A 44,891-nucleotide genomic window follows, 5' to 3' on the forward strand; every position below is an offset into this window, starting at 1 on the left:
CATTAGTCATTAGTCATTAGTCATTAGTCATTAGTCATTAGTCATTAGTCATTAGTCATTAGTCATTAGTCATCAGTGCTGTCGCCTCCGAGCTTTCCGTACAACGTCATCAGGAAGAAGGAAGAAGCGATGGCTGTCACAAGCTGGCTATGCCAATTTCCCACTAAATTTAATAAAGTAGCAAAAATAGCAGAAGTTTCTCTCAAGTATGCCCATCTATCTTTCAGCGCTACTGTTCGGGACATCGTTGAAGCAAGTCACAACGGTGATTTTTTTTTTGACCGCAGATGATAGCAGATTAACGCAGATTATTTTGAGGATTTCTGGGTTTATTTGCGATATTTTTCCTTCTGCATATTCTTTTTGACAACCCACAATATAAACCAAATAACAATAATCACCACAACTATTTTGGAAACCGGGTCTAGATATTCCTCTACCAGCGTATAATTTTGCCCTAGTTTATATCCGGCAAAAGTCAGGAAACTTACCCATAAAAGAGTGCCTCCTGTTGAGTATAGTAAAAAAGGAATTAAAGGCATATTATTGATGCCAGCGGGCAGGGAAATCAGGGTGCGAACTCCCGGTACGAGGCGACACAAAAATACGGCTTTGTTGCCGTGTCTGGTAAACCATCTATTTGCTTTGTCAATATCGGCGCCGGATACTGCGATCCATTTGCCGTATTTGTCGGCTAAATCCCTCAAGCGTTCTTCGCTCAATAATTTACCCGCATAGTACCAGGGAAGGGCTCCCAGAATTGTACCGATCGTACCTGCTGCGATCGCCGGTGACAACTGCATATCGCCCTTGAATGCGGTGAATCCTGCCAGGGGCATAATCAATTCTGAGGGTATGGGCGGGAAAAGGTTTTCCAAAAACATCAATAGGCCTATTCCCAGATAGCCCATCGACTCCATTGTGCTAGTTATCCATTCAACCATTTTGATTTAATAATTGGTAAGAGGTACAGTCATTAGTCATTAGTCATTAGTCATTAGTCATTAGTCATGTTTTTGTGTCTCAGAAAGTCCAACGTCCAACGTCATGTTTTGCCAGCTTAAGAGTTCGCGAACGTTATTAGTTATCAGGAAGAAGTCATCAGGAAGAATAAACAATGAATTGCTCGTTCCCAGGCAAAGCCTGGGAACGCATATATAGAATAGAGGCTCGGCCTCGACTCCGAACCAGGGATGTAGAGCCTCCGTCTATTCATTCCTAGGCTCGGCCTAGGAACGAGGAGCTATGATTAAGTTCCCGAAGTCCAGGAGTTGGTGTACTCAATTTGCTCGGCTGTCAAGGTATCAATGTGAATTCCCATTGCTTCCAATTTGAGACGCGCAATTTCCTTGTCAACATCAACAGGAATTGAATGAATTCCTGCTTCTAACTTGCCTTGGTTTTTGACTAGATATTCAGTGGCTAAAGCTTGGTTAGCAAAGCTCATATCCATGACGGCGCTAGGATGTCCTTCGGCTGCTGCCAAGTTGATCAAACGGCCTTCGCCCAAGACAATAACCGACTTGCCATTGTTGAGGCGGTATTCTTGGGTGAAAGAGCGAACTGTTTTCACGTCGGTGCTTTTTGCGCCGAGGGATTTGAGGTCGATTTCAATGTCAAAGTGACCGGAATTGCAAACCATTGCGCCATCTTTCATGGTGTCGAAATGTTCGGCACGGATGACGTGTTTGTTGCCGGTAACGGTGATGAAGATATCGCCGACTTGTGCTGCTTCGTCCATTGGCATGACGCGGAAACCGTCCATCACTGCTTCGATCGCCCGAATCGGATCGATTTCGGTGACAATTACGTTAGCGCCCATGCCGCGGGCGCGCAGTGCCGTGCCTTTGCCGCACCAGCCGTAACCTGCAACCACAATATTTTTGCCGGCCAACAAGATGTTGGTAGCCCGGATAATGCCATCTAGGGTAGATTGACCGGTGCCGTAGCGGTTGTCGAAGAAGTGCTTGGTGTCTGCGTCGTTGACGTTCATGGCGGGGAAAGTCAGCACGCCGTCTTTCAACATGGCCCGCAGGCGCACGATGCCGGTGGTGGTTTCTTCGGTGGTTCCGATCAAGTCGGCAATTTGGTTCGGGCGGTGCTGGATCAGGGCTGCTACTACGTCGCTGCCGTCGTCGATGATGATGTTGGGGCGGTGGTCGAGGGCTGTGTTAACGTGCCGTTCGTAGGTAGCCGCGTCTTCTCCTCTGAGGGCGAAGACGGAAATGCCGTAGTCTTCAACTAAGCAAGCGGCTACGTCATCTTGGGTGCTTAAGGGGTTGCTAGCGATGAGTAGAGCGTCTGCGCCGCCCATTTTCAGGGCGATCGCCAAATGGGCTGTTTCTGTGGTTACGTGGCAGCAAGCTGAAATACGGATGCCTGCGAAGGGCTTTTCTTTAGCGAAGCGTTCTTGAATTTGGCGCAATACTGGCATTTCGCGGCCGGCCCACTCGATGCGTTGCTTCCCCAAGGGGGCGAGGGACAAGTCTTTTACTTCGTGTTTAATCTTGACGGATGTAGCTACCATGTATGTTATTTTCCAGAAATCATCAAACTCTGTTAGTTTTAGCAGATTTACCTATCTGCGGGCAAGTGCTAGGATTTTATTCGATCGCCCTGCACGCTGCTAATCTTAAATTTTGATGGTATTCGATCGACCAATTTGCGATCGTAGCCGGGGTTCACCAGCACAGCAGAGTCAGTCAATTTTAGATTAAAAAATTGAATAATCAGAGATTTACTCCACAGATGGATCTGGGATATTTAAATGTGGCAGACAATTTCGGTCTAGGGCGGAGTCAATCTTTTTTGTCAGCGCGGCGTTCTTGGACTATATGAATAATCGAAGGCACAAAAGAAAGTACAATTATTCCGCAAACAATCGGCAGTAAATATTCATCAACTCTCTCAGGAGGAATCATCTTTCCCAAATAGAAACCCATCAGCGTTAACCCCACCGTCCACAAAAACCCACCGATCAGGTTATAAAACATAAAAGTTTTGTATTTCATTGCCGCCACTCCCGCCACTATCGGGGCAAATGTGCGGACAATTAGCGTAAATCTCGCCAGTACAACAGCTTTTTGACCGTGTTTTTCGTAAAAATTTTCGGTTTTTTCTAAATATTCTTTTTTAAACAGCCACGAATCTTCCTGATTAAATAAGCGGCGACCCCAACGGTGTCCGGTTGCATAGCCAACATTATCGCCAGCCACAGCGCAGACAAAACACCCAAAAATTAGCGTCCAAATATTCATAGAGTTGGGCCCGGACGCTACAATTCCAGCAGCAAACAACAAGCTGTCTCCCGGCAGAAAAAAACCGAACAGCAATCCAGATTCGGCGAACACAATACCCCAAATTCCCAAATAACCGAAGGTTTTAATCAGTTGCTGCAAATCAAAATTCATTTTTTTGTTTTTCCGGGGAATTAACTAATATCATGTCCGCTCGATTAATAAACAGTAGATAATGGATTCTTTCGATATAGTTATCGGCTATTGCACCCTCCCGAAGCACCGGTGCGCCGGACAAAAACTAGGGCGGCGGTGGCGATTCAAGCGTCGTGAGGTATGCCCTATGCCGGATAGTACCTCATTTTTCGCTTGAAAGGCTATTCGTACACCATTCTCAATAAACTTATAAAAACCGTGTTTCTGAACGAGAGATATAGGCTTTGATGCTATATCTTCGGTCAGAAACACGGTTTTTGCCACAGGTGCAATATCTCAGTTCGATCGAACACTTGAGGACGATTGACACTCCCCGACCTAAAGGTGCGGGGATTCTTGAATGAATCCTAGAACTCTCAAAGGCATTGTCAAAATACCTCTACGCGCTCAAAACAACTACCCAAAAGGTGCTGCAATTACGCCTACTTTTAAATTATGTTTGCTTTCATAGTTCATCACTTGCGCCAGTTAGGTACGCTTCACACTCTGCCGTTATTTGTCAGTTATACAGGCTTACTACTCATTAACGAGTGCAGTGGCTCACTGTTCCGGGATTTCTCCGATAAAGAGAGTGTTTCAACACGTAGATGCTTGTTTTACTTGCAATCTAATTCTACAGCAATCTACTAGAATAAACCACAACGGATCAAACAATACGGGAAACTAAAGAATAAATTCTGCAATTAAAGCCATCCTAGAAGGACGGGGCTTCAACCCAGCTTTTTGGTGAGTTTTGAATTTTGAATTTTGAGTTGGGAGATTGGGAGAGTGGGAGAGTGGCAAAAATCCTCTTTTTTCCGACTTCACGCTTCACGACTTCCATTTCTATTCTTCATTCAAGCAAAAGGCGAGCCGATTTCCTATCAGCGCGCCTGCCGGTTATATGATTGCTTGTTAAACGGAATGTAGTCGGTCGTCCCCGTTGAAACACAATTAGGAAGCTGCTTTGCTAGCGCGGCGACGGCGTGCTGCAATTAATCCGCCCAAGCCTAGAGCCAAACCAGTCATTGTCATCGGTTCGGGAACTGTTGCGCTGACGGTGAAGTCTTGGAAGTCTTTGTCGTTACCGTTACCGGCATCGTCAAAGCCGATGGTTGCGCCGTTCAACAGAGAACTGGCTCCGTTTGTGTAATTTTTAGCAGCTTTGAAGGTGTTCGTTGTGTCTTTGTCGAGTGCGTTCAAAAGTGACGACCCGCCAAACACGGCTTGCTGCTTCTTGCCGACGTTCAAGGAAGAGGTTGAGTAGACAGTGCCCGCGCTAGCGCCATTGTAGAGGCTGCTGAGTCCCAAACTGTAAACTTTATTTGCCAGGAATTGAAACGTTACGGGGCCTGAAGCGACTGTATTGCCGGAGGTTCCTCTCCATTCGTTAGAGTCACCGTTGTCTGAGGATTTAGTTTCCGAGAACAGTGTGCTGACTAGAGATGCCACCGAGTTGTTTACTTCGTAGACTCCCAAAGAGGAGGTATACGCACCGTGAGATTCTAGGAAGTTAAATGTGACATTTGTATCTTCGTTGAAGCTGATGCCGTTGGTGCCAAAGGAGAAGGCATGAGCTGGAGCTGCTGCGCCCAACATAGCTGTGACGGCTGCGGTAGCTGTTAGGGCGGATAAAATTTTGGTATTCATAATCTGATTCCTTTTGTGCGACTGCTTCAATAATTCAATTATGCAATACTTTTTGGTGTTTGTGGCACTTGAGGTGAATTTTGACAGACTCTTTATGAAGGCTTTACACATCCTTTACAAATGCTGTCTGTCCCATTGGCATTCAGGGGGATCGCTCCTTAAAAGCACACAAAATAATTATAACTATTGTGGCTTGAAACCTTGCTGTAGCAAGCAGGGAGGCGTGGCACTGCCAATTTTATTTGGGTCTGGTTTATGCTGATTTTTTATTTTAGTCACCGTCCGGGCGATCGACAACTAACACTTACGTATAAACACGGGGAGACGCGCGCCAACGGAGAGTTGAAAAAGCTTGGTATTAACCATAAACTGGGAATCTTTGTTGTTTTGGGACTTGTGTAGGGGAGTGCAAGTAGTCGATCTATCGGGCAAATTACGTACAAGCTACGATCGCCCTAGTTTACGTATTTTGCTTCAATTTAAGGGTTTCGGGGCTGTGAGAAAGCTCAAAGGTGCGATCGAGAGGAGATGAATGCAGGTTTAAGCGGTCAAAAAGCGAATTACCTCTCAACAAATATCCTATGTAGAAAGTCTGGGGAAGGCCTAATTGCGATCGACTGCATCAAAACAAACCGCTGTAGCGTTCCTCGGCCCAAGGTTCGCCCCTGCGGTGGTAGCCGTTGCGTTCCCAAAACCCGAGTTGTTCGGCTTCTGTAAACTCTAGGCCGTTAATCCATTTCGCGCTTTTCCAGGCGTAGAGGTGGGGGACTACCAGCCGCATCGGGCCGCCGTGGTCTGGGGACAGGGGTTCGCCGAAGACGGTGTGGGCGAAAAAGTTTTCTTCTCGGATCAAGTCGGCGATCGCAATGTTGGTGGTGTAGTCGCCGTAGCAGTGTTCGAGGACGTACATAGCCGAGCGAGCGACTTCTACATAGTTCATAAAATCTGTGACTTTGACTCCAGTCCACTGCACGTCGAGTTTTGACCACCGGGTGACGCAGTGAAAATCGGCAGTAAAGTTGCTTTGGGGCATGGCCTGGAAGTCTGACCAAGTGAAGGTTTTTGGTTTTACCAATCCCCAAACTTTAAATTCCCAACTCTCAATGCTGACAGAGGGTGTATCCCCGTAAGTCAGCACGGGAAAGCCGTTGGCGAGGTATTGGCCCGGAGGGACGCGATCGCTTTTTTCTGGTTCGGGCTTGCGAAAAAATTTGCCTTGCATTGATTGGCGCTCTACAGTAACTGACTGCAATCCTCAGTATATAGCGGTTCTCAAAAAAGTGAGGTCTACCCTATGCCCACGGAGGCCACGGAGGCCACGGAGCCCTATGCCGGATAGTACCTCATATAAGAGCTTGAAAAGCTATATGCAAATCAGGGCCCATCACAATTCATCACTACTTATTCACACTAAAAAATACGCATATTTTACCTGATTCCCACTTAAATCTGCCTTTGGATAGATCTTTGGCTAAAAATTAAAAAAATCTTGTTTTTGCTTATTAATTCTTTAACCTTAAATTTTATCGCAATTAATGGTGCCTTGCCTAAAATTTGATGTATCGTTACAATAGGCTCATATTTCAAATATCAAAAATAGATGAGGTAAAAACCATGCTCGTAAGTTGCTTGATTCCGTTGACTGTCTGCTTGATTGCTTGGTGGGTGACTGCCGGGACTGACAACAGAACGCTAGACGGGATTCCGGCTCCGCTAGCTGCAATTGTTGGAGTGTGTTCGTTAATTTGGTTGGTGGCGGTGTGTCCTTGGCCTATTAAACTCGCTTTAGTTGTGGCGGTGCTGATTGTGGCTAGAGCTTACCTGCAAAATATTTTGAATGCAGGCTGAATTTTTAGGGCGACGGCTTTTAGATTTGCCGAAGCTCTATTGTCGGGTGCTACGACTTGGTGGTTGAAATTTTCACTATATTTTTACAGGGTCGCAACGAAAGAAACAACCCCAAAATTGGTGAAATTCAAGTTAGATATTTCGGTTAAAAATTAGAAGATAAAGCTTGTGGTTCGAGCGGAGACAATATAACGTGCGCCACAAGCATCCTACTACATATTGAGCGAGTAAAATGGCGAGCTGTTAAATTGGTAAGCGATTGATATCTTTATTAGAACCAATTACTACCATCACCTCGCCCTTGCTCAAACGTTGGCTCGGCTGCGGATTGATCTCGAACTTGTCGGTGCGACCGACTGCTAGCAAGTTCAAACCATACCTGCGCCGGAGTTCCAAATCCGAAATTGTTTTACCGTCAAACTTTTCTGGAACGAGCAACTCAACTATGCTGTGATCTGGGTCGAGATCAAAGCGTTCTAAAATGCTGGGTTTTGTAAGAATTCGGGCCAAAGAGTGGCCCATTTCTCGTTCTGGAAAAACCACATGATCTGCGCCGACTTTTTTCAAAATTTTCAAGTGAGTTTCCGAGGAAGCTTTAGCTATTACGTGACTTACCCCGCCTTCCTTAAGATTTAGGGTGGTGGTAATGCTTTCTGCTAGGTAATTGCCGATCGCCACAATCACCGTTTCAAATTCAAATATACCTGCTCCCCTAAGAGCGCTAGGCTCAGTAGAATCTAACTGTAAAACGTGAGCAGCTATACGATCGTTCAAAGCTTGAGCTACTTTTTTTTCGTCGGTGTCAACCGCGAGAACTTCGTAACCCAAGTCATGCAGGGTCGAACACACAGCTTTGCCAAAGCGTCCCAAACCAATAACTGCAAACTGCTTGTTATCGACGCGCAAACCGCTAAAAAAATTCAAAGATGACAGGTTCACTCAATATCCAGCGCTGAAAGTCTTGCTTTTTAAATTGTCGCAAAGACAGCGCCGCCTCCTTTTGATTTGTGACTAAATAGTAAAAGTTGATTTGGGTTGTCACCCATTGTTTAGATTATCAGGAAGTAGGCAGGATTTTTTTATCCCACTAACAAACTTTCCTCAGCATACTTAAAAGACCTGGGTTTTGGGTCGCCGAATGCAGCGCTCATCAGCAGCAGCACTCCAACCCGACCTATGTACATTGTAGCAATCAAAATCAACTTACCGATCGCTGAAAGCTTGGCTGTAATCCCTGTGGAAAGACCGACCGTGGCAAAAGCTGAAACTGCTTCATACAGCGCTGCGATAAATTCTACTTGGGGATTGGTCAGCTCGATTAAAATTGCAGATGTGAACGCGACCAACAGGGAACCGAAGACTACGCTAATGGTTTTCAGAATCATTGCTGGCGGGATTTGACGCTGATAGCACTCCACATCTTCCTGACCTTCGATAACTGCTGTGGTACAGCAAAACAATATCCTAAAAGTTGTGGTTTTGATTCCGCCGCCGGTACTGCCAGGACTGGCGCCGATAAACATCAGCGCGATAGTCAGAAATAGCGCGGCTTCGCTCATTTTGCCAATGTCAATTGTATTGAATCCCGCCGTGCGGGGAGTAACAGATTGAAACCAAGCTGCCATCACCTTTTGCGGAAAATTGAGAGGACCGAAAGTTGCTGGGTTGTTGTATTCCAGCACCAAAAAGGCTAGCGTTCCTAAAATTAAAAGAACGGCAGTTGTACTGGTAACGACTTTGAAATTTAGGGAAAAAACTGTGCAGATAGGGCTTTTGTTGAACCGATCTCGCACCCACAGGTACATTTCCATAATTACTTGATAGCCGATTCCCCCAAATATGATTAAACCGCCGACAGTGAAGTTAACAATAGGCGAATTGATGTAGCCGATCAAATTATCTGAGTAGAGGCTAAAGCCGGCGTTGTTAAAGGCATTAACGCTGTGAAATATGGCCGACCACACGCCCTCTTTAAATCCGTATTGGGGGACGAAAACCGACATCAGCAAAAACACTCCTGTTAATTCAAACAAAAGTGTTGTTGCTAGAATTGACTGCACGAGTTGTACTACGCCGGCTAGCCCGGATTTGTCGAGAGATTGTTGCAGGGCAATTTTGTCTTTCAAGCCAAAGCGGCGGCCCAATAACAGCAGCAAGAAAGTCGTGGCTGTCATGTAGCCCAAGCCTCCTATTTGCACCAGTAAAACTAGGCACAGTTGTCCCCAAAAAGAGTAATGTTTTCCGACATCCACAACCGACAAGCCTGTGACGCAAACAGCGGAAGTCGAGGTGAAGAGTGCTGTGATGGGATTGTTCCAAGTTCCATCGATTGTGGAAAAAGGCATCATCAGTAGTAGAGCACCTGCGGCGATGACGGCGAGAAAGCCCAAAGCAATGGTTCGCGAGACAGTCATTCGATTTTAGATTTTAGATTTTAGATTGTAGATTGTAGATTTTAGAGGGAATCGACAAATCGATTTGAGATTTGAGATTTTTCGATTTGAGAGGAAACCGACAAATCTATCCAGGGGTATAAATAAGGATATCTCGGTCTGGGGAATGCCGATCGACCGATCGCACCAAATCGCCACATTCCATGACAACATCGGGAAAATAACGGTAGAATTCCTTTAATAACTTGCGATCTGGCGATGACATCAACACTTTACCAGCAAATTCAGGAACTCTACGACGCTTCTAGCGGTTTGTGGGAACAGGTGTGGGGCGAACATATGCACCACGGTTACTACGGCGCGGATGGGAATTTGAAAAAAGAGCGCCGACAGGCTCAGATAGATTTGATCGAAGAATTGCTAGGCGAGGCTGGAGTACCGTCAGAGAAGGCACTCTGCGAACCTTACCGCATTTTAGATGTCGGTTGCGGAATCGGCGGTAGCACGCTTTATTTGACTCAAAAGTTTAGTTCGATCGCCCAAAATAATTTAAAGTCGGATGGTGAGGTCGATCGAGATTTTGGGCGATCGACCGCAGAAAACAAAACGGGCGCTAGCGTGATGGCCACCGGCATCACCCTGAGTCCGGTACAGGCCAACAGAGCGACTGAACGCGCTAAAATTGCAGGACTCGAAAGCAATGTTAACTTTTTAGTAGCAGATGCTTTGAATATGCCTTTTCCTGACGAGTCCTTCGACTTAGTTTGGTCCCTCGAAAGCGGCGAACATATGCCCGACAAAATTAAGTTTTTGCAGGAATGCTGTCGCGTGCTCAAGCCGGGAGGAACTTTGATGTTAGCAACTTGGTGTCACCGCCCGGTGGGAGAAACGGCGGGAGAATTAACTGATGCAGAGAGAAAGGAGTTGGCAGAAATTTACCGGGTTTATGCTTTACCTTACGTGATTTCTTTGCCGGAATATGAGGAAATTGTCCGCAGTTTGCCTTTTACAAATATTCGCAGCGCTGATTGGTCAAAAGCAGTTGCTCCGTTTTGGGATGTGGTGATCGATTCTGCTTTGACTCCGAACGCAATTTGGGGTTTGCTGACGAGCGGTTGGACGACGATTCAAGCTGCACTCGCTCTCGGATTGATGAGCCGGGGATATCAGAGCGGATTGATTCGTTTCGGACTGATTTGTGCTGTAAAATAAATCATTAGTCATTAGTCAGAAGTCATTAGTCATTAGTCATTAGTCAGAAGTCATTAGTCAGAAGTCATTAGTCATTAGTCATTAGTCATTAGTCATTAGTCATATCGTTTCCGCTTGCATCGGAATGATTGAACCTTATTAGTACACAGAGTACACAGAGTCCGAGAATATATATCTGAATCATTCCAATGCTACCGGATTTGATATCATTAGTCATTAGTCATTAGTCATTAGTTATTAGTCATTAGTTATTAGTCATTAGTGCTGTCCCCCCGCGATTTTTCCGTCCAACGTCATCAGGAAGAGGGAAGAAGGAAGAGGGTTTGGTCGATGATATTTCTGGCTGTAAGTTCAATTAAGTAAGGTGGATAATTTCCACTTTACTTAATATTATTTCTGGTGCGGGTGTGGGATTTATGGGCAACGATTCGATTGATAAGTCTTGGATTGATAAAGATAAAGATGGCTCGGCTCCGCAAAGCTGGGTGAGGGCATTTTGGGAGTTTTCTCGGCCGCATACGATTGTGGGGACTACGTTGAGCGTGCTGGCTTTGTACGCGATCGCCCAAAGCGCACAACTGTTTGTGAATCCTATATTTTTGCCCCTAGCTTGTGCTTGGTTGGCTTGCATTTGCGGCAATATTTATATTGTGGGATTGAACCAGTTAGAAGATGTGGAAATTGATAAAATCAATAAGCCGTATTTGCCGATCGCCTCTGGGGCCTTTTCTCAAAAAACAGGGGAATTAATTGTAGCTGTAACGGGAATTTTGGCAATTTTGACTGCTGTTTTGCAAGGGCCGTTTTTGCTGGCTACAGTTGGTGTTAGTTTGGCGATCGGGACTGCTTATTCTCTACCGCCAATTCGGCTGAAACGGTTTCCTTTTTGGGCGGCGCTGTGCATTTTTACGGTGCGGGGCGCGATCGTAAATCTAGGGTTATTTTTACACTTTAATTGGGTGTTGGGTTTGGGAAGGGCGAAAAGCGCTTTTTCGGGCTGGAGTTTGGATAGTGTGTCTTTTGCGATTCCTGCGGAAGTTTGGGTGCTGACGGTGTTTGTGGTGGTGTTTACTTTTGCGATCGCCATTTTCAAAGATATCCCCGATATGGAAGGCGACAAGCAATACAATATTACTACGTTTACGATTGAGCTGGGCAAGCCGGCAGTCTTTAATTTGTCTCGCTGGGTGTTGACAGTTTGCTATTTGGGCGCGACTGTGGCGGGAGTCATTGTTTTGTCTAATGTTAATTTAATATTTTTGGCAGTTTCTCATTTGACGGCTTTGGGTTTGATGTGGTTTTGGAGCGCGAAAGTTGATTTGGATGAGCAAAAAGAAATTGCGGATTTTTATCAGTTTATCTGGAAGTTGTTTTTCTTAGAATATCTGATTTTTCCAGCAGCTTGTTTGTTAGGGTAGAAGTCAGTAGTCAGTAGTCATTAGTCATTAGTTATTGGTTATTGGTTATTGGTTATTGGTTATTGGTTATTAGTTATTGGTTATTAGTTATTGGTCATCAGGAGGAAGGAGCATATAGAGTGTTTAAGAATGGTTTTTTAGAAGTGCGAAATTCCTGCTGGCTTGGATATTTTTCTGGTTTCTAGTAATATTCGGCACTTTGATGCGAAAGCTCTCTGCATAAATACTTCCAGGGAAGAAGAAAGGAAGGAATAGTTAACAAATTAGAATCAGTTGGTAATTACAAGTTAGCGAACTCCCAAACAACAAAGATAACTATGGCTTCTAAGAAAAAACTGCAAAAATCTGCCGTTAAACAGAGTGCTGAAGACTGTTTGAAAAGAGCTTGGGAACATCACCAAGCGGGGCGTTTGTTAGAAGCTGAAAATTTGTATCGGCAAATCGTAGAAGTCGAGCCGGATTCAGCAAACGTGCTTTGTTTGTTGGGAATAGCGCTGAGACAGCAGGGAAAAGTTGCTGAGGCGATCGACTTTTACGATCGCGCGATCGCCCAAAACCCCGATTTTGTAGAAGCACATTTAAATAAAGCCCATGTTTTGATGGATGTCGGCGCCACTCAAAGGGCGATCGCCAGTTACGAACAAGTTATCAAAATACAGCCAAATTCCGCACTCGCCTGCAATAAATTGGGCTGGCTCAAACAGCAATTAGGCGAAACAGACGCGGCAATTGTATATTACCAAGCAGCGCTTAAACTCGACCCAAACCTGGTTGAAGCCGCCCACAATTTAGGTAAAATCTTTACAGAAAAAAATCAATTCGACGATGCAGCGACCTGTTATTTGCACGCTTTAAAAATAAATCCTAAATTAACATATTCTCTGCTAGGATTGGGCAGAGTTTTGCAGCAACAAAATAAATTAACCGAAGCTCTCAACTGCTACCAGCAAGCTGTAGAAATAGAACCGCAAAATCCCGACGCGCAAAATAATATCGGAGCATTTTACCACGAACAAGGCAAGACAAAAGCAGCCCTAGACCACTACCGACAAGCATTAAGCTTCAAGCCTGACTTCGTGGATGCTATTAACAACCTCGGACACGCATTGGTAGATTTAGGCAATTTTCAAGAGGCTTTTTACTGTCACCGTCGAGCCTTAGAATTGCAGCCAGACAACGCCACCGCACACCTCGAATTTAGTTTAACTTTGCTGTTGTTCGGAGATTATCAGCGCGGTTTTGCTGAATACGAGTGGCGGTGGCGCACTTCGACACTACAACCGAGGCAATTTCTACAGCCGCTTTGGGATGGTTCGGATTTGCATTCTAAAACTATTTTACTGCACGTCGAGCAAGGCTTGGGCGATTCGATTCAGTTTATTCGCTACGCCCCGATTCTTCGCAGCCGAGGCGCTAAAGTCATCGTGGCTTGCTATCCAGAACTGATGCGGTTGTTTGCGACTGTTGCCGGCATTGAATATTTATCAGTTAGTTTTGAGGGTTTACCAGTATTTGACGTTCACGCACCGCTGATGAGTTTACCCAGAATTTTGGGGACAACTCTCGAAACAATACCCGCAAATATTCCTTATTTGACTCCGCCTGCTGAGTGCAAGTTTGCGCTGGCTTCTGATGCCAAATTTAAGGTGGGAATTGTGTGGGCGGGGAATCCAACCAGGCGGAAAGACAATCAGCGATCTTGCAGTTTGAGCGATTTTATTCCGTTGTTTGAAGTGGCGGGAATCGCTTTTTATAGTTTACAAAAAAACTTGTCCGAGAGCGATCGCACTTTGCTCAATCACCACTTGGTGCCGGATTTGAGCCCGCACCTGAACGACTTGGCTGATACGGCTTCTGCTATATCTCAACTGGATTTGGTGATTAGTGTCGATACTTCTGTCGCGCACTTGGCGGGTGCTTTGGGAAAACCGGTTTGGGTGCTGCTTTCTTTTGCTCCTGACTGGCGCTGGCTGCTGGATCGCGAAGACAATCCTTGGTACCCAACTGCTAGGCTTTTCCGCCAAAGTCAGCCGGAAAGTTGGGGAGAATTGTTTCAGGATGTGCAGGCTGCTTTAAGTTTGTTGGCTATCGCCAATTCTGCTGCTTATTCCGAGGATGATACTAAAAATTTGTCCATCGCAAAGACAGTCGATACTGCGGCGCTGGAAATCACAAACACTAGCTTGATTGAGGATAGCCAAAACATATTTTTGACAGCGGGCGAAGCGCTGGAAAATCGCTCCGCAGTCAAGCAATTACCAGGGATTGAAACATCTATTACTAGCGCCAATAATCGGGAAAGTTTGGTTGTTTTAGAAGATTTGTTGCAGCAAGCAGAAAAGTTAATGGAAACCGGCGATAAACCAGAGGCAAAATCTCTTTATGAACGAATCATAATTCTCGATCCAAATTGCGTGCAAGCCCGGATTAATTATGGTTTTCTCAAACAAGAAAATGGCGAGTTAGATGCAGCCATTCCGCATTACCGAGAAGCTTTAGCCCTGGCTCCAAATATTCCTCAAACAGCTTACAATTTGGCAAAAATTCTTGAGGAACAAGGTCAAGTCGCAGAGGCGATCGCACATTACGAACAAGCCCTCGTCGCCGATCCTGATTTCGTTCCCGCACTGATAAATTTAGCGGTGGCGCTGCAAGAAAAGGGCGAACTTTTAGAGGCGGTTAACCTCTACCGGCGGGCGCTGGAAATTCAGCCGCACAGTTGGGAAGCTTACAACAATCTGGCAACTGTTTTGCAAGAACAAGGGAATTTAGAAGATGCCCTAGAATATTATCACAAAGCTCTCGAATTGCTGCCGGATTTTGTCGAAGCTATTAACAATTTAGGCAGGACTTTTCTGGAAAAAGGCGCGGTAGAAGAGGCGATCGCCTGCTACAAACGGGCGATTGTTTTGAGTCCAGATCATGCTAGCGCTCACCTGAATTTATCCTTGGCTTTGTTGTTGGCGGGAGATTTGGAAAATGGTCTGGCGGAATACGAGTGGCGCTGGAAAATTAATGAATTTAAAATCGGTCATTCCTGTTTTTTGACTGGGCCGGAAAATACAGTGGCGGCGAGAGAATACCGGCCGCTGTGGGATGGTTCCGATTTGCAGGGAAAAACTATTTTGCTGCACGCCGAACAAGGTTTGGGCGATTCGATTCAGTTTGTTCGCTACGCTGCGATTGTAAAAAATAAAGGCGGTAGGGTAATTGTTGGCTGTTATCCGCAATTGCAACGTTTGTTTGCAACGGTGGACGGGATTGATTTGCTAATAGTTAGAGGCGAGCCGCTGCCGGAATTTGACGTGCAAGTGCCGATGTTGAGTTTGCCCTATGTTCTGGGTACAACGCTCGAAACAATCCCGGCAAATACTGCTTATTTATCTGGGAATGCTGGTGCTGAATTTGGGCTTTTGCCCGATCGCAATTTGAAAGTTGGGATTGTCTGGGCGGGGAATCCCAAACACCGCAAAAATATGCAGCGTTCTTGCAGTTTAAGTCAGTTTCTGCCGCTTTTGGACGTTTCGGGGGTAAGTTTTTACAGCTTGCAGAAAGAGGTTTCCCAGGCCGATCGCGCGCTGTTGGATCGAACGTCAATCGTCGATTTGAGCCCGCATTTTGGGGATTTGGCCGATACTGCTGCTGCGATCGCCGAATTGGATTTAGTGATAGCCGTCGATACCGCTGTCGCCCATTTGGCGGGCGCTTTGGGCAAACCGGTGTGGATTTTGCTGGCGTTTTCGCCGGATTGGCGGTGGCTGCTGGAGCGCGAAGACAGTCCTTGGTATCCGACGGCGCGGCTGTTTCGCCAGCCCAGCAGGGGCGACTGGGCGTCGGTTTTCGCTCTGGTGGCGCAATCTCTGGGCCGTCTGGTTTCCGCAGCCTACGTGCCTTCGGCGGCGGCGGATGCAGAGTTTCGCGAGGGGCGAAATTTGCAGATGCAGCGCAATTTTGGCGGTGCGATCGAATGTTACGAGCGGGCGCTACGGATCGATCCAAATTACGCCGCCGCCCACAGCAATTTAGGCGTTGTCAAACAGCAAAGCGGGCGCTTGACAGAGGCGATCGCGCACTACAAAAAAGCGCTAGAAATCGACCGGAATTTGGCGGAAACTGCGAGCAATTTGGGCAGCGCCCTGGCGGAAGCAGGGGAGAATGCAGAGGCGATCGCACAATACCAGCGGGCGCTGTCTTTGAACCCGAATTGCGCCGAAGCGATGATTAATTTGGGGCTGCTGCGGGAAGAAGAAGGGAATGTGGATGATGCTGTAAGGCTTTACCAGCAAGCGATTCAAGTAAATCCTGATTGCGCGGCTGCTTATTTGAATTTGGGAATTGCTTTGGAGAAACAAGGGGAGGAAGCGGGCGCGGATTACGATCGCGCGATCGCAAATTACGAACGGGCGATCGCGATCGATCCCAATTATTTCGACGCTTTGCACAACTTAGCATACGCCTCGATCCGGCAGGGCCGAGTTGCAGATGCGATCGCCTATTACGAACGAGCTCTGGCGCTGGAACCCGATTTGGCAGCAACCGATCTGGCTTTTGGGAATTGGCTGTCAAACCAAGATCGGTTAGATGAGGCTCTAGCCTTTTGCCAGCAAGCGATTCAAAAATATCCAGCCAGTGCGGGCGCTCGCTGCAATCTGGCAATTGTCCTGCACAAACAAGGTAAAATTCAAGATGCGATCGCCTGCTATCAGGAAGCTTTGAGCCTGAAATCCGACTTTCCCGAAGCTTTGAACAATCTCGCTAAAGCTTTTGAGGAAGCGGGAAACATGGCTGAGGCGATGGATTGTTACAATCGGGCGATCGAACTCAAACCCGGTTATCTCAATTCCCTCAACGGTTTGGGAAACATTCTGCACCAAGGCGGACAATTTGCAGATGCTGTCACCTATTACGATCGAGCAGTTGAATTCAATATCGCCAACCCCGAATCTCACCTAAATTTAGCTTTAGCATTGCTGCTGGCGGGAGATTTTAAACGTGGTTTTACAGAATACGAATCGCGGCTGGTTGTTGAAAAAAAACAGTTCCCGCAATACAACTTTCTCCAGCCGATTTGGGACGGCAAAGATTTGGATGGAAAAACAATTTTACTTTGCCCGGAACAGGGTTTAGGCGATGCAATTCAATTTATCCGCTACGCAGAATTAGTCAAGCAAAAAGGCGGTCGGGTAATTGTTTGGTGTTTGCCGCACTTGCACCGATTGTTTGCAGGAGTTGCGGGAATCGATCAGTTGATAATTAGTCCAGAAGCAGCGCCGGATTTTCAAGTTCGCGCGCACCTCATGAGTTTGCCGCACCTCCTGGGAACAACCTTAGAAAATATACCCGCCCAGGTTCCTTATTTAGCTCCGCCTCCCGGCGGGGAATTTACTTTCAACCAAACTGCTAATTTGAAAGTAGGAATTGTCTGGTGTGGCAATACTAACAATTCACAAAATAAAGCGCGATCGTTTCCGCTCAATTTGTTCGCCAAAATATTAGATATTCCCGGAGCAGATTTTTACAGTTTGCAAAAGGAAGTGACAGCAGAAGAACGCGCTTTGTTAGAGCAAATGCCCGTTACAGATTTAAGTTCTTATTTGCACGACTTTGCCGATACAGCGGCTGCAATATCGGCTCTGGATTTAGTCATTTCTGTAGATACTTCTGTGGCGCACTTAGCCGGTGCTTTGGGCAAACCCCTGTGGATTTTGCTGTGTTTTGTGCCAGATTGGCGGTGGATGTTGGAACGGGAAGATAGCCCTTGGTATCCGACGGCGCGACTGTTTCGTCAGTCAACAGCGCAAGATTGGGAAGGAGTTTTAGAAGTGGTTGGTTTGGCGCTCCGAGAAAGAGTTGCTCAGCATCAGGAATCTCAACCAATAATAGAAACTCAGCTTAATTTTGACTTGGCTAAGCAACAGTTCGATTTGGGAAATCTGCTGAAGTCGCAAGGAAAATTTATTGAGGCGATCGCGTATTTTGAAAATGCTTTAGTTTTGCAGCCAAATTCGGTTGAAGTCACCACCAATTTAGCGGTGACACTGCACCAAACAGGCGATTTAGCAGGGGCTGCAACATATTATCAGCGCGCAATCGAAATCGACCCTAACTGCGCTCTATCCCAAAATAACTTTGGTATTTTGCTGCAAACTCAGGGCCGTATAGACGATGCTATATCTTGTTTCCAAAAGGCGATCGCCCTAAATCCCCTTTACCTCAAAGCTCTCAACAATCTCGGCGCGATACTCCAGCAGCAGGGCAATTTGTCAAGTGCGATCGCCTGTTTTAATCAAGCACTTTCCATCAATGCCAATTACGTGCCCGCTATCGTAAATTTGGGCGCAGCCATGCAAGCAACAAATCAGCTAGAAGAAGCTAAACGCCTTTATTGTCTGTCAATTGAGATAGAACCTGACAGCGCCGCAGCGCATTATCACCTGGGAAATCTATTCTTAGAAATGCACCAATTAGATCGAGCTTTGGTCAGCTTAGAAAAAGCCATAGCCTTACAGCCAAATTATGTAGAAGCGCTGAATAACTTAGGCACTGTTTTAGAAGCAAAGCACGAAGTAGACCGGGCAATTTCATGTTACAATAAAGCTATTAGTTTCGATGAAAATTGTGCTAAGGCTCACTTCAATTTATCCTTAGCGCTGTTATTAACAGGTGACTTGCTGCGCGGTTTTGCCAAGTACGAATGGCGCTGGCAAACCGAGCAATCAAAAAAAATACAGTGGTTGAATTTCGATCGGCCGATTTGGGACGGTTCAGATTTGCATTCTAAAACTATTTTGATTCGCTGCGAACAAGGTTTGGGTGACGCAATTCAGTTTGTGCGCTACGCGGCAATCGTGCAGCAAAAAGGCGGCAAAGTCATCCTTTCTTGCTATCAAGAACTCAAGCGTTTATTCAAGCAGATTCCTGGCATCGAACAAGTGGCGGTGCGGATCGACGAATTGTCCGATTTTCAAGTGCAAGTACCGCTGATGAGTTTGCCGCACATTCTGGGAACAACTTTAGAAAATATACCGGCAAATGTTCCTTATTTAGCAGCGCCACCGAATTGGCAATTTTCCCTAAACTCCGTGAAGCGCAGCTATCCCGTAGGGAATCGCAATTTCAAAGTGGGGATTGTGTGGGCGGGAAGTTCGGAACATTTGAAGGATTTTGTGCGATCGAGTTATTTAAGCTATTTTCTGAAATTGTTCGATATTCCAGGCGTAAGTTTTTACAGTCTTCAGAAAGAATTATCGGCGGGCGATCGTACTTTGTTGACTCAAACTTCCGCGATCGATTTGAGCGAAAATTTGAACGATTTTGCTGATACTGCGGCGGTGATATCGCAACTGGATTTAGTAATTTCTGTTGATACTGCTGTGGCGCATTTAGCCGGTGCTTTGGGCAAACCGGTATGGATTTTGCTGTGTTTTACGCCGGATTGGCGGTGGATGTTGCAGCGCGAAGATAGCCCTTGGTATCCGACGGCGCGGTTGTTTCGCCAGCAAAAACCGGGGGATTGGGATGGAGTGTGCGATCGGGTAAAAATAGCTTTGCAAGAGTTAACACAATCCTTGATTGCGAGGGAAACATCGCCATCGCCCAGTCTCGTCTCTGCCCAAAAACTGACAGCAGTTGATGTGGATTTTCACATAGCAAATGCTTTACGAAAACAAGGGAAACAAGCAGAAGCAGCCACTCGCTACGAGCAAGTAATTGTCGCCTCGCCCAACCACGCAGAAGCCCACAGTTATTTAGGTTATTTTAAGCAGGAAAACGGGCAAGTAGCCGAGGCTATTTTCCACTACAACAAAGCCCTAGAAATAAATCCCAATCTCAGCGAAACCAATTTATACTTGGGTTCCGCCCTCGAAGAACAGGGAAAAGTTGCAGAGGCGATCGAATTCTACAATAAAGCAATTCAACTATGTCCAGAATCACCAAATTGGCGTTTGAAACGAGCGTTAGCTTTGCTTTTAACTGGAAATTTTGAGCGCGGTTTTGCGGATTACGAATCGCGCTGGCAAACTCAAGAATTGGAACCCAGATATTTTGAGCAGCCGCTTTGGGACGGTTCACATTTGCAGGGAAAAACAATATTGTTGCACCCCGAACAAGGTTTGGGCGACACCATTCATTTTATCCGCTACGCATCTTTAGTTAAGCAAAAAGGTGGCAAAGTTGTTGTGGCTTGCCATCAATCGTTGAAGCGTTTGTTTGAAAAAGTTGCAGGGATAGATATTGTAGCAACAAAGCCGCAAGATTTGGTGGATTTTCAAGTACAAGCGCCGCTGATGAGTTTGCCCCTGATTCTGGGAACCACTTGGGAAAATCTGCCTGTAAATATTCCTTATTTAACAGTGCCAGAGGATTGTAAATTTTCCCTAGAACCAAACAATCAGCTAAAAGTAGGTATTGTGTGGGCTGGTGGGCCGCTGCACCGCAATAACAATGAGCGATCGTGTAAGTTGAGCAATTTTGTGAAGTTTTTAGATGTTCCGGGAGCGAGTTTTTACAGCATTCAAAAAGGTTTGTTGCCTAGCGATTACCTTTTATTAAATCAACAGCAAGTTCAAGATTTGAGCGAATATTGTGTTGATTTTGCCGACACGGCAGCGATTGTTTCCCAACTGGATTTAGTAATTTGCGTCGATACTGCTGTGGCGCATTTAGCCGGGGCGTTGGGGAAACCGGTGTGGATTTTGCTGTCTTTTATGCCCGATTGGCGGTGGATGCTCGATCGCGAAGACAGCCCTTGGTATCCCACTGTGCGGTTGTTCAGGCAGTCAAAACCCGGTGATTGGGATGGTGTGGGCGATCGGATAAAAGCAGCCCTAGAACAGCTAATTTATACTTCCCAAGGGCAGGAAATCAACACACCGCCCCTGCTAATTTCTCAAAATCTCCCACCAGAAACCCCGCCAAAAACAACAGGAATCGGCATCAGTTGGCCGCTCAGCATCACCAGCGGCTGGGGAATTTACGGCATGAATTTAACACTGCAACTGCTGCGAAATCCTGCCTGGGAAGTAGCACTTTTAGCACCGCCATCCATCACCTCAGAATCAATCAATCCGCTGCACAAATCGCTATTATTGCCTGCGATAGAAAAACAGAAAGATTTTCAAGAATTAGTAACCACGAATTCTGACAAACAAATTGCTTGCAACTTTCCCGTACTTTACGGTTTGGGAAATAATTTAGTTTCGTCTGGAGTTGAAAATCAAATTACCAGCGCTTGTCAAGTAGGAGTCATCTTTTTTGAAGACACGCGAATCACAGTAGAAGCACTAGAAAAAGCCAAAAAATATAGCGTAATTGTCGCCGGTTCCAACTGGAATGCCGATGTTTTGCGAAGCTGCGGCTTGACGAATGTGGCGATGGTAAATCAAGGCATTGACCCGACAATTTTCCATCCTGCACCCAAATCTAATCTATTTGGCGATCGCTTCGTGATTTTTTCCGGTGGAAAACTAGAATATCGCAAAGGCCAAGACATTGTAATTGCCGCTTTCAAACAATTTCGCGCCCAACATCCAGAAGCGCTGTTGCTAACAGCTTGGCACAACTTTTGGCCTCAATATATGCTGGGAATTGAACAAACCGGAAACGTTGCGGGATTTCCGAATATCAACCGCGACGGAAGTTTAGGAATTTCCCAATGGTTAGCAGCCAACGGTTTGCCAGTTGACTCTTTTATCGACATCGGCTTAATTCCCAATCACCTCTCCGGACAAATTTTGCGAGAAGCCGACTGCGCTGTTTTCGCCAACCGCTGCGAAGGCGGCACTAATTTAGTCGCAATGGAAAGTATGGCCTGCGGAATTCCGACTATTTTATCAGCAAATACTGGTCATTTAGACTTGATTTACAGTAATATTTGCTATCCTTTATCCCATCAGGGACGAGTTAAACCGACAGCTCAATTTTCCGGTGTAGAAGGTTGGGGAGAGTCTGACATTGCAGAAGTAGTCGATGCTTTGGAGCAAGTTTATACTAATCACACAGAAGCAAAAAATCGCGGTTTAGCTGCCGCTAATTTTATGCTTGATTGGACTTGGGAAAAACAAGTTAAGCGTTTTTTGGATGTAATTGCTGATATGTAGACAACACTAAAGTCCTGACTACAAACTTTCGGAAAATTGTTCGTAGTAAAGACTTTAGTTTTTATAAAAAAGATTAATTTGCCCTTGAATCCAATAGTTTGTTAGCACTATTTACACTTTCAATATCGTATAGTTCTGGATTGTAAGAAACAATTTGTGCTACCAATTTATGATGGTATGGTTGAGCTTTTTGATTTCTAGAACCATGAACGTGACGATAATTAAGAACTATTTCTCTCGTTCCCCAAAAAGGAATACTATGTTTGTGACAATTAACCCAAAATTCCCAATCCTCATAACCTTCTTTCATCTCTGCTTTGTAACCGTTGACCAAATTCCAAACTGATTTGTGATACAATGAAGACGTGCAAATCATATTAGATTGTTTGATGTTTTTTGGTGAATATAAATCATAACTGGGTATGGTGTGATTTTCATTGCCGCCAAAAAGTTGATAAGAACCAAATGCTATGCAAGGTACTTGTGATTTTAGACATATTTCTAAAAGACAAATCAAGGCATTGGGAGCTAAAATATCATCGGCATCTAAGGGCATTATGTATTCGCCGTTGCCGGCCGATATGCCAGTATTTCTAGCTATTGATATCCCTTGATTAGCTTGTTCTATTAGCCTAATTTGATACTGGGGATTGGCTGCTATCAATTGTTTGGCGACTGTGCTAGTAGTATCTAAACTGCCATCATTGATAATGATTATTTCCCAATTTTTGTAAGTTTGGTTGATAACGCTAGTTACTGCTTGCGGTAAAAAATGAGATTGATTGTAACAGGGAATAATCACAGATATCAAAGGTTGACTTGCAAGCTGCGGCGAAGCTGCGACTTGCTTTACACTTTGTGGATGGTTTGAGTGTGAATTCTCGCTAGAATTTCTAGCCACTTGTAAGCTGTCAAAATAAATCTTTGGATGAACGATCGCCAATTGATTCAGATCGGTATTTTGATACTCATTTACTAATTTTGGATATCTCGATAAGTGTTCTTCTTTCACAAAAACTAAGATATTCTGAGCATACCAAGGCTCGACTTTTTCATTGTTCCATATTTTTTTTCTCAAGCAGTCAATAACTGCAAAACCGTTTTTCTGAAAGTAATAAGCCCAATATTGCGGCCACTGTTCGTTAACGTGTTCGACACCGCCTTGAAATGGTATTGCCGCCGAAAACAGAATTATCGGTGCTAGTTTAGTTAGAGAATTAACCAAGTTTTCTGCACAGGTACTGGGTAAGTGTTCCGCAACTTCCAGAGAAATTGCCAAGTCAAATTTTCTTTCTACTTGCAGCGGTTGCTTTAAGTCGTAAGACTTGAACTGATTTAAGGGAATTTCTAACAGAGTGCGATCGACATAATCGCCATCTATTCCCAAACAGTCAGCAATTCCCAACTTTTGACAAGTGGCTAACCAGCTTCCCGTACCGCAACCAACATCTACAACACTTTGTGGCTTGACTGGTTGCATCAATTCTAACAATAAAGCAATAATTTCTTGAGCTGAACTACGAGTACCTTGTCCGATTAATTCGTAAAAACTTCTTGTATAAAATGACGGTTGATTTTGAATAATTTCGGTGGAGATTTGAGAATTGCCACTAACATCATAGCCTTGCAAATGTGCTGGCAACTCCCAGGAAATATTGGGATCTGGTTGATGTTTTGCAGGCTCGACATTGCCCCGCCAAGCAGCACCCATAATTTGCATTGTTTGATAAATTAGAGTATGCCATCCCTTTTGTTTCAAGTAATCTAAACCTTTAGCCACATCGGGAGCAGCTAAGTCATGAAATAAAATTATTGCATCTTTTTCTGCCAATTTTTCGCAAGCAATTGCATCATTTAATGGCCCATCACCTCCGTGTTCTCCGTCAATAAAAATTAACGACCATTGGCGGTTGAATTGAGTGGCAAATTCTTCTACTCGTTGGGGGCTGTAACCGGGTATTAGCTCGACGGTAGTTTGAACTCCCGACGCATTGAGAGCTCCTTGAATTGAATCTATGACGCTTTGTCTGATGTCGTCTCTTTCTAACAGCGGATCGACGACATCTAATTCAACTCCTGCTAGGGCTAAATGACAGGCAGACCATCCCAGCCAGCAACCTATTTCTAAAGCTTTTTTACCCGAAAATTGCAGGGCTGTATTGTAAAGGATGTGTGCTTCGTCGCGATTCAAAAATCCGATGAATGGATAGCGCTTGTCTGCATACCAATTATGCGGAATTTCCCGGCGTAAATAAGGCCAGTCACTCGTATTTGGATCGGTCAAAATCATATTAGGGAAATAGCAGTCTGGTCTAATTATTTGGAAACCTGGGGAGACGTAATCGGCGCGATGTAATACATTATTTGTGCTGATTACAGGTGGTTTTTCTGTCATTTTTTGCTGTTTTTTAGATTGGTAACGGACGCTGATTTCCAGTAGGTCGCCGTCAGTTGCAGTCAATTGTACTCGGTCAAACTGCTGGCGTCCCGCTAAATGCAAAATGCCGATCGCCCCGTGCGGCAAGTACGGCTCCACAAAACAGGCTCGCTGCTTGTCCCAGACGGGCAAACCGTTGAATATCCAATTGCACCAAGCTGGCAGCATTTCAGTGAGATTGAACAATTCGCCACTGTAAACAGCGAGGTTGAGGGCAAATTGATCTGTCATGACACAGCCGGATTTTTGCAATCCTTGATGGAGTTTATCAGCCCAGGCTTCCCAGTGTAAAGCATCTTTTCGTAGTGCAAAAACTCCGGCATTTAATATCGGATAACTGTAGAATTTCTTAGCAATTTTTTCACCAAAGTTAGCTTCATATTGTTGATAAACCCACGACCAAAATTGAGGAAGTTGTCCGTACTGCTGCAAGCTCGCCCTGTGAACTTCGGGAACAATTGCCAGTCCCCGGCGCGAGGCTCCTTCAACTAACAAATTAATTGCTCTCCAGTCTTGAACCCAAGCATCCGCATCTATCCAAAGGTATATATCAAAATTGGGAAAGTATTTTCGCAAACAAGGTCTAACTAATAATCCTTTTAAATGTTCTGGAGCTTCATTTCTGCCGGGAAAGTCAAAGTCCCAATCGGGTTTTTTAATGATATTAACTTGTGTTTCCAGCCACTGCAACTGTTGGGAAGTGCAGCCGAGATCGAAAAAGCCGATCGCCACATTTGCACCCTCTGATTTTTCCCGCACCGATAAAATAGTGCCTCGCACCAGCTCAAAGTAATTTGCATCGGCGGCCGTGATGATGATAATCTGCATAAATATAGGATTTTTGGTTAGGAATTGGCCAAACAGGGAATTGGGCATTGGTCAAACAGGGCATTGGGCATTAGTTGTTTGTTATTTGTTATTTGTTATTTGATGGTTGCTCCTTCTTCCTTCTTCCTTTTTCCTGATAACGTTGGACGGAAAGCTCGGGGAGGACAGCAAAACATGACTAATGACTACCCTTCGACTTCGCGAGCGGGCAAGATGACTAATGACTAATGACTAATGACTAATGACTAATGACTAATGACTTAAATTATACTATCGAGGATGACTTATGAAAAACCCAAAAGGAAAAGTTTATCTAGTCGGCGCGGGGCCCGGAGATTGTGACTTGATGACAGTGCGATCGCACAAACTGCTATCCCAAGCCGAAGTTTTAATTTATGACGCTCTCATCGACATCCCACAACTCGAATTAATCCCCGTAACTTGTCGGAAAATCGAAGTTGGGAAACGTGGCGGAAAACCTTCCACCCAGCAGCAAGAAATCAACCGCTTGCTGGTAGAACAGTGCAAGTTAGGCAAACAAGTAGTGCGCTTAAAAAGCGGCGATCCGTTTATTTTTGGTCGCTCCAGTTCCGAAATTCAAGCATTGATAACAGCAGGCTGCGAGTTTGAAGTAGTACCCGGAATTTCATCCGCATTAGCCGCACCAATGCTAGCAGGAATTCCCCTCACAGATCCGGTGATGAGCCGCTGTTTTGCAGTGATGAGCGCCCACGAACCGGATGCTCTAGAATGGGAAGCATTAGTGCGGATTGAAACTTTGGTAATATTGATGGGAGGGCGCAATTTAAGCGAGATAATTTGGCAATTGCAAAAACACGGGCGATCGCCCGAAACACCGATCGCCATTATCCGAGATTGCAGCCGCCCCGAACAGAAAATTTGGATCGGCACTCTGTTCAACATCGTACAGCAAACAGCAGGTCAATCTCTATCGCCTTGCGCGATCGTCATTGGAGAAGTAGTCAGATTGCGCGAATATTTAATCGGATCGGAAAACACAAACATGAGCGTTAAACCAGTCATTTCTAACAACAGCCAGCCGCTAGCCGGAAAAACGATTTTAGTCACCCGCGCAGCTTCCCAGTCAGGTCAATTTAGCGATCGACTCCAGCAACTAGGAGCCCGCGCGATCGAAATGCCCGCCTTGGTAATTGGTGCGCCGTCTACTTGGGAACCATTAGACAGGGCGATCGCACAATTGTCAAGCTTTCATTGGTTAATTCTCACATCCCACAACGCTGTAGACTGGTTTTTTGAAAGATTGCAAGCAAAAGGCAAAGACGCGCGCAGCTTGTCTGGCATTAAAATCGCAGTAGTAGGCAAAAAAACAGCAGAAAGTTTGCGATCGCACTCTCTACAACCAGACTTTATTCCCCCCAACTTCGTCGCCGACTCTCTAGTCGAAAACTTCCCCGATAACTTGCAAAACTGCAAGATTCTATTTCCCAGAGTAGAAAGCGGCGGGAGAGAAGTTTTAGTCAAAGAATTCACCGCCAAAGGAGCGCAAGTAATCGAAGTACCAGCTTACCAATCTTGCTGTCCCGAAACAATCGCTCCGATCGCCCTAGCCGCACTTCAAAATAAAGCAGTAAATATCATAACCTTTGCCAGTTCCAAAACCGTGCATAACTTTTGCAATCTCATAGAAAAAAAACCAGAATTGTCTTTATCTGAGGATTGGTTAGAAAATGTTTGCATCGCCTCGATCGGGCCCGAAACGTCCAAAAGCTGCCTAAAATTATTGGGTAAAGTAGACGTAGAAGCCACAGAATATACGTTAGACGGGCTGACTGAGGCGATCGTCCAATGGGCCACAAAATATCAAACTTTGTAAGTTTACTCTAACCTGCAGTCGGCGGAGGCAGACTTCGTTTGTATAGACGCGGTTTCAACCGCCGAGTTTTACTCAGCCATTGATTATCTAATCTGCGGGTTGTAAAATAATAAAATAACTAGGAGGAAACATGAGCGCAAAAGACCAACTTCTTCAAGAACTAGACCAAGTACCAGAACCCATGTTGAAAGAAGTTCTGGATTTTGTACTAGCCCTCAAGGCAAAACACCCTGTAAAGTCAGAAAAAAGTGATGTTTGGAATGCTTACTTAGCATCTAAAAAAGAACGAGAGGAGGTTTACCGTCGTCTTGCAAACTCCTAGATTTATCTCGATAGATGAAGTCCTAGAACTTCATGAAGACCAAATTTCTAGCTTTGGTGGCACTTCCGGGGTTAGAGATGAAGGCTTGTTAGAGTCAGCTTTAGCTCAACCTCAAGCAACTTTTAGCGGTCAACTTTTGCATCCAACAATTGGCGAACAAGCTGCCGCCTATCTCTACCATATAGCGATGAATCATCCATTTATGGACGGCAATAAGAGAACGGCTTTTGCTGTGGCAGATACCTTTTTGCGATTGAATGGTTGCGCTCTAAATTTAACGGACGATCGAGCATATAATTTAGTCATGCAAGTCGCACGGGGAACGATGACGAAAGAAGAACTAAGCACTGAGTTTGAGTCATGTATTGTTGCGTTTTAATAAGTAGGATGGGCATCGTGCGCCAGCTAGCATCTGTAGGGAAACGGCAATGGCGTGTCCGGGGCCGAAATCGGGGAATTGCGGAACAAAAAAGCGAGTAAAATTATCACTAAAGAACAAAGCCGATCGCACGAGCGTCAACCCACTAATCCAACTAAAAACAAAAAAACAAAAATCGCCAACCGCCGCCAACTCCCGCTACCCAACTACAAATTCCCAATACCATGAATAAATATTTTTCTCGTTTCGACACCTTAAGCAGCGTGCTAGCAGGAACTACCGCAGCCTTAACCATAGTTATCAGCCAGCCCGCGATCGCCAAAACAGCCCAAGAAGTCGCCAACATTGCCGGGCCGCTGACAGTACAAATTAACAGTTCCCTAGGAGACGGTTCAGGCGTAATTATTGCCAAAACAGGCAAAACTTACACAGTTTTAACAGTCAACCATGTCGTAGAAAAAGCAGACGTTAAATATACCGTTCGCACCTCGATCGGCAAAAACTATCAAGCAACCGCAGTCACCCGCTTGCAAACAGCAGCAACAGACCCAGATTTAGCAGTAGTCAAATTTGAAAGTCCCGAAGAATATCCAGTCGCGACGATCGCAGATTCCGATCTAGCCGTCATCGGCAGTCAAATCTACGTTTACGGCTATCCCGCTACGGGCGGACTGTTCGGCGCAGAAAGAGAACCCGAACTCTCTCCCGGACTCGTGACCAGCCGCCCGCACAACCGCCCCGAAGGTTACAATTTGCGGTATCAGGCAGTAACTTGGAGCGGTATGAGCGGCGGGCCAGTTTTCGACTCCGAAGGCCGAGTCATCGGTTTGCACGGACAAGGCGAATTCGGTTTTGCCCAAACCAGTTCCGGCGAAGTCGCCCCGATCAAAACCGGATTTAATGCAGCAGTTCCCATCAATACATTTATCGCGAAGTTAGTGGCGGCGGGAATGAACAAATCTGAGTTGAAAGTAGACAATACTCCCGCAACTATCGGCCCGGTATCCACCGCCAATCCGCAAGATGCCCAAGCCTATTATTTTCGAGGACTTTCGCGGTTAGATCGAGGAGATGCTTGGGAGGCGATCGCCGATTTCAACAGAGCACTGGCTTTCAAGCCAAAATATACCCCAGAATTGTATTTTAATATCGGTAATGCCCGCACTTTCATCACTTCCGGCTTGCCCCAATCCGAAACCACGCGCGGTTCCACTGCTATTGAAGCATACACGCAGGCGATCGCAGCCAATCCCGGTTTTGCCGACGCATACTACAACCGAGCTTTAGCTTACCTGGAAACAGAAGACAAACCAAAAGCAATTGCCGACTTTCAAAAAGCAGCAGAACTTTACAAACAAGGCGGGAGAACAAGTGCGTATCAAGACGCGCTCAACAGAATCAAACAATTGCAGTAGAATTAGAAGTTAAGAATTAAAAAATCAAAATGAATAAGTCCATTTTGATTTTTTAATTTCTATATTCATATAGCAGTTTTCAAAAAAGTGAGGTATGCCCTATGCCTTAGGCCCGGTTTGGCCGGTTTGGCCGGTTTGGCCTATCCCGGATAGTATCTCATATGAGAACACAGAAAGGCTATATAATTTATCAAAACAGCAGGTAAATAATCATGACTGCTATCACCTTAAACCTCAACTCCATAATTAAACTAACTTCCGAACAGTTCTACCAACTGTGCGAATCAAACCCCGATTTAAAATTAGAACGCAGCGCCAACGGAGAATTAATCGCCATGCCACCAACCGGAGGAGAAACAGGCAAACGCAACTCAAAACTTAACTTACAGGTGGGAATTTGGAACGAACAAACGGAACTTGGCGAAGTGTTTGATTCCTCCACAGGATTTACCCTGCCCAATAAAGCCGATCGCTCTCCCGATGCTTCTTGGGTAGAAAAATCTCGCTGGCAAGCTTTAACACCCGAACAAAGAGAAAAATTCATCCCGCTTTGTCCCGATTTTGTCATTGAATTAGTCTCGCCCAGCGACAGCTTGAAAAAGACTCAAGAAAAAATGCAAGAATATATAGAAAACGGCTGCCGTTTGGGTTGGTTGATTAACCGCAAAAAACGGGAAGTTGAAATTTACCGCCTCGGTAGAAGCGTAGAAATATTGCAATCTCCTCAAACCCTTTCTGGGGAAGATGTTTTGCCGGGTTTTGTTCTCAATTTGCCAAAGATTTGGAATTAGTATAATTTAACGATCGAGCATAAAGATGAGGTATCAATCGATAGAGCCATCAATCCCTCAATCCCCCAATCTAAAATCTAAAACTTGTACGATCGCAACTTGTGAGCCAGCGTCTTGCCCCCCGAGCGAAGTCGAAGGGAGTCGAAGGAAGTCGAAGTATCTAAAACCTAAACCTATACCTCCCCTTTTTGAGAAAGGCTATATGCACCACTACCGTATTTTTTTTTTCAGAGCACTACCAGCGAGCACTATCCATGCCAAACACAGATGCTCTCCCGCGAATCGCTTGCAGACAGCGAGGGAAGGTAACACCACTCTGGTAGCGCATCCCGTCAAACTGTCAAGAATCACCGGCGTCAAAGTCCGGCCAGCAGTCAATCACCCAAGAATGCTTCGCAGGAATGACTCAGAAGTGTCAAAATTAAGATAGGTATGCCAGAAACAGGGGAAAAGAAATCTAGCCTGTAATGGCCCCAAAGGCAACATTGATTCCTCGCTTGTCACGCTTGCAGGTGGTCGCCGACGGTTCGTCGCATTTAATCTCAACAGTAATTATGAAAGATCTCACTCTTTATCGAAATATCGGCATCTTCGCCCACGTAGATGCTGGCAAGACCACCACAACTGAAAGAATCCTGAAACTGACAGGCAAAATCCACAAAACAGGTGAAGTTCACGAAGGCGCGGCGACGACTGACTTCATGGAACAGGAACAAGAGCGCGGTATTACGATTCAATCCGCTGCTACCACTTGCTTCTGGAACAATCATCAGCTCAACGTCATTGATACCCCCGGACACGTGGATTTCACGATCGAGGTTTACCGTTCCCTGAAAGTGCTCGATGGTGGCATCGGTGTATTCTGCGGTTCCGGTGGAGTTGAACCGCAATCGGAAACAAACTGGCGCTACGCTAACGATTCCAAAGTCGCTCGCATCGTCTACATCAACAAGCTCGATCGCACAGGTGCAGATTTTTATCGCGTTGTCAACCAAGTCGATAAAGTCCTCGCAGCTAAACCGTTGGTAATGGTTTTGCCGATCGGCATTGAAGAAAAATTTTGTGGCGTAGTCGATTTGCTGACCCGCAAGGCATGGATCTGGGATAACTCCGGCGATCCGCTGAACTACACAATCGAGGAAGTTCCCGCCGATATGGTCGATGATGTCGAGAAATATCGCGAACAGTTAATCGAACTCGCCGTCGAGCAGGACGATAACGTGATGGAACAGTACCTCGAAGGAAACGAGCCGAGTATCGAAGACCTGAAACGGTGCATCCGCAAAGGAACTCGCGACTTGGCATTTTTCCCGACCTACTGCGGCTCGTCCTTTAAAAATAAGGCAGTGCAGTTGGTACTCGATGCAGTCGTAGACTACCTGCCAAACCCGATGGAAGTCAGCCCGCAGCCTGAAGTAGACCTTGAGGGCGAGGAAACAGGCAATTTCGCGATCGTCGATCCAGACAGACCCCTGCGCGCCCTAGCATTTAAGATTATGGACGATCGCTTCGGGACTCTAACCTTCACGCGGTTGTACTCCGGTAAAATATCGAAAGGCGACACCGTACTCAACACCGCCACAGGCAAAACCGAGCGCATCAGCCGTTTGGTAGAAATGCACGCCAACTCTCGCGAAGAAATTGAGTCCGCTCAAGCAGGCGACATTATAGCCATTGTGGGCATGAAAAACGTCCGCACCGGACACACCCTCTGCGATCCCAAAAATCCCGCAACTCTAGAGCCAATGGTTTTCCCAGAACCAGTCATCTCGATTTCGGTCAAACCGAAACTCAAAGGAGGCGAAGAAAAGATGGGAGCCGCGATCACAAAGATGGTACAAGAAGACCCATCCTTCCACATGGTGACAGACGAAGAAAGTGGCGAAATCATCCTCAAGGGCATGGGCGAACTGCACCTCGACATCAAAGTGGACATTTTGAGGCGCACCTACGGAGTCGATGTAGAAGTTGGCGAACCGCAGGTAGCCTACCGCGAGTCAATTACCAAGCGCCTCGAAGACGATTACACCCACAAAAAGCAATCAGGTGGTTCAGGTCAATTCGCCAAAATCGGCTATATCGTCGAGCCTGGTGAGCCTGGAAGCGGCTTTGTGTTCGAGTCAAAAGTAACTGGTGGTAGCGTACCGAGAGAGTATTGGCCAGCCGTGCAAAAAGGCTTCCAAAGCTGCATCGATGTGGGTGTCTTGGCTGGTTTCCCCTGCTTAGACTTGAAATTCACCTTGCTTGATGGAGGTTTCCACCCGGTTGACTCTTCAGCAATGGCCTTTGAAATTGCTGCAAAAGCCGCCTACCGCCAATCGGTTCCCAAAGCTGGGCCTCAGTTGCTCGAACCGATTATGAATGTCGATGTTTTCACTCCAGACGATCACATGGGCGATGTCATCGGCGACCTCAACCGCCGCCGGGGGATGATGAAATCTCAGGAAACAAGCCAAACAGGAGCGCGGATTAAGGCCGACGTGCCCTTGAGTGAAATGTTTGGTTATATTGGCGATTTGCGTACCATGACCTCTGGCCGCGGTCAGTTTTCCATGTCCTTCTCGCACTATGCTCCTTGTCCCAGCAACATTGCTGAGGAAGTGATCAAGGAAGCCAAAGAGCGTCAAGCCGCGAAGTAGTGTATTAAGTGCGATCGCACTCCACGAAAAGATAGCCAGAAACCGGGTTTTTTCCACATCCTTCGCCACAGCGACGAGATTGGCTAAAAACCCGGTTTCTTTGATTTACTCGCCAGGAGCCAGAAACCTGTTTTTTTCCACATCCTTCGCCACAGCGACGAGATTAGCTAAAAACCAGGTTTCTGGCTATCTTGGTGCGTCCAAAACAGTTAAAATTATCTGCGTTGATTTGCGTTAATCTGCGGTTTCGCGATCGATCGAAAATTTATATTTGCTAAAATACAACTAATAATTTAAGACCCAGGCAGGTAGCCATGACAGCCACCCTGATTCAAACCCCAAAAGCCGGATTTCTGCTGAAAAATATTAGTTGGCAGACTTATGAATCTCTGGTAAACGAACTCGCCGAACAGCCGGGAATTCGCCTGACTTACGATCGCGGAAATTTAGAAATTATGACTCCATCAGCACCCCACGAAAAATCTGGAGAACTGTTAGGAAACTTTGTGGAACTTCTAACCGATGAATTAAATCTTGACATTTGCAGCATGGGTTCACTAACCTGCAAGCGCCAAGATTTGGCACGAGGGTTAGAACCTGATAAATGTTACTACATTCAGAATGAAGATGTTGTCTGGAATAAAGAACAAATCGATCTCAATGAAGACCCACCACCAGATTTAGCTATTGAAATTGACATTACCAGCAGTTCGATCGATCGTCTCGAACTTTACGCAAGTTTGGGCGTACCTGAAGTTTGGCGCTACGATGGCAAGCGTTTAATCATCTATCAGTTAGAAGGCAATGAATACGCAGAGTGCGAGGTTTCTCCAACCTTTCCTTTTCTGTCGAAGTCTGAAATGCTCAGGTTTTTGGAACTGAAAAAGACTACAAAAGAAAAGGCTTTGCTGCGGTTGTTCCGGGAGTGGGTGAGGAGTCAAATTCAGTCAGGAGAGTGAAGCAGGGCGATCGTACTTTTGGTATAAGAAGCTGTTGGGTAACACATAAATTTGTAGTGATAACTTCAGTCCTCAAATTTTTATGAGGACTTTAGTTTTGACTGCGAACCTATTTGATTGCGATCGCTCCAGCGGACATGATATCATGTCCGACCAATTAACCATAATATCCCGGTCGGGGCGGGTTTTTGGGATTGTCAATTATTGGTAGGTATTGTTGGTGAACCCGCCCTTACAAAAATTGCGCTCGAACCAAATTAACATTTATTCGCCAGCAAGTTCCGCGCGAAACTTCTCCACAACTCGATTCAATCCCACCGAATGAGAAGCTTTAAATAAAATACGATCGCCCTTTTCCACAAATCCCAACAACCGCTGTGCTAAATCTTCCCGCCCATTTTGCGCCGCAATATCTCCAACCTCCACAAAAGGCAAACCAGCCGCACCCGCAGCCATCGCCGCCGCTTCCTCAAAATCCGCAAATACAAACAAAGCATCAAGCTTCAACTCTTGCGCCGCTTTTCCCACTTGTCGGTGAAATTCGATCGCCCTTTCGCCCAATTCCTTCATCGTACCCAACACCGCAATCCGGCGCTTTCCCGGAGTATCCGCTAACAACCTCAAAGCCGCTAACATCGACTCCAAACCAGCATTGTAAGTCTCGTCAAGAATCACAATATCATCGGGTAAATCGTAGCGGCGCGCCCTTCCATCCGGTAACTGCACAGACAAACCTTGCTTTAAAACTTCCCAATCAATATCTAACACTTTTGCTACAGCCAAAGCAGCCAAATAATTTACGGCATTGTGCCGTCCAGCTAGCGGCAGCGGCAGTTGCATACCTTCTACAGAAATGGTATCATTACCTAGCAATTCCCCGCACAATTCCCCGCCTTCTAAACCGTAGGTTAAAGTTTTTCCCTGCCAAAAAAGCGCCGCAGTTGGGATTAATCTGTCAGAATCGTGATTGAGAATAGCAATGCTATCAGCAGGCATTTCGGCTAACAGTTCGCACTTAGCGATCGCGATCGCCTCTTCCGAACCCAATCGCCCGATATGCGCCGTTCCAGTGTTAGTAATTACCGCCACAGTAGGACGCGCAATTTGCGATAGCAGGGCAATTTCGCCCCGCCCGCGCATTCCCATTTCAATTACAGCATAATTGTGTGCCGGCGAAAGCTCCAACAGAGTTTTTGGTACTCCAATTTCATTGTTGTAGTTATATTGAGTTTTAAGAACATTTCCCCTGGTTGATAAAACTGCCGCAATTAACTCTTTAGCAGTAGTTTTACCGACAGAACCTGTAACAGCAACTATAGGTATACTGAACTGGTCGCGCCACCAACGGGCGATCGTCTGGTAAGCTTTTAAAGTATCGTCAACGCGCAACAGCGGAAAATTAGCAATTTCTTCTTGCCAATCGCGATCGACCACCGCCGCAATCGCCCCCAAATCCCGGGCCTTAGCCACAAATTTATGCCCGTCAAAATTGTCTCCCCGCAGCGCCAAAAATACTTCGCCACCCTCAAGAGTGCGCGTATCCGTGGCAATACCTGTCCCTAAAACTGTCAAAATGTCCTCAGACACGGCAGGTAAAGGTACATTTAAAATTTCAGCAAGTCGGGCGATACTTACGCGACAGACCATATTAGCAGCACTCACATTTCAAATAACTATTTTCACAGTTAATCCTACCTCGCTTGACCTCAAATTCAACTCAAACCAGCTTCACTCAAAGAATTCAACCGATGGAGTCCCTGCTCTCAACCCTAGCAGTTATCAGTCATTCCCAATTTTTTAATGCCACATCCCTAATGCCCCAATCCAAAATGGTAAGCTGTACTGCCTTTAAATTGTATATTTCGACGATCGATCAAAAATCTTATCCCCTCTCTTTACCCGCTCGCGAAGTCGAAGGGATCCTCTCCCCCTCTTCCCCTCAATCACCATAGACAATCTAGATAAACCTCATTACAGAGGGCGGCCGATTAGGATTGATACGATCTACGGTCGATCCGCAATAAGTAAATATCGGTGTGGGATGTAAGTCCGCAACAAGCTGGACTTGCATTCCACACCTATCCGTCGGGAATATCTCTTTTTTGTAAAAAGCATTTTTTTATTGAGCGTGCGATCGTCCCCGCTAGCGAGTAGATCCTCGCTAGCGGGGACGATCGCACTATAGTTAAATGCCAAACACCAGATGCTCCCGATCCGTTTTTATTCTGGTAATCTACCGGATACGATCTGACAGTAAAAATTCTTATACTAAATCCTCCGCTTACCCATAAATTCACTCGAACCAACCCACATTTTTACGGAGCATCTCGCGTTTGCCAAAAGTATTGTTTTCACGCCACGCCGTCCCGCCTCGCTTGCAGATATATCCGCCGTGGGAAATATTAAGCTCGCACTATAAATACAAAACACCAGATGCTCCCGCATTTTTACCAACACTTTACAAAAAATATGGTGATTTTAGGCCTTGCTGATTGTCAACAATTCATGTAATGCTGGTGTTGGTAAATAGTTTAATTAAGCAAAGAACATCGATCGACTGTCTGTGCTGACCGCTTTCGCCCCTCGCGCCCCGTCCGAGGAAAAGCTCGGTTGGCTCAATTGTGGTGCTCGACTCTGCCAAAATTCATCTGTGCCCAGGGCGCTGCAAGCTCGTATCAAATCCTCGGAGGGTTAATCCACGGTGAACGACTACAACAGACAAAGCCACGAAGAAGAAAAACAGTTACTTTACAACCACTTGCTGGAGTTGGTACAAGTAGAGCAGCCGGCCGAACTCATCAGCCGCTTTCGTACTTTGTTTATCCACGGTATCGGATATCCCGATCGCGCCGTCGTCGAAGCACTCGAAAAAATAGCAGCCTCAAAATACGCCCAACAAGAATTTAAGTACATCCTCAACCGCTGCTGCCATATTCCGATCAATCGCTGGCAAACATACCCCAGCAAGCAAGCAGCCATCCCCGAATTGATCGCTGTGTTTGAGGAAGCCCCCAGAATATTAACTAAATACAGTCGATCGCGGGTTTCTCACTCGATTCCCCAATTAGTACATCAATTTACCCAAAGCGAACAGTACCTAACCCTCAAACGCTTAGCCCAAGTCATCACCCACAACAACGAAGACAGCAGCAACACCAAAACCCCCGCCACCCTAGCCTTGGGAACCTTAATTCCCCGGTACCCTTACCTCTACAAACACTGCCTCCTCAGCGACGACAGCACCTACGAACAGCAGAAAATCATTAAAACCATCCAAGCCCAAAAGCAGCAGAAATTTGAAATCGACCTCTCGCAATACGTCGCTCACCAAGTGAGAAAAGCCCAAGTAGCGCGCCGTCATACCTCACTTTCCTTCGGCAGAGATATACAAACTATAAAAAACCCTACCTTGTTGAGCGACCCGGAACTGTTCTTTGCCCTCAAGCAATTTGTCGGAAAAGTAGAAGGAGCTGATACATACAGACAGCTAGCGGGTCGCTTCAAGGCGAACGCCAGCACAAACCAGACCTACGGCTCCTTTAAAGACGACTTGTACGAATACCTGATTTCTTCTGTGGCGGACGATCGCTACGGCCAACGCCAATTTAACGAAAAACTGTATAAGCAACTACAAAATACATTTCCCCACAACGACGATCGCCAGTTCAACGAATTTTTAATGATCAGAACTTGCAGCCAATTATTGAACTTTTTAGTAGTAGAGAGTCCTGCGCGGCCCAACCACTTTGTTTTCATCGACCTGATCTCAAACCTCGGGCCCACCCAAACCACAGGTTTGCTGCTGAAAATCGTGCTAATTTGTGGCAAAATCAAGCCCTATCTAGAAAAGCGGTTGGCAATTTTGTTCGGCCACTACGAATTTTGTACGCGAGAAGGGCTAGTGTGGCTAGTCAAAGCTCTAGAAAACCTGAATCTAGCTTTGAGTACCAATTTTGGGAAAGTGGACGTATCTTTCCTGCAGTAGGAGGCCCGACAACTTTCTGTCCGGGCGACTGACCCAACATCAGGGCGAGAAACCCGTCTTCTAAATCCCTAAAAACTTTACGTTTAATTATCAAGACCTAATTAACTGCTGAAAGCTATTCAAAAGAAGCTATTCTGTGTTAAAATCCCAAGTGTATCAGATTCGGTTGCAGGCTTTGTTCATTGCTACAGAATTGTCTAAAAACTTGCCCTTCTGTATCGGCAGGGAACTCTCCGAAACTGAACTCTTTGCACTGTCTAATTTTTGGAGTTATTCCTCATGTCGATATACGTCGGTAACTTATCCTACCAAGTTACCCAAGAAGACATCACCACCGTCTTCGCCGAATACGGAACCGTTAAGCGAGTACATCTACCTACCGACAGGGAAACCAGTCGCCCCCGCGGCTTCGGTTTTGTAGAAATGTCAACAGACGCAGAAGAAGATGCAGCGATTGCTGCTCTCGACGGAGCTGAGTGGATGGGTCGCGACCTCAAAGTCAACAAAGCTAAGCCCCGCGAAGATGAAGGCGGCCGGGGCGGCGGCAACCGGGGCGGTGGCGGCCCAGGAAAATTCTCTCGCGGCGGCGGAGGCGGAGGCGGAGGACGTTATTAATTTCCTAAGATCGAGAGTAGAGATTTGAGAATAGCAGCAGGCGATCGATCCGATCTAGGTCCGAACCACCGTCCGAACCACTTCCAGTCTGGTCGATCCCTACCCCTAATCTTCAAGTTTCCCGATCGACCGCATTAAATAGATTTCTTGCACAAATATTAGATCGAGCCGGTGAACCGCAGATTTCGAGCGGATCAACATTGATCGACGCAGATGATTCAATCTTGTCTGCAATTGAGTGCAAGAAGTGTAATATACCAAAAAGCCAGGGGCCTAACCCTTGGCTTTTTGGTATGAACGTATCGGATATGAGCCAAAAACCTGCCGGACAAAGCCCTTCAAGTGGCTCTACTGTTTTAATCGTCAGGTTCGATGCTGCTGATCAATCCGTGATTGTTGAGCGTTTCAGCATAAAACTCCGCGTGTTCGAGAGCGCAAACAATCACAAGTCCCAGCCCGTTAGTGTGGGCTTCCATCATCACATTCACAGCCTGTGGCTGAGTCATACTCGGTACCGTCGCCATCAAAGTCTGCACCACGTATTCCATTGGATTGAAATCATCATTGTGCAGCAAAACCCGGTAGCGCGGCGCAAGCTTGCGGACTGTAGAACGCTTTTCAATAATTTCGACAGACACTAATCTATACCTCCTGACTTGTAAAATGTTAAAATTTGTGAATAATCTTGAGCCGGATTCTTCCCCCGTGCAAGACTATCCCACTTTCAGCTATTTTATTGAAATCTGAAAAATCAGACAAGGCGGTACTCGCGATCGCTCGCTCGCGGCAAACCCAACACCAGACGCAGCAGGAGTGTCCCCAGCCTGTAGCCACGACCTTATTAAGGCCATAATATGACAAAAGCCCGATCGGTTAAAAATAAAAAACTACTACCTGTTGAGTCCCCAGAACAGACAGAATCTAAATAATATGAAACGCAAACCTAACTCCTACAGAGACGACGCATTCCGAGACGAAGACATCAGCTCATTGGGCGGACAGTCGCGGCGTCAACCTCAGTCCGGCAAACCTTCTTTCCTCAATTCTGCCACCATAGGGATTTTAACAGCCGTTTTTATTCTGGGAATTGGGATTGGCATCGCCTTTAGCTCCACAGCTACAATTAGCCCAGAAAACGTAGCATCGCGTGAATTTATCGATCGCAGCGCCCCGAACCCAGAACTTTGCGTGCAGTTTGGAGCCAGCGCGATGGTAACAGATATGCGCGTATACCTCACCCTCAACCCCTTTAACGTCTATATTTCGCAGCCGAGTATGCGCCCTGGATGCGTCCTCCGAACCAATAACTGGGCAATTCTCGAACAAAGAAAACTGATCGACCAAAACCAAGTGCGCGAGTGCAAAAATCGGATGAACACCTTTGGCTTCACAGGGCCCCTGGAAGGTCAACCGCAAATTAACTGTATCTATCAAAACGACGGCGCTAAAAACCTGTTCCTCAACCAACCGGGTTCGATAGCTCCAGCGGTTGAAGGTCAAAATTTCTAAATTGCCGATATAGCGGTTTTTGCTCGTCGAGTGAAGGGAAGATTTTTCTCTTCACTCGACGAGCAATTGCTTGAATCTTTGATCGATACAGAAACCGGCGAGGGCGGCAGATGCGCGGCTCGAGGCAGATTATTTTTAGAGAGTTTTTACGAGCAGTGCAAGATGTTTCTTTTTGCTTTTTCCCTCGAACTTCTTACTTTTTTACGATCGAAAACTGAACGGGGAGCAGCGACGTAAGTTGTGGTAACACCTGCGGCTGCTCCAGCCAGTAAGCCGATGCGGGAAAAGCCGCTACTGGCTTTTCCCGCATCGGCTTACCTTTGGCGATCGCCCGGAAGCGGTTCCCCAAAGGTAAGTATCCGCTTTTGGGGTGCTTCTATTGCCGAAATTTGAGGTTTTAGACTGGGTACAGCCGCAGGTCGTACACCCGAACGTTCATTGAGGCGAACACTCACTAAAGGCACTGTTATCGGTCGGATTTGGTCATTCGTAGTTGGTATCGGTACAGAATTGGCAGGGAAATTCGGCGAAACAGGAGATTCTGGGCGATCGACCTCTGTTGCAGCAGTTGAGTTAGAATCTGTCGGCGGCTGGTTTGACGGTGCTGGTATTGTAGTCGGGAGTTGAGTTTCGGGAGTTTTTACGAACTGAGTCGGTTCGATAGAGGGACGCAACACCCAGCGATTTTCTACCCCGATTCTTTGGAATTGAATTTGTTCGCCGTTGAAAGCTGCTCCGGGAGCCAAATTTAGGACAATTCTCGTGGTTCCGGCCCGAAGTTGAGTCACGCCTACAGAACGCACTGCGCCTTGCGAGTATAGTTGAGTTGCGTCCACTCCGATCTCTGTATTGGGCAAATCCACAGCAATTTGATTCGGGTTGAGCAGAGAATATAGGGGAGTTGTTCCCTCTGGGAGAGTAATTTCTAGCTGATTTGTGGCTGGATCGAATTTCCAACTTGTGACTGTAGAAGCATTGGCTGGTTGGAGTGTTATTTGCAGGATCGCAACTGTGGTGGCGGCGGCGCAGGCTAAATTTGCAGCGATCGACACAGAGCCTGACAGTGAGGGTATCATGTAGGTTTAAGGATAATTTCTTTAGTAAAGATATTGCGGGCGATCGAACTGTTAACGGCAAGCGCGGTTTAACGCTGAAAGTTTAGCATTAATTGGTAATTGGTAATTGGTAATTGGGGAATAGGAAGTTATACAAAGCAGCTTGATACTCCCCACCGATGAATCGGGGGGATTCTTGATGTATTCCACAAAGGGACTTTCAAAGGCGTTAACAAAGCACCTCTACCCACTTAGATTGGACGAATCCAAACCTTGCGTATACTTTTAACTTTTTTCGGTTTTCGGAGTCCATCACTTATGCCAGATAGGTACGCTCAATAATTCACTGTTGCTTGTTTGGTCAGGCTACGGTCAGGCCGAGACGAACCAAAGAAAGGAGTTTCACCTTATTAAATTATTTCAACACGTAGATGGTTGTTCTTAATCGCTGTAATTAGTCTACCAGTTTGTATTAAACCGTGCCATATTTTTAGGCGACTTGCATTCGCAGCCGCGTTCCTCCCCATATCGGTAGCCAAAGGCTTGCCACTCGTTTTTAGGTGAAAAACTGTTTCTACAATTGTTGATGCTAAACCAACGATATTTCACGGGCAGAACTCCCGCCGGACAAGGCTGTGCCGTTTTTTTTAATAAATATGGCCTCTGATTTATATCTAGCAATATTTTTCAAACTTGGTACTCTATCATGTTCTGTCGATTACCGGAATACAAAAAGTTTGTAGTGAGGACTTCAGTCCTCATGCTCGAACCTTAATCCGCTATTGGATTGCGGACTAAAGTTCTTACTACGCTACAAACCTTTGCGAGTTTTGTTTTATCTCGGTTGAGTGACAAAATCCAGGGCAGTAATAGCATTGCTAGGCCCAAAAACATTAGCCAAAACCTCCCCAGTGGCAGCAACTTGCAGGACATAACCGTTGGCATCGCGCGAGTTAATTCCCAAAGACTCAAAACTTAAGCCGTCGGCAAGGACAAACTTGTCGGTTCCTACTTCAAAATTAAGCACAGTATCGATGCCACTGTTGCTATTTAACACAAATCGATCGCTCCCGCTACCTCCAATTAAAGTATCCTCTCCCCCATCGCCAAACAGCCAGTCATCCCCTGCGCCTCCATTGAGAATGTCGCTATCTTTCCCTCCATGAATCGTGTCGTTACCGTCACCGCCATTAAGAGCATCTTGCCCTTCATTGCCGTAGAGAAGGTCGTCGCCACTGCCGCCGTTGATGCAGTCTTGCTGACCGTTTGCACCCACCGGGCCTAGCTCGTTTTCTCCCCGATCGCCAAAAATAGTATCGTTGCCATCATCGCCACACAAAATATCGTTGCCGTCATCGCCATAAATCAAGTCGCTGCCGGCATCTCCGTGGGCTAAATCGTCATCCTTGCCGCCCTCAATAGTATCGTTGCCAAAACCACCGCCGAGAGAATCGGAACTCTCGCCGCCGTTGAGATAGTCGTTACCATCTCCCCCAAACAACAAGTCGCGGCCGTTGACATCGGTGACTAACTGGTTTGCCGCGCCGCCGTAAAGGGAATCGTCTCCCTCGTCGCCGACAATGGTATCAGCACCGAGTTCGCCCCAAATTATGTCATTATCTTTGCCGCCGTAAGCTAAATCGTTACCTTTGCCAGCAAAAATGCTGTCGTTACCGCTACCGCTGCCAATGATGTCGCCGGTGTCGTTGCCGAAAATTAAGTCGCCTTCATCGCTAACATTTATGCTGCCTTGGGGATTGCCATAGTCGCCAACGATCGTATCAGAACCTTTATTGCCATAGAGAGTATCCGAGCCGGTTTCGCCAAAAATGCGATCGCCCCCTTTTCCTCCAAATACCACATCCCGACCGTTACCGCCTAGCAAAGTATCGTCGCCCTCTTGGCCGTTGAGCCAGTCCTGGCCGTTGCCTCCAACCAGAAAATCTTGCCCCTCCGGGTCGCCGTCTAGGGAGTTTTGGACTCCGCCGAACAGAGAATCGTCTCCGCTGTCACCGTAGAGCGTGTCCTGGCCCTTGTCGCCCCAAATCAGGTCGTTTTCTTTGCCGCCGTAAACGGTGTCTGCGTCTTTGCCCCCGTAAACCGTGTCATTACCTTGAGCGCCAGCAATGGCGTCGCTGGAAGAACCGCCGAAAATCAGATCGCCGTCGTTACCAGTCAAGTTGATGTTGTTGCCGTTGTCCCCGACGATCGTATCGGAACCGCGATCGCCGTACAATGTGTCGGAATTGCGATCGCCAAATATGCGATCGTCTTGTTTGCCCCCGAACACCACATCATTTTCTTTACCGGCGTAAACGATGTCGTTGTTTCTGCCAGCAGCGATGAAGTCTTGCTGTTGGTCTCCAAAGAAGATATCGGAGCCACCTTCGCCTAAAAGCGTGTCGTTGCCCTCAAAGGAGACAAACAGTTCGTTAGTGTCGTTTCCTGTTAAATAATCGTTTCCGGGAGTCCCGAGGACAGTGTTTTCGATGTCAATGAGCGCGGAGGCGCTTGACTCGAAGTTGAGTATTGGGGAAGGCTGGGGTTGGACAAATGCGATCGCCCTCAGCAGGGGCAAGGGTTCGCAACCGCAACCGGTATCCGGTTCGGGAACTCCAGCGAAAATAGGAGTCGGAGTAGGTGCGCCCGGAGTCGGCGCGCCTGGAGTCGGCGTCCCCGGAGTAGGTGCGCCCGGAGTAGGCTCGCCCGGAGTAGGTGCGCCTGGAGTCTGCTCGCCCGGAGTCTGAGTCTGCTCGCCCGGAGTCTGAGTCGGAATCGGAATCGGAATCGGAATCGGAATCGGAGTCGGAGTCCCCGGAGTCGGTGCGCCCGGAGTCGGTGTCCCCGGAGTCGGAGTCGGAGTCCCCGGAGTCGGAGTCCCCGGAGTCCCCGGAGTCGGAGTCCCCGGAGTCGGTGCGCCCGGAGTCGGAGTCGGAGTCGGAGTCGGATTCCCCGGAGTCGGAGTCGGAGTCTCCGGAGTCGGAGTCGGATTCCCCGGAGTCGGAGTCGGAGTCGGATTCCCCGGAGTCGGAGTCGGAGTCGGAGTCGGAGTCGGATTCCCCGGAGTCGGAGTCGGATTCCCCGGAGTCGGAGTCGGAGTCGGAGTCTCCGGAGTCCCCGGAGTCCCCGGAGTCGGAGTCTCCGGAGTCCCCGGAGTCCCCGGAGTCCCCGGAGTCGGAGTCGGAGTCCCCGGATTCGGTATTGGCCCCGCCAGGACGGTGGTGATGACAGTGGCTCTGGACTCGGAACCGTTGTTGTTGGTCTGTTCTGGGTCAAAAGTGGTCGATCGGCTACTGGAGGTATTTTTGATGCTGCCCGTTTCTGGAATGACTAATGTTACCTGGCGATCGGTGTTGCTGCCGCTAGCCAAGCTGGGAATTATTGGGAAGGTGACAATCCCCGTCACTGGATCGTAAGTGCCGTCATTGGATGCCGTGACTATCTTTAAACCGGGAATGATGCTGTCTGTAATCACTACATTTTCCGCAGCATTCGGCCCATTGTTGGAGGTAGTGATAGTATATGTCACCAAACTGCCTGCCTGAGCCGATGTGAAGCCGTCCTTGACTGTAACCAGATCGGCGACTGCACCGATCGCCGTAATGACTTGTCCCCCCGGCTCACCGGGCGCTGCGATGACCGAGCCGTTGTTGTTTGTCAGGTCGGGGTCAAAAGTGTCCGATGTACTCGAAACCACGTTGAGGATGCTCGTCAGCGTCGGTGGCGGTACAAATTTGATCGTGCGGCTTTGGCTGCTGCCGCTGGCTAAAGTCGGGATCGGGAAATCGATCGTCCCTGTGGTTTCGTTGTAGGTGCCGCCGTCGGACACCGTGACATTTTTTAAGCCGGGAATCAGGCTGTCGGTGATGACTAGGTTGGTCGCGGTACTAGGGCCGTTGTTGCTAGTAGTAATTGTATAAATCAGCGTATCGCCCGCCTTGATGGTTGCCGGAGCAGTCTTTTGGGTGACAATATCGGCGACTGCACCGATCGCCGTAATGACTTGTCCCCCCGGCTCACCGGGCGCTGCGATGACCGAGCCGTTGTTGT

At 46.7% G+C, this 44,891-nt stretch carries 29 protein-coding genes and 1 pseudogene; 15 read left to right on the plus strand and 15 right to left on the minus strand.

All coding sequences use genetic code 11. The features are described 5' to 3' along the window. Positions 1-65 precede the first annotated feature (65 nt). The 5 genes from QUA97_RS12070 to QUA97_RS12090 form a co-directional block, all read right to left on the minus strand. The gene (locus QUA97_RS12070; protein ID WP_194065888.1) at positions 66-245 is read right to left on the minus strand and encodes a hypothetical protein; all 180 of its coding nucleotides are present in this window, start codon (positions 243-245) and stop codon (positions 66-68) included. A gap of 84 nt (positions 246-329) precedes the next feature. Further along, positions 330-944, minus strand: coding sequence for a DedA family protein (locus QUA97_RS12075; protein WP_194065887.1), 615 nt, complete (start codon positions 942-944; stop codon positions 330-332). 305 nt (positions 945-1,249) lie between these two features. Next, entirely contained in the window at positions 1,250-2,527 is a 1,278-nt protein-coding gene (gene ahcY / locus QUA97_RS12080) for an adenosylhomocysteinase (RefSeq protein WP_194065886.1), read from the minus strand. 271 nt (positions 2,528-2,798) lie between these two features. Beyond that, positions 2,799-3,410, minus strand: a complete 612-nt coding sequence (locus QUA97_RS12085; RefSeq protein WP_333194710.1) for a DedA family protein — start codon at positions 3,408-3,410, stop codon at positions 2,799-2,801. Between the two features lie 975 nt (positions 3,411-4,385). Further along, entirely contained in the window at positions 4,386-5,081 is a 696-nt protein-coding gene (locus QUA97_RS12090; protein WP_194065884.1) for a PEP-CTERM sorting domain-containing protein, read from the minus strand. Between the two features lie 352 nt (positions 5,082-5,433). Between QUA97_RS12090 and QUA97_RS12095 the strand changes: the two genes are divergently transcribed. Continuing rightward, positions 5,434-5,613: a hypothetical protein gene (locus tag QUA97_RS12095; RefSeq protein ID WP_194065883.1), complete on the plus strand. Its 180-nt coding sequence runs from the start codon at positions 5,434-5,436 to the stop codon at positions 5,611-5,613. Positions 5,614-5,703: 90 nt separating this feature from the next. Here the strand turns inward: QUA97_RS12095 and QUA97_RS12100 are convergent, their stop codons facing one another. After that, complete coding sequence (locus tag QUA97_RS12100; RefSeq protein ID WP_194065882.1) at positions 5,704-6,303, minus strand: sulfite oxidase-like oxidoreductase; 600 nt, start codon at positions 6,301-6,303, stop codon at positions 5,704-5,706. A gap of 392 nt (positions 6,304-6,695) precedes the next feature. On the opposite strand from QUA97_RS12100, the gene QUA97_RS12105 reads away from it, so the two are divergent. Beyond that, positions 6,696-6,929, plus strand: coding sequence for a hypothetical protein (locus tag QUA97_RS12105; protein ID WP_194065881.1), 234 nt, complete (start codon positions 6,696-6,698; stop codon positions 6,927-6,929). Between the two features lie 243 nt (positions 6,930-7,172). Here the strand turns inward: QUA97_RS12105 and QUA97_RS12110 are convergent, their stop codons facing one another. The 3 genes from QUA97_RS12110 to QUA97_RS12120 form a co-directional block, all read right to left on the minus strand. Further along, the gene (locus tag QUA97_RS12110) at positions 7,173-7,868 is read right to left on the minus strand and encodes a potassium channel family protein (RefSeq protein WP_194065880.1); all 696 of its coding nucleotides are present in this window, start codon (positions 7,866-7,868) and stop codon (positions 7,173-7,175) included. 140 nt (positions 7,869-8,008) lie between these two features. Beyond that, positions 8,009-9,343, minus strand: a complete 1,335-nt coding sequence (locus tag QUA97_RS12115; protein WP_194065879.1) for a TrkH family potassium uptake protein — start codon at positions 9,341-9,343, stop codon at positions 8,009-8,011. A 106-nt stretch (positions 9,344-9,449) separates the two neighbouring features. Next, positions 9,450-9,587, minus strand: a complete 138-nt coding sequence (locus QUA97_RS12120; protein WP_194065878.1) for a hypothetical protein — start codon at positions 9,585-9,587, stop codon at positions 9,450-9,452. On the opposite strand from QUA97_RS12120, the gene QUA97_RS12125 reads away from it, so the two are divergent. The 3 genes from QUA97_RS12125 (at position 9,581) to QUA97_RS12135 (ending at position 22,052) form a co-directional block, all read left to right on the plus strand. Further along, positions 9,581-10,534, plus strand: a complete 954-nt coding sequence (locus tag QUA97_RS12125) for a methyltransferase domain-containing protein (protein ID WP_333114502.1) — start codon at positions 9,581-9,583, stop codon at positions 10,532-10,534. The two genes, QUA97_RS12120 and QUA97_RS12125, sit on opposite strands and share 7 nt — an antisense overlap. A 416-nt stretch (positions 10,535-10,950) precedes the next feature. Continuing rightward, entirely contained in the window at positions 10,951-11,952 is a 1,002-nt protein-coding gene (locus QUA97_RS12130) for a homogentisate phytyltransferase (RefSeq protein ID WP_228049713.1), read from the plus strand. Positions 11,953-12,269: 317 nt separating this feature from the next. Continuing rightward, positions 12,270-22,052 carry a tetratricopeptide repeat protein gene (locus QUA97_RS12135; RefSeq protein WP_333194712.1) on the plus strand — a complete coding sequence of 3,261 codons (9,783 nt, stop codon included), beginning with the start codon at positions 12,270-12,272 and terminating at the stop codon, positions 22,050-22,052. A gap of 73 nt (positions 22,053-22,125) precedes the next feature. Here the strand turns inward: QUA97_RS12135 and QUA97_RS12140 are convergent, their stop codons facing one another. Then, complete coding sequence (locus QUA97_RS12140; protein WP_333194713.1) at positions 22,126-25,317, minus strand: glycosyltransferase; 3,192 nt, start codon at positions 25,315-25,317, stop codon at positions 22,126-22,128. A gap of 286 nt (positions 25,318-25,603) precedes the next feature. Here QUA97_RS12140 and cobA point away from each other — a divergent pair, with 286 nt between their 5' ends. The 7 genes from cobA (at position 25,604) to QUA97_RS12175 (ending at position 33,677) form a co-directional block, all read left to right on the plus strand. After that, complete coding sequence (cobA, locus tag QUA97_RS12145) at positions 25,604-27,172, plus strand: uroporphyrinogen-III C-methyltransferase (protein ID WP_333194715.1); 1,569 nt, start codon at positions 25,604-25,606, stop codon at positions 27,170-27,172. Between the two features lie 130 nt (positions 27,173-27,302). After that, entirely contained in the window at positions 27,303-27,494 is a 192-nt protein-coding gene (locus QUA97_RS12150) for a DUF2281 domain-containing protein (RefSeq protein ID WP_194065873.1), read from the plus strand. Next, positions 27,481-27,873, plus strand: a complete 393-nt coding sequence (locus tag QUA97_RS12155) for a type II toxin-antitoxin system death-on-curing family toxin (protein WP_333194717.1) — start codon at positions 27,481-27,483, stop codon at positions 27,871-27,873. The genes QUA97_RS12150 and QUA97_RS12155 overlap by 14 nt, the downstream gene beginning before the upstream one ends. A gap of 224 nt (positions 27,874-28,097) precedes the next feature. Next, entirely contained in the window at positions 28,098-29,288 is a 1,191-nt protein-coding gene (locus QUA97_RS12160; RefSeq protein WP_333089499.1) for a tetratricopeptide repeat-containing serine protease family protein, read from the plus strand. A gap of 212 nt (positions 29,289-29,500) precedes the next feature. Further along, positions 29,501-30,079 carry a Uma2 family endonuclease gene (locus tag QUA97_RS12165; protein WP_333194718.1) on the plus strand — a complete coding sequence of 193 codons (579 nt, stop codon included), beginning with the start codon at positions 29,501-29,503 and terminating at the stop codon, positions 30,077-30,079. Positions 30,080-30,633: 554 nt separating this feature from the next. Further along, positions 30,634-32,718, plus strand: a complete 2,085-nt coding sequence (gene fusA, locus QUA97_RS12170) for an elongation factor G (protein ID WP_194065866.1) — start codon at positions 30,634-30,636, stop codon at positions 32,716-32,718. A 314-nt stretch (positions 32,719-33,032) separates the two neighbouring features. Next, on the plus strand, positions 33,033-33,677 hold the full coding sequence (locus tag QUA97_RS12175) for a Uma2 family endonuclease (RefSeq protein ID WP_194008311.1): 645 nt from the start codon (positions 33,033-33,035) through the stop codon (positions 33,675-33,677). A 264-nt stretch (positions 33,678-33,941) separates the two neighbouring features. Here QUA97_RS12175 and QUA97_RS12180 read toward each other — a convergent pair whose 3' ends face one another. Then, entirely contained in the window at positions 33,942-35,324 is a 1,383-nt protein-coding gene (locus tag QUA97_RS12180; RefSeq protein WP_333194733.1) for a UDP-N-acetylmuramoyl-tripeptide--D-alanyl-D-alanine ligase, read from the minus strand. A gap of 1,054 nt (positions 35,325-36,378) precedes the next feature. Here QUA97_RS12180 and QUA97_RS12185 point away from each other — a divergent pair. Beyond that, positions 36,379-37,662, plus strand: coding sequence for a hypothetical protein (locus QUA97_RS12185; RefSeq protein ID WP_333089493.1), 1,284 nt, complete (start codon positions 36,379-36,381; stop codon positions 37,660-37,662). A 279-nt stretch (positions 37,663-37,941) separates the two neighbouring features. Beyond that, positions 37,942-38,277: an RNA recognition motif domain-containing protein gene (locus tag QUA97_RS12190; protein WP_333089492.1), complete on the plus strand. Its 336-nt coding sequence runs from the start codon at positions 37,942-37,944 to the stop codon at positions 38,275-38,277. A 356-nt stretch (positions 38,278-38,633) separates the two neighbouring features. Here the strand turns inward: QUA97_RS12190 and clpS are convergent, their stop codons facing one another. Next, the gene (clpS, locus tag QUA97_RS12195; RefSeq protein WP_333089491.1) at positions 38,634-38,915 is read right to left on the minus strand and encodes an ATP-dependent Clp protease adapter ClpS; all 282 of its coding nucleotides are present in this window, start codon (positions 38,913-38,915) and stop codon (positions 38,634-38,636) included. 292 nt (positions 38,916-39,207) lie between these two features. Here clpS and QUA97_RS12200 point away from each other — a divergent pair, with 292 nt between their 5' ends. Continuing rightward, a complete protein-coding gene (locus QUA97_RS12200; RefSeq protein ID WP_333089487.1) occupies positions 39,208-39,786 on the plus strand; it encodes a DUF3172 domain-containing protein in 579 nt (192 codons plus the stop codon). Between the two features lie 193 nt (positions 39,787-39,979). Here QUA97_RS12200 and QUA97_RS12205 read toward each other — a convergent pair whose 3' ends face one another. The 3 genes and pseudogenes from QUA97_RS12205 to QUA97_RS12215 form a co-directional block, all read right to left on the minus strand. Then, complete coding sequence (locus QUA97_RS12205; RefSeq protein ID WP_333089485.1) at positions 39,980-40,135, minus strand: hypothetical protein; 156 nt, start codon at positions 40,133-40,135, stop codon at positions 39,980-39,982. Further along, entirely contained in the window at positions 40,101-40,862 is a 762-nt protein-coding gene (locus tag QUA97_RS12210) for an AMIN domain-containing protein (RefSeq protein ID WP_333194719.1), read from the minus strand. Before QUA97_RS12210 ends, QUA97_RS12205 begins: the two co-directional genes overlap by 35 nt. Positions 40,863-41,676: 814 nt before the next feature. Next, positions 41,677-44,891, minus strand: a pseudogene (locus QUA97_RS12215) (DUF4347 domain-containing protein); the annotation flags it as partial.

Origin of the sequence: Microcoleus sp. CZ3-B2, assembly GCF_036705055.1 — a bacterium.
In the GTDB taxonomy this organism is placed as follows: domain Bacteria; phylum Cyanobacteriota; class Cyanobacteriia; order Cyanobacteriales; family Microcoleaceae; genus Microcoleus.

Coding starts and splice junctions, on each gene's coding strand:
- QUA97_RS12070 (WP_194065888.1), bottom strand. CDS start 245: ATGTCCCGAACAGTAGCGCTGAAAGATAGATGGGCATACTTGAGAGAA.
- QUA97_RS12075 (WP_194065887.1), bottom strand. CDS start 944: ATGGTTGAATGGATAACTAGCACAATGGAGTCGATGGGCTATCTGGGA.
- ahcY (WP_194065886.1), bottom strand. CDS start 2,527: ATGGTAGCTACATCCGTCAAGATTAAACACGAAGTAAAAGACTTGTCC.
- QUA97_RS12085 (WP_333194710.1), bottom strand. CDS start 3,410: ATGAATTTTGATTTGCAGCAACTGATTAAAACCTTCGGTTATTTGGGA.
- QUA97_RS12090 (WP_194065884.1), bottom strand. CDS start 5,081: ATGAATACCAAAATTTTATCCGCCCTAACAGCTACCGCAGCCGTCACA.
- QUA97_RS12100 (WP_194065882.1), bottom strand. CDS start 6,303: ATGCAAGGCAAATTTTTTCGCAAGCCCGAACCAGAAAAAAGCGATCGC.
- QUA97_RS12105 (WP_194065881.1), top strand. CDS start 6,696: ATGCTCGTAAGTTGCTTGATTCCGTTGACTGTCTGCTTGATTGCTTGG.
- QUA97_RS12115 (WP_194065879.1), bottom strand. CDS start 9,343: ATGACTGTCTCGCGAACCATTGCTTTGGGCTTTCTCGCCGTCATCGCC.
- QUA97_RS12125 (WP_333114502.1), top strand. CDS start 9,581: ATGACATCAACACTTTACCAGCAAATTCAGGAACTCTACGACGCTTCT.
- QUA97_RS12120 (WP_194065878.1), bottom strand. CDS start 9,587: ATGTCATCGCCAGATCGCAAGTTATTAAAGGAATTCTACCGTTATTTT.
- QUA97_RS12130 (WP_228049713.1), top strand. CDS start 10,951: ATGGGCAACGATTCGATTGATAAGTCTTGGATTGATAAAGATAAAGAT.
- QUA97_RS12135 (WP_333194712.1), top strand. CDS start 12,270: ATGGCTTCTAAGAAAAAACTGCAAAAATCTGCCGTTAAACAGAGTGCT.
- QUA97_RS12140 (WP_333194713.1), bottom strand. CDS start 25,317: ATGCAGATTATCATCATCACGGCCGCCGATGCAAATTACTTTGAGCTG.
- cobA (WP_333194715.1), top strand. CDS start 25,604: ATGAAAAACCCAAAAGGAAAAGTTTATCTAGTCGGCGCGGGGCCCGGA.
- QUA97_RS12150 (WP_194065873.1), top strand. CDS start 27,303: ATGAGCGCAAAAGACCAACTTCTTCAAGAACTAGACCAAGTACCAGAA.
- QUA97_RS12160 (WP_333089499.1), top strand. CDS start 28,098: ATGAATAAATATTTTTCTCGTTTCGACACCTTAAGCAGCGTGCTAGCA.
- QUA97_RS12165 (WP_333194718.1), top strand. CDS start 29,501: ATGACTGCTATCACCTTAAACCTCAACTCCATAATTAAACTAACTTCC.
- fusA (WP_194065866.1), top strand. CDS start 30,634: ATGAAAGATCTCACTCTTTATCGAAATATCGGCATCTTCGCCCACGTA.
- QUA97_RS12175 (WP_194008311.1), top strand. CDS start 33,033: ATGACAGCCACCCTGATTCAAACCCCAAAAGCCGGATTTCTGCTGAAA.
- QUA97_RS12180 (WP_333194733.1), bottom strand. CDS start 35,324: ATGGTCTGTCGCGTAAGTATCGCCCGACTTGCTGAAATTTTAAATGTA.
- QUA97_RS12190 (WP_333089492.1), top strand. CDS start 37,942: ATGTCGATATACGTCGGTAACTTATCCTACCAAGTTACCCAAGAAGAC.
- QUA97_RS12200 (WP_333089487.1), top strand. CDS start 39,208: ATGAAACGCAAACCTAACTCCTACAGAGACGACGCATTCCGAGACGAA.
- QUA97_RS12210 (WP_333194719.1), bottom strand. CDS start 40,862: ATGATACCCTCACTGTCAGGCTCTGTGTCGATCGCTGCAAATTTAGCC.